The 57,671-nt window shown below is 59.4% G+C and carries 53 protein-coding genes and 4 tRNA genes (1 of these 57 running past the window's edge); 25 read left to right on the top strand and 32 right to left on the bottom strand.

Annotated features, from left to right (window positions below; genetic code table 11):
* The 16 genes from IH971_01460 to IH971_01385 all read left to right on the top strand — a co-directional run.
* A protein-coding gene (locus tag IH971_01460) for an aldehyde dehydrogenase family protein (protein ID MCH7496503.1) crosses the window boundary here: on the top strand, positions 1-459 show its end. 1,029 nt of this gene lie to the left of the window's left edge; 459 of the gene's 1,488 nt are visible here — the last part of the coding sequence; its start codon lies off the left edge, out of view; its stop codon occupies positions 457-459.
* Positions 460-585: 126 nt separating this feature from the next.
* Complete coding sequence (locus IH971_01455; protein MCH7496502.1) at positions 586-1,914, top strand: L-lysine 6-transaminase; 1,329 nt, start codon at positions 586-588, stop codon at positions 1,912-1,914.
* Between the two features lie 21 nt (positions 1,915-1,935).
* Complete coding sequence (rsmI, locus tag IH971_01450; protein ID MCH7496501.1) at positions 1,936-2,598, top strand: 16S rRNA (cytidine(1402)-2'-O)-methyltransferase; 663 nt, start codon at positions 1,936-1,938, stop codon at positions 2,596-2,598.
* Positions 2,562-3,221, top strand: coding sequence for a dTMP kinase (gene tmk / locus IH971_01445; GenBank protein ID MCH7496500.1), 660 nt, complete (start codon positions 2,562-2,564; stop codon positions 3,219-3,221). The genes rsmI and tmk overlap by 37 nt, the downstream gene beginning before the upstream one ends.
* Positions 3,214-4,869 (top strand): S41 family peptidase, encoded by a 1,656-nt coding sequence (locus tag IH971_01440; GenBank protein MCH7496499.1) that lies wholly within the window; start codon positions 3,214-3,216, stop codon positions 4,867-4,869. The genes tmk and IH971_01440 overlap by 8 nt, the downstream gene beginning before the upstream one ends.
* 70 nt (positions 4,870-4,939) lie before the next feature.
* Positions 4,940-5,013, top strand: a tRNA-Val gene (locus IH971_01435).
* A gap of 45 nt (positions 5,014-5,058) precedes the next feature.
* Positions 5,059-7,008 (top strand): threonine--tRNA ligase, encoded by a 1,950-nt coding sequence (gene thrS, locus IH971_01430; GenBank protein ID MCH7496498.1) that lies wholly within the window; start codon positions 5,059-5,061, stop codon positions 7,006-7,008.
* On the top strand, positions 6,989-7,513 hold the full coding sequence (locus IH971_01425; protein ID MCH7496497.1) for a translation initiation factor IF-3: 525 nt from the start codon (positions 6,989-6,991) through the stop codon (positions 7,511-7,513). The genes thrS and IH971_01425 overlap by 20 nt, the downstream gene beginning before the upstream one ends.
* Positions 7,514-7,529: 16 nt before the next feature.
* Positions 7,530-7,724 carry a 50S ribosomal protein L35 gene (gene rpmI, locus IH971_01420; GenBank protein MCH7496496.1) on the top strand — a complete coding sequence of 65 codons (195 nt, stop codon included), beginning with the start codon at positions 7,530-7,532 and terminating at the stop codon, positions 7,722-7,724.
* 12 nt (positions 7,725-7,736) lie between these two features.
* Positions 7,737-8,081, top strand: coding sequence for a 50S ribosomal protein L20 (gene rplT, locus IH971_01415; protein MCH7496495.1), 345 nt, complete (start codon positions 7,737-7,739; stop codon positions 8,079-8,081).
* A 12-nt stretch (positions 8,082-8,093) separates the two neighbouring features.
* Positions 8,094-9,113, top strand: coding sequence for a phenylalanine--tRNA ligase subunit alpha (gene pheS, locus IH971_01410; GenBank protein ID MCH7496494.1), 1,020 nt, complete (start codon positions 8,094-8,096; stop codon positions 9,111-9,113).
* A complete protein-coding gene (locus IH971_01405; protein ID MCH7496493.1) occupies positions 9,110-11,506 on the top strand; it encodes a phenylalanine--tRNA ligase subunit beta in 2,397 nt (798 codons plus the stop codon). Before pheS ends, IH971_01405 begins: the two co-directional genes overlap by 4 nt.
* 22 nt (positions 11,507-11,528) lie before the next feature.
* Positions 11,529-11,840 (top strand): cell division protein ZapA, encoded by a 312-nt coding sequence (locus tag IH971_01400; GenBank protein ID MCH7496492.1) that lies wholly within the window; start codon positions 11,529-11,531, stop codon positions 11,838-11,840.
* Positions 11,841-11,965: 125 nt separating this feature from the next.
* The gene (locus IH971_01395; GenBank protein ID MCH7496491.1) at positions 11,966-12,892 is read left to right on the top strand and encodes a bifunctional 5,10-methylenetetrahydrofolate dehydrogenase/5,10-methenyltetrahydrofolate cyclohydrolase; all 927 of its coding nucleotides are present in this window, start codon (positions 11,966-11,968) and stop codon (positions 12,890-12,892) included.
* 15 nt (positions 12,893-12,907) lie between these two features.
* On the top strand, positions 12,908-13,309 hold the full coding sequence (locus IH971_01390; GenBank protein ID MCH7496490.1) for a hypothetical protein: 402 nt from the start codon (positions 12,908-12,910) through the stop codon (positions 13,307-13,309).
* Positions 13,310-13,319: 10 nt separating this feature from the next.
* A tRNA-Arg gene (locus IH971_01385) sits at positions 13,320-13,393 on the top strand.
* 67 nt (positions 13,394-13,460) lie between these two features.
* Here the strand turns inward: IH971_01385 and dctP are convergent.
* Positions 13,461-14,507, bottom strand: coding sequence for a TRAP transporter substrate-binding protein DctP (gene dctP / locus IH971_01380; GenBank protein MCH7496489.1), 1,047 nt, complete (start codon positions 14,505-14,507; stop codon positions 13,461-13,463).
* A 106-nt stretch (positions 14,508-14,613) separates the two neighbouring features.
* Between dctP and IH971_01375 the strand changes: the two genes are divergently transcribed.
* A complete protein-coding gene (locus IH971_01375) occupies positions 14,614-14,934 on the top strand; it encodes a divalent-cation tolerance protein CutA (protein ID MCH7496488.1) in 321 nt (106 codons plus the stop codon).
* A gap of 143 nt (positions 14,935-15,077) precedes the next feature.
* Here the strand turns inward: IH971_01375 and IH971_01370 are convergent, their stop codons facing one another.
* The 17 genes from IH971_01370 to IH971_01290 all read right to left on the bottom strand — a co-directional run bounded on the left by IH971_01370 (position 15,078) and on the right by IH971_01290 (position 32,936).
* On the bottom strand, positions 15,078-17,495 hold the full coding sequence (locus IH971_01370) for a leucine--tRNA ligase (GenBank protein MCH7496487.1): 2,418 nt from the start codon (positions 17,493-17,495) through the stop codon (positions 15,078-15,080).
* 57 nt (positions 17,496-17,552) lie between these two features.
* Positions 17,553-17,626, bottom strand: a tRNA-Pro gene (locus IH971_01365).
* 84 nt (positions 17,627-17,710) lie between these two features.
* A complete protein-coding gene (locus IH971_01360; protein MCH7496486.1) occupies positions 17,711-18,409 on the bottom strand; it encodes an SDR family oxidoreductase in 699 nt (232 codons plus the stop codon).
* A gap of 41 nt (positions 18,410-18,450) precedes the next feature.
* Positions 18,451-19,080, bottom strand: a complete 630-nt coding sequence (locus IH971_01355; GenBank protein MCH7496485.1) for a DedA family protein — start codon at positions 19,078-19,080, stop codon at positions 18,451-18,453.
* Entirely contained in the window at positions 19,080-21,317 is a 2,238-nt protein-coding gene (gene purL, locus IH971_01350; protein MCH7496484.1) for a phosphoribosylformylglycinamidine synthase subunit PurL, read from the bottom strand. The genes IH971_01355 and purL overlap by 1 nt, the downstream gene beginning before the upstream one ends.
* A 167-nt stretch (positions 21,318-21,484) precedes the next feature.
* Positions 21,485-21,558: transfer RNA gene (locus IH971_01345), tRNA-Pro, on the bottom strand.
* A gap of 47 nt (positions 21,559-21,605) precedes the next feature.
* Positions 21,606-21,983 carry a MerR family transcriptional regulator gene (locus IH971_01340; protein ID MCH7496483.1) on the bottom strand — a complete coding sequence of 126 codons (378 nt, stop codon included), beginning with the start codon at positions 21,981-21,983 and terminating at the stop codon, positions 21,606-21,608.
* A gap of 143 nt (positions 21,984-22,126) precedes the next feature.
* The gene (gene ald / locus IH971_01335; GenBank protein ID MCH7496482.1) at positions 22,127-23,242 is read right to left on the bottom strand and encodes an alanine dehydrogenase; all 1,116 of its coding nucleotides are present in this window, start codon (positions 23,240-23,242) and stop codon (positions 22,127-22,129) included.
* Positions 23,243-23,283: 41 nt separating this feature from the next.
* Entirely contained in the window at positions 23,284-25,470 is a 2,187-nt protein-coding gene (gene pnp / locus IH971_01330; protein MCH7496481.1) for a polyribonucleotide nucleotidyltransferase, read from the bottom strand.
* Positions 25,471-25,527: 57 nt separating this feature from the next.
* Positions 25,528-25,797, bottom strand: a complete 270-nt coding sequence (rpsO, locus tag IH971_01325) for a 30S ribosomal protein S15 (protein ID MCH7496480.1) — start codon at positions 25,795-25,797, stop codon at positions 25,528-25,530.
* Positions 25,781-26,752, bottom strand: a complete 972-nt coding sequence (ribF, locus tag IH971_01320) for a riboflavin biosynthesis protein RibF (protein MCH7496479.1) — start codon at positions 26,750-26,752, stop codon at positions 25,781-25,783. The genes rpsO and ribF overlap by 17 nt, the downstream gene beginning before the upstream one ends.
* Complete coding sequence (gene truB, locus IH971_01315; protein MCH7496478.1) at positions 26,731-27,393, bottom strand: tRNA pseudouridine(55) synthase TruB; 663 nt, start codon at positions 27,391-27,393, stop codon at positions 26,731-26,733. Before truB ends, ribF begins: the two co-directional genes overlap by 22 nt.
* Complete coding sequence (gene rbfA, locus IH971_01310) at positions 27,390-27,728, bottom strand: 30S ribosome-binding factor RbfA (protein MCH7496477.1); 339 nt, start codon at positions 27,726-27,728, stop codon at positions 27,390-27,392. Before rbfA ends, truB begins: the two co-directional genes overlap by 4 nt.
* A gap of 34 nt (positions 27,729-27,762) precedes the next feature.
* Positions 27,763-30,300: a translation initiation factor IF-2 gene (infB, locus tag IH971_01305; protein ID MCH7496476.1), complete on the bottom strand. Its 2,538-nt coding sequence runs from the start codon at positions 30,298-30,300 to the stop codon at positions 27,763-27,765.
* Between the two features lie 32 nt (positions 30,301-30,332).
* Positions 30,333-31,661 (bottom strand): transcription termination factor NusA, encoded by a 1,329-nt coding sequence (gene nusA, locus IH971_01300; protein ID MCH7496475.1) that lies wholly within the window; start codon positions 31,659-31,661, stop codon positions 30,333-30,335.
* A 16-nt stretch (positions 31,662-31,677) separates the two neighbouring features.
* Positions 31,678-32,142, bottom strand: a complete 465-nt coding sequence (locus IH971_01295) for a hypothetical protein (protein MCH7496474.1) — start codon at positions 32,140-32,142, stop codon at positions 31,678-31,680.
* A gap of 80 nt (positions 32,143-32,222) precedes the next feature.
* The gene (locus tag IH971_01290; GenBank protein ID MCH7496473.1) at positions 32,223-32,936 is read right to left on the bottom strand and encodes a hypothetical protein; all 714 of its coding nucleotides are present in this window, start codon (positions 32,934-32,936) and stop codon (positions 32,223-32,225) included.
* 158 nt (positions 32,937-33,094) lie between these two features.
* Here IH971_01290 and IH971_01285 point away from each other — a divergent pair, with 158 nt between their 5' ends.
* The 7 genes from IH971_01285 (at position 33,095) to IH971_01255 (ending at position 40,853) form a co-directional block, all read left to right on the top strand.
* Positions 33,095-33,433 carry a hypothetical protein gene (locus IH971_01285; protein ID MCH7496472.1) on the top strand — a complete coding sequence of 113 codons (339 nt, stop codon included), beginning with the start codon at positions 33,095-33,097 and terminating at the stop codon, positions 33,431-33,433.
* Positions 33,434-33,821: 388 nt separating this feature from the next.
* Complete coding sequence (locus IH971_01280) at positions 33,822-35,396, top strand: TolC family protein (GenBank protein MCH7496471.1); 1,575 nt, start codon at positions 33,822-33,824, stop codon at positions 35,394-35,396.
* The gene (locus IH971_01275; GenBank protein MCH7496470.1) at positions 35,393-36,673 is read left to right on the top strand and encodes a copper oxidase; all 1,281 of its coding nucleotides are present in this window, start codon (positions 35,393-35,395) and stop codon (positions 36,671-36,673) included. The genes IH971_01280 and IH971_01275 overlap by 4 nt, the downstream gene beginning before the upstream one ends.
* 328 nt (positions 36,674-37,001) lie before the next feature.
* A complete protein-coding gene (locus tag IH971_01270; GenBank protein ID MCH7496469.1) occupies positions 37,002-37,274 on the top strand; it encodes a hypothetical protein in 273 nt (90 codons plus the stop codon).
* Between the two features lie 26 nt (positions 37,275-37,300).
* Complete coding sequence (locus IH971_01265; GenBank protein ID MCH7496468.1) at positions 37,301-37,885, top strand: helix-turn-helix domain-containing protein; 585 nt, start codon at positions 37,301-37,303, stop codon at positions 37,883-37,885.
* Between the two features lie 142 nt (positions 37,886-38,027).
* Positions 38,028-40,253, top strand: a complete 2,226-nt coding sequence (locus IH971_01260) for a copper-translocating P-type ATPase (GenBank protein MCH7496467.1) — start codon at positions 38,028-38,030, stop codon at positions 40,251-40,253.
* 27 nt (positions 40,254-40,280) lie between these two features.
* Positions 40,281-40,853 (top strand): hypothetical protein, encoded by a 573-nt coding sequence (locus tag IH971_01255; GenBank protein ID MCH7496466.1) that lies wholly within the window; start codon positions 40,281-40,283, stop codon positions 40,851-40,853.
* An 85-nt stretch (positions 40,854-40,938) separates the two neighbouring features.
* Here IH971_01255 and IH971_01250 read toward each other — a convergent pair whose 3' ends face one another.
* From IH971_01250 to IH971_01215, 8 genes are read right to left on the bottom strand one after another with little or no spacing between them, the layout of a single operon-like run.
* Complete coding sequence (locus IH971_01250) at positions 40,939-41,490, bottom strand: CDP-alcohol phosphatidyltransferase family protein (GenBank protein MCH7496465.1); 552 nt, start codon at positions 41,488-41,490, stop codon at positions 40,939-40,941.
* A complete protein-coding gene (locus IH971_01245) occupies positions 41,483-42,649 on the bottom strand; it encodes a hypothetical protein (GenBank protein MCH7496464.1) in 1,167 nt (388 codons plus the stop codon). The genes IH971_01250 and IH971_01245 overlap by 8 nt, the downstream gene beginning before the upstream one ends.
* Positions 42,639-43,916: a hypothetical protein gene (locus IH971_01240; GenBank protein MCH7496463.1), complete on the bottom strand. Its 1,278-nt coding sequence runs from the start codon at positions 43,914-43,916 to the stop codon at positions 42,639-42,641. The genes IH971_01245 and IH971_01240 overlap by 11 nt, the downstream gene beginning before the upstream one ends.
* Entirely contained in the window at positions 43,913-44,923 is a 1,011-nt protein-coding gene (locus IH971_01235; protein MCH7496462.1) for a glycosyltransferase family 9 protein, read from the bottom strand. Before IH971_01235 ends, IH971_01240 begins: the two co-directional genes overlap by 4 nt.
* Positions 44,924-44,926: 3 nt before the next feature.
* Positions 44,927-45,904: a polyprenyl synthetase family protein gene (locus IH971_01230; GenBank protein ID MCH7496461.1), complete on the bottom strand. Its 978-nt coding sequence runs from the start codon at positions 45,902-45,904 to the stop codon at positions 44,927-44,929.
* Between the two features lie 32 nt (positions 45,905-45,936).
* Positions 45,937-46,662, bottom strand: coding sequence for a twin-arginine translocase subunit TatC (tatC, locus tag IH971_01225; protein MCH7496460.1), 726 nt, complete (start codon positions 46,660-46,662; stop codon positions 45,937-45,939).
* 6 nt (positions 46,663-46,668) lie between these two features.
* Positions 46,669-47,589: a methylmalonyl Co-A mutase-associated GTPase MeaB gene (gene meaB, locus IH971_01220; protein ID MCH7496459.1), complete on the bottom strand. Its 921-nt coding sequence runs from the start codon at positions 47,587-47,589 to the stop codon at positions 46,669-46,671.
* A 49-nt stretch (positions 47,590-47,638) separates the two neighbouring features.
* The gene (locus tag IH971_01215; GenBank protein MCH7496458.1) at positions 47,639-48,322 is read right to left on the bottom strand and encodes a Crp/Fnr family transcriptional regulator; all 684 of its coding nucleotides are present in this window, start codon (positions 48,320-48,322) and stop codon (positions 47,639-47,641) included.
* Between the two features lie 121 nt (positions 48,323-48,443).
* Here IH971_01215 and rpsT point away from each other — a divergent pair, with 121 nt between their 5' ends.
* The gene (rpsT, locus tag IH971_01210; GenBank protein ID MCH7496457.1) at positions 48,444-48,704 is read left to right on the top strand and encodes a 30S ribosomal protein S20; all 261 of its coding nucleotides are present in this window, start codon (positions 48,444-48,446) and stop codon (positions 48,702-48,704) included.
* 21 nt (positions 48,705-48,725) lie between these two features.
* On the opposite strand, the gene guaB is transcribed toward rpsT, so the two are convergent.
* The 6 genes from guaB to IH971_01180 form a co-directional block, all read right to left on the bottom strand.
* Positions 48,726-50,177, bottom strand: a complete 1,452-nt coding sequence (gene guaB / locus IH971_01205; protein MCH7496456.1) for an IMP dehydrogenase — start codon at positions 50,175-50,177, stop codon at positions 48,726-48,728.
* 3 nt (positions 50,178-50,180) lie between these two features.
* Complete coding sequence (locus IH971_01200) at positions 50,181-50,630, bottom strand: RpiB/LacA/LacB family sugar-phosphate isomerase (protein MCH7496455.1); 450 nt, start codon at positions 50,628-50,630, stop codon at positions 50,181-50,183.
* 179 nt (positions 50,631-50,809) lie between these two features.
* Positions 50,810-52,339: a histidine ammonia-lyase gene (gene hutH / locus IH971_01195; protein ID MCH7496454.1), complete on the bottom strand. Its 1,530-nt coding sequence runs from the start codon at positions 52,337-52,339 to the stop codon at positions 50,810-50,812.
* A gap of 34 nt (positions 52,340-52,373) precedes the next feature.
* Complete coding sequence (locus IH971_01190) at positions 52,374-55,220, bottom strand: 3'-5' exoribonuclease (protein ID MCH7496453.1); 2,847 nt, start codon at positions 55,218-55,220, stop codon at positions 52,374-52,376.
* A gap of 207 nt (positions 55,221-55,427) precedes the next feature.
* Entirely contained in the window at positions 55,428-56,438 is a 1,011-nt protein-coding gene (locus tag IH971_01185) for a hypothetical protein (protein MCH7496452.1), read from the bottom strand.
* Between the two features lie 16 nt (positions 56,439-56,454).
* Positions 56,455-57,671, bottom strand: a 1,217-nt coding sequence (locus IH971_01180) for an amidophosphoribosyltransferase (protein ID MCH7496451.1), incomplete at its 5' end; no start/stop codon positions are given.

Here is a 57,671-nt window from a genome sequence, read left to right as displayed (position 1 = left end):
GAGGAGGGGGCCAGCCTGCAGCAGGGCGGCGACATCGCCACGGGAGGGAGCCTGGATCAGGGCAGCTTCTACCAGCCCACCATCTTCACCGGAGTAAAACCCGGCATGCGCATACACGATGAAGAAATCTTCGGACCGGTGTTGTCAATCCTCACGGCTGCAGACCTTGACGAGGCCATCGAGCTGCTGAATGCCACCCGCTACGGCCTGTCCTCCTCGCTCTATACCCGGGACGTGAATGCAGCCTTTCAGGCCATGCGGGACATCCAGGCGGGCATTACCTACATCAACGGTCCCACCATCGGCGCGGAGTGCCACATGCCGTTCGGTGGCGTGAAAAACACCGGCAACGGCCATCGCGAAGGTGGCTCGGCGGTGTACGACTTTTTCAGCGAGGCCAAGACCATCTACGTGGACTACAGCGGCGAGCTCCAGCGGGCGCAAATCGACAACCGATGAGAGCGGCCGAACCCCATTGGTCCGCGTTCGTGGTTTCAAGTCGGATCTCGAGTTGGATGTAACCGGGGACATTTATATCCCGGTTGCCCAAGCATTCAAATTCAAGCCTATCCGACTGGAGATCTGATGTCAGCTTCCATTGCACCCCAAAACGTCCGGGCAGTCCTCGGACGGCATACCCACACCGACGGCTTTGAGACCGTCATTGACCTTGAGAAGAGCCACGGATCGTGGATCGTCGATGCCGTGACCGGCAGGGAATTTTTGGACGTCTACGCCATGTTTTCATCCATGACCGTGGGCTACAATCATCCCACCATCGTGGCCCACCGGGAGCGTCTCGCCCGGGCGGCCGTGAACAAGCCGACCCTGTCGGACATGTATACGGGGGAGTTCGCCGAGTTTGTGGCCACGTTTGCCGAGATCGGCATGCCCGACTACCTGCCCCACGCTTTCTTCATCGAGGGCGGCGCGCTGGCCGTGGAAAACACCCTCAAGGCCGCCTTCGACTGGAAGGTGAGGAAAAATCTAGCGGCCGGACGGCCGGCGTTGGGCAGCAGGATCATGCACTTTCAGTACTGCTTCCATGGGCGCAGCGGCTATACCATGAGCCTCACCGATAGCCACGATCCCCGCAAGACGCTTTACTACCCCAAGTTCGACTGGCCACGCATCACCTTTCCCCGGCTGCGATACCCCATTACCGACGCTGTGGAGCAGGAAATAGCCGCTCTGGAGGCACAGGCGAAAGGGGAAATGGAACAGGCCATCCACGACCACCCACACGACATTGCCGCCGTCATCGTGGAACCCATCCAGGGCGAGGGGGGCGACAACCACATGCGCCCGGAATTTGCCCGCTACCTGCGCCAGCTCTGTGATGCGGAAGAGATCATCCTGATTTTCGATGAGGTGCAGACCGGCGTCGCCATTACCGGCGCCTTCTGGGCCCACGAACATTTCGGTGACGATGCCCGGCCCGACATCATCTCGTTCGGGAAAAAGAGCCAGGTCTGTGGCCTGCTGGCAGGGCCACGATTCGATGAAGTGGAGCACAACGTGTTCCAGGAATCCAGCCGCATCAATTCGACATTTGGCGGCAACCTGGTGGATATGGTGCGGTTCAACCTCATTCTGCAGATCGTCAAGGCCGAAAACCTGATGGTGGCTGCCCAGCTGCAGGGGAGTTATCTGCTGGCCAAACTGGAGGCCTTGGCGGAGGAGTTTCCCGGCTTTGTCTCCAACGTGCGGGGCCAGGGTCTGTTCTGTGCCTTTGACCTCCCATCGGAGACGGAGCGCGAGGCCGTACTGGCGGCCCTCTACCGCGACGGGGCCATCGTGCTGGGAAGCGGTGACCGGTCGGTGCGTTTCCGGCCGCACCTGACCATTTCGCGGGAAGAGCTTGACCAGCTGAGCGATCTGCTGCACACCTCCGTCAGGAGCTGCCTCGCTTAGGTGGAGCCCGGCACCCTGTACGTGGTCTCCACGCCGGTGGGTAACCTCGCCGACATCACCTTGCGGGCGCTGGAAGTACTGCAGCAGGTGGACGTCATCGCCGCCGAGGACACGCGCCATACGGGCATGCTCCTGAGGCGCCACGGCATCACTGCTCACCGGATGATGAGCTACCACGAGCATAACGAGACCCGCAGAGCCAGCCAGCTGGTGGCGTTGCTGGAAGGGGGGGCGGACGTAGCCCTGGTCAGCAATGCCGGCACGCCGGCCATTTCCGACCCGGGGTACCGGGTGATCACGTCGGCTGGCGAACGGGGCATCGCGGTGGTGCCCATACCGGGTCCCAGCGCGCTGCTGGCGGCCCTGGTGGCCAGCGGACTGCCCACCGACCGCTTCCTGTTTGAAGGTTTCCTGCCCCGCAAGAAGGGGCGCACCGCCCGGCTGCAGGAGTTGGCCACATTTAAGGGCACGGTCATCATTTACGAGTCACCCCTGCGTCTCAGCGCCACGCTCCAGGACGTGTTGACTCACTTCGGCGACCGCCGGGTGGCCTTCTGTCGGGAGCTCACCAAAAAATTTGAATCGGTTGTCAGGGGCACGGTTAGCGAGGTTCTTGCGGGTGTCGAGCAAAAAGCCGTAAAAGGAGAATGTGTGCTGGTCGTGGCCAAGGAGGGGCTGTCATAAGGGGACGCTTCATAGCCTTTGAGGGCATCGACGGCTCGGGCAAGACGACCCAGATCGGGTTGCTTCAGCAGCAGCTGGAGTCCCTGGGCCGAACCGTAACCGTCGTGCGGGAGCCGGGGGGCGCGGGGCTGTCCGAGGAGATCCGCACCCTGTTGCTGGACCACCGGGACCGAGACCTTAGCGTGCGAGCCGAGGCGCTCCTGTTCTCAACAGCCCGAGCACAGTTGGTGGAGGAGGTACTCATACCAGCCCTGGAGCGGGGGGAGGATGTGCTTTGTGATCGTTACGCCGACAGCACTGTTGCTTATCAGGGATACGGGAGGGAACTTCCTCTGGATGAGATCATTACCATTCAAGCCTTCGCCACGAAGGGCCTGAGGCCAGACCTCAAGGTGCTGCTGGATTTGCCCGTCGAGCGGGCAGCAGCCCGGCTGTTGGGCAGCTTTGCCGACCGCATGGAGAGTGCCGGAAGGGCCTTCCAGGAACGCATCAGGCGGGGCTACCTGGCGCTGGCGGAGGCGGCTCCAGCTGAGTGGCTGGTGGTCGAGGGAGACCAGTCGAAGGAATCGATCGCCAAGGAGATTGCCGCACATGTCAAGCAGCAGCTCGATAAGGATGACTGAACGCTCGAAACAATACCGCCTGTGGCTATTGGCGCTAGGATTGATGCTGGCCAGTTTTGGCGCCGCGGCAGCAACAGACCTGTTCAGATCCATTTCGTCCAACCTGCGCGCCTACAACAACGTGGTCAAACATCTGCTGTCGGAATATGTGGATGATATCAACAGTGAGGAGCTGATCTCGGCAGCCATACGGGGCATGCTCGACGACCTGGATCCCTACACCGTCTTCATCCGTGCACAAGACCAAGCCTCGGTGAACATGCTCACCCGCGGGAAATATGGCGGTGTGGGCATCCGGTTGGGTGTGCGCGGCGACACGCTTACCGTCATCGCCCCCATGGAGGGAACCCCCGCCCACCGTGCCGGGGTGCGGCCCGGTGACAAGATTATCAAGATTGATGGCGAGAGTTCGGACAAGGTTCGCGTAGACGAGGCGGCGGGAAAAATCCGGGGCAAACCCGGCACGGAGGTAACCCTTACCTTTATTCGCATGGGCGCAGCCGAGCCCCTTGAGGTTGTCCTGGTCCGCGAGGAGATCAAGGTCAACGATCTGCCTTTCTATGGTGCCCACGACGGCATTGGCTACATTCGCCTGAACCGCTTCTCACGGAACGCCGCCAAAGAATTCCGCTCAGCGGTGGTGGAACTGAGTGCGCAGGGCCTCGATGGACTGGTACTTGACCTGCGGGGAAATCCAGGGGGTTTGCTGCAGGACGCCGTTGCCATGGTAGATGCCATGGTTGAGCCCGGTTTGGCGATCGTGGAAACCAGGGGCCGCACGCGCAAGGCCAACCGCAAATATCTATCCGAGCGGAAGCCGGCCCTCGACCCGGCAACCCTGCTGGTGATTCTGGTGAATCACGGCTCGGCTTCGGCCAGCGAAATTGTGGCCGGCGCCATCCAGGACCTGGACCGGGGGGTCATCGTGGGTGAGCGGACGTTCGGCAAGGGTCTGGTGCAAAGTATTTTCCCGGTGGGCAAGAACACGTCGCTGAAACTGACCACGGCCAAGTACTACATCCCGTCGGGTCGGCTGATCCAGAAGGAGGACTACCTGAACAACGGCGTCCTCACGGACGGGCTGGATATGCGTGACTCCGTTTTTGTGACCCGTAGCGGCCGGGTGGTTTCCGGAGGCGGGGGCATCAATCCTGACATAGAGGTGCGGCGGCCGGAGCTGGCACCGTTGACAACCCGTTTGTGGTCCCGCAGCCTGTTCTTCAGTTTCGTCACCGAAAACCAGCGGCGCTACAATCTGACGCTGCCCGTTGCCATCAGCGACCAGGTCATGGAAGATTTCCGGGCCTATGTTCAGGGCAAAGACGTGACGGCAAGTTTCCCCGGCCAGCAGGAATTGGCGTCCTTCGAGGCCAGCCTGGCAGCGCTCGAGTCCTTCGACGGCCAGGTGGACCTCGCTGCCCTGCAGTCCTACTACGAAGCGCGTGCGGCGACCGCTTTCGACGATGAGTACGAGCAGATTCGACGGCGGTTGCGCCTTGGGTTTGCCGCCCTGATTGCGGGAGTGGAAGCACGGATCGAGTCCTCGTTGCAGGATGATGCCGCCTACCTGCGCGCCGTAGAACTGATCCAGACTCCTTTAGCCTACCAGCAGATTCTGGCGCCCAGCGACCACGCCGCCCGCAACTGATCCCCCGTCCGACCTATTCGTTTGACATACTTCAATCTGCCCATGTAACTTCTCCCCCGTCGGGAAAACGGGTCGATTAGCTCAGCTGGTTAGAGCGCTTGCTTGACATGCAAGAGGTCACTGGTTCAAGTCCAGTATCGACCACAGCTGCATGCCGAAACATGACCCCAAACCTGGCCACCAGCAACCTTGAAGTCAGACCTCCAGATTACCCTACCCGATGCCTCCATCCGATCGGTGAAACCGGGCACCACCCCCGGCGAAATCGCCAACTCTATTGGTAAGCGACTGGGGCGGGACGCCGTTGCCGCCCTGGTCAACAATGTGCTGGTGGATCTAAACACCCCCCTTGATGGCGACGCCACCCTCAGCATCATCACCAAACAGGATGACCGAGGGCATGAGATTCTGCTGCACAGCACGGCGCACTTGATGGCCCATGCCATCAAGAATTTCTATCCCGGCGCCAAGCTGGCCATTGGACCCGTGGTGGAAGAACGTTTCTACTATGATGTGGAGCTGGCGAGTACCCTTACCGAGGAGCTGCTGGAGCAGATTGAGGGGGAGATGCGCCGCATTGTGGAGCGCGATTATCCCGTTCGGCGGAAGCTGCTGAGCCGGGCTGAGGCGCTCAAGCTCTTCGGCGAACGGAACGAGGATTACAAGCTGGAGATTATCGGGCAGATCGAGGGAGACGATACAATCTCGGCCTATGAGCAGGACAGTTTCATCGACCTCTGCCGGGGACCGCACGTCCCGTCCACGGGTATGCTGAAGCATTTCAAACTGCTCAGCACATCCGGCGCCTATTGGCGGGGTGACGAGCGCAACCAGATGTTGCAGCGTATTTACGGCACTGCCTGGCCGGACAAGGCGGGGCTGGCGGACTACCTGCATCGTCAGGAGGAGGCCAAACGCCGGGACCATCGCAAGTTGGGCAAAGAGCTGGACCTGTTTTCATTTCACCCGTCCGCCCCGGCCAGCCCCTTCTTTCACCCCAAGGGGGCCATCATTTACCAGGAACTGCTGACCTACCTGCGGACGCTCTACCGGAGATACGGTTATGATGAAGTCATCACACCGGAGATCTACAACGTGGACCTGTGGCGCACCAGCGGACATTGGGACCACTACCGCGAGAACCTGTTCCTGATCCCCCAAGGAGAGGACGAGGACTCGTGGATGGGGGTCAAACCGATGAACTGTCCCGGCCACGCACTGATCTATGCCTCCCAGTTGCGCTCCTACCGGGATTTGCCAATGCGCCTGGCCGACTTTGGACGCCTGCACCGCGACGAGAAAGCGGGTGTGGTCTCGGGCCTGACACGGGTGCGCAGCTTTGTCATTGACGACGCCCATATCTTTTGCACCGAGGACCAGATTGGCTCGGAAATCCGCAGCCTGTTTACCATGATTCAGGAGGTGTACGACGTATTCGGATTTGAAGACGTGGAGATCATGCTCTCAACGCGGCCTGAGGATTTTTCCGGTCCTACCGAGCAGTGGGACCGCGCCGAGGAGCTGCTGGAACAGAGCCTGGAGGAAATGGGGTACAGCTACCAGGTGGCGCCGGGCGAGGGATCATTCTACGCGCCCAAGATTGATTTTGACTTCCGCGATGCCTTGAAGCGCAAGTGGCAACTGACTACGATCCAGCTGGATTTTTCACTTCCAGAGCGATTCAGGCTGAAGTACATTGACGCCGCATCCCAGGAGCAGAGACCGGTGGTGATTCATCGGGCGATTCTGGGCTCCATAGAGCGCTTCATCGGCGTCTATCTGGAACATACGGCGGGTGATCTGCCCCTATGGCTCGCGCCCGTGCAGGCAATCGTGTTGCCCGTGTCGGAAAAATCGACAGATTACGGTGAGGCAGTTGTGGCGGCGCTGGAAAGGGCCGGCTTGCGGGGCAAGCTGGATAACCGCGGTGAAAAAATAGGTGCGAAAATCAGGCAGGCCGAACTGCAAAAGATTCCCGTCATGCTGATTATCGGAGAACGCGAAGCCGGCGAGACAACGGTTTCCGTGCGTCGGCGGCACCTGGGCGACCAGGGAAGCCTGGCACTGGATGATGCGGTGGCGCGATTGAAGAGCGAAGTCAGGAACAGAGAGAGGAGTCCTGCCCATAGCCAAGGCTAATCCAGGTCCCCGGGTAAATAATGAGATTACGGCGCTGGAGGTGCGCCTGGTAGGCCATGACGGCGAACAATTGGGATTGGTCTCCCTTGATGAGGCCCTGGCGCAGGCCGATGCACTGGGTCTGGACCTGGTGGAGGTGGCCCCTCAGGCGGAGCCGCCCGTGTGCAAGATTTTGGACTTTGGCAAATACCGGTACAATCAGCAGAAACGCAAGCGGGAGAGCAAGAAAAAGCAGCATGTTATCGCCAACAAGGAAATGCGCATGCGACCGGGGATTGGCGATCACGATCTGGAGACTAAAATCAACCATGCCATCAAATTCTTGCAGGATGGGAGCCGCCTTAAGGTAACGGTGCGGTTTCGCGGCCGGGAACTCAGCCGCCTGGATCTGGGCACCACCCTGCTGGACCGGGTGGTGGAAATGCTGGCAGATTATGCCGAAATAGACAAATCGCCCATGGTAGAAGGACGCAACATGATTGTTTATCTGGTCCCCAAAACATGACAGAGGAGCCTGCAAAATGCCCAAGATGAAAACCCGCCGGGGTGCAGCCAAACGGTTTAAGCTCACCAGTTCGGGCAAAATCAAGCGTAACAAGGCCAACAAGAGCCACATGTTGACCAAGAAATCTCCGAAGCGGAAGCGGCGTCTCCGCAAGGGCACAATCTTGACCTCGGTAGAAGTCAAGCGCGTGAAGAAAATGATCGTCGCGTAGGAGCCCGAGAGCATGCCCAGATCCAACAGCAGCGTACCCCGGCACCGTCGGCACCGCAAAGTAGTCAAGCTGGCGAAAGGCTACTACGGCGCCCGTTCGCGCAATTACCGTACCGCCAAAGATGCCATCATCAAGGCCCTGAGCTATGCCTACCGCGACCGGCGCCAGCGCAAGCGCCAGTTCAGACGCCTGTGGATCGCGCGGATCAATGCAGCCGTCCGGCAGCACAATATGAGTTATTCACAGTTTATGTTTGCTCTGCGCAGCAAGAACCTGGAGTTGAACCGCAAGACCCTGGCCGACATGGCCGTGCGCGACCCCGAGAGCTTCGCAGCCCTGGTAAAGTCCGTCTCCTAGGTCCCCATGGGTCTGCTCGCGGACATTGAACAGGTCCGTGCGGAGTTCGACCTCCGTCTCGACGCCGTTCAGCGCGGAGACCATGACCGGGAACAGCTGCGCTACACCTTCCTGGGACGCAAGGGCCGGATTGCAGCCCTGTTTGACCAGCTCCCCTCGCTAACCCGGCAAGAGCGCCCGGAGGCGGGCCGCCTGCTCAACGAGCTTAAGACCTACGTCTCGGCCGCCCTCGAAGCGGTTGACAGTGCCGAAACCGGGGGCGAGGAAGCCCGGAGTCAGGCCTTGGACCTTTCCCTGCCCGGGGACCCCCTGCCCTGGGGATCGCGCCACCCGGTCACCCAGATCGAGGATACCATTAAGCATATTTTCTCGCGCCTGGGCTTCTCGGTGTTCTACGGCCCCGAAGTGGAGACCGAATTCTATAATTTTGAGGCCTTGAATTTCCAGCCCGATCATCCGGCCCGGGATATGCAGGACACGTTCTACGTCAAGCCGGGGATCATGCTGCGCACCCATACCTCCAACAACCAGATTCACGCCATGGAGGCCCTGCCGCCACCGCTGCGCATCATCATGCCCGGGAGGGTCTACCGCAACGAGGCTATCAGCGCCCGGAGCTACTGCACCTTTCACCAGATCGAGGGCCTGGTGGTGGATCGCAACGTCTCCATGGGGGAGCTCAAGGGGACGCTGGAACACTTTGCCCGCCAGCTCTATGGGCCGGACACCATGACCCGCTTCCGCCCGAGCTATTTTCCCTTCACCGAACCGAGCGCCGAAATGGACATCTACTGGGGGCTGGAGACCGCTACGGATTTTCGCATCACGAAGGGGACCGGCTGGCTGGAAATTCTCGGCGCCGGGATGGTGCATCCCAACGTGTTTAAGGCCGTCGATCTGGACCCCCTGGAATGGACCGGCTACGCCTTCGGAATGGGACTTGAGCGCATCGCCATGCTCAAGTGGGGCATCGGCGACATCCGCACCTTCTACGAGGGCGACCTGCGCTTTCTGCGTCAGTTCCAGCAGTGAGACTGTCCGTTAGTTGGCTGAAGGAGTTCGTGGATTTCGAACTTGCGCCGGAGGAGCTGGCGGATACCCTTACGGCGCTGGGATTGGAGGCCACCGTCGAGCAGCGCGACTACCCCTTCGAGGGCGTGGTGGTGGGCAGAATCCTCCAGGTGAGCGCCATCCCTGATTCGGACCACCTCACGGTCTGCCGGGTGGACGCGGGCGACGGTCAGCTGTCCATCGTATGCGGCGCGCCCAACGTGGCCGCAGAGGCGCTGGTCCCGGTGGCCACTGTAGGAGCGCGCCTGCCGGGCGGGATGCAGGTCAAGCGGGCCAAGCTGCAGGGCCAGCTCTCTGAGGGCATGCTCTGTGCAGAGGACGAGTTGGGGCTGTCCGGCGATCATACCGGCATCATGATCCTGTCGCCGCAAGCGAAACCGGGGCAGGACTTCAAGGAATACTTACGAGCCACACAGGAGGTTGTGCTGGTTTTGGACCTGACACCCAACCGGGGCGATGCCCTGAGTCACCTGGGGGTAGCCCGCGATCTGGCCGCGAAATTCAACCGCACGGTGAGGCTGCCGTCCATCAAGATCGAGGAAGGCGCAACCGCCATTGAGGAATTGGCCGCCGTGAGCATCTCGGCCCCGGACGGATGCCACCGTTATGCGGCGCGGGTTATTACCGGCCTTCAAATCGGTCCGTCGCCGAGCTGGCTGGTGCAGCGCCTCGAGCCGCTGGGCATGCGGTCCATCAATAACGTGGTGGACGCGTCCAACTACGTGCTCATGGAGTTGGGCCATCCCCTGCACATCTTTGATTATGACCGCCTGGCGGAGCAGCGCATCGAGGTTGCCTTCGCCAAGCATGGCCAGACCTTCACCACGCTGGACGGACAGAAGCGGAAGCTTTCCCGTCACCACCTGTTGATCAAGGACGGCAAGGTGCCGGTGGCATTGGCAGGGATCATGGGCGGGTGGGACTCCGAGATCACCGACACGACCACAAGTATCCTCATAGAAAGCGCCTACTTCAACCCCACCGTCATCCGCCGGGGCGCCAAGTCGCTGGAGCTGGCCACGGAGGCCTCTAAGCGGTTTGAGCGGGACACAGACATTGACGGGCTCCTATTTGCGCTGGAACGCGTGACGAGCCTCATTGCCGAGGTTGCCGGGGGCACGGTTGCCAGGGGCATGATAGACGTATATCCCACGGCTCACGAACCCAAAGTGATCGATCTTTCAGCAGCCTTTACAAACCGCCTGCTGGGAACCCGTCTGCCGGTTGAGGAAATGGCCGCTTACCTGCGCCGGTTGGGCTTACAGGTTGAAGGCAAGGGGCAGGAGGCCCTGCGGTGCACGGTGCCCCCAAGCCGCCCGGAACTGACGGAACAGGTGGACCTGATCGAGGAGATCGCCCGCCTCCTGGGCTATGACAATATTCCGGCCGTCGAGGGGGTCCCCGTACGGTTCCAGGGACTGGCCCAGGATGAGCAGGCACTATTTTCCCAGCTGCGGGAGGCCCTCATTCCGTGGGGCTTTTCCGAACATTTGTCCAACACTCTGACGCGCCATGATTTCGCCAACTGGTTCTCTGAGGGCCGACCCGTGAAGTTGGCGAATCCGCTCAGCGCCGAGCTGGCCTTTCTGCGCACCTCTTTGCTGCCCGGACTGGTGCAGGCCGTGGCATTCAATGAGCGCCGTCAGCTGCACGATATTCAGCTGTTCGAGATTGGTGCTGTTCACCAGCAGGAGTCGAAGGCCTATAATCTGACCCGGGAGAGATTCATGCTGGGACTGGTAGCCACGGTTGGTGCCGGTACCGAAAAGGTGCATTGGAAGCGGCCCGCGAAGCGCGATCTTTATCATCTGAAGGGGGTCACCGAGCAGTTGCTGGTGGCATTGGGCGTACCGGGCATTGCTTTTAAGGCCGCATCGGCGCGGGGACTGACCGCAGCCCTTGAAATTGCCTCCCAGGGCAGGCGACTCGGCCTCATGGGTGAAATCAATTCACAATCCGGCGGCCCCGCGGAGGAGCTGGAGACCCACGTTGCCGCCGTGGAACTGGACCTGACGGAGGTGGCCAAATGTGTCATCCCAAGTGGCTCCGGGTATCAGCAGGTGGCACCCTATCCCGTCGTGGAACGCGACATTGCCGTGGCGCTCCCTGCGGATGTTGCCGCCGGCCAGTTGCTGGACACCATCCGGAAAAAGGGGGGCAAATTTCTCCGTGACGTGAGGGTTTTCGACGTATATTCGGGTGAAGGCGTCGGGGAAGGGAACAAGGGCCTGGCCTTTCGCCTTTATTTTCAGTCCAGCGACCGCACCCTGAAAGACGCTGAAGTCGATGTCCAGATACAGCGTGTCGCCGACGCTCTCCAACGTCGGCACAAGGCCAAGTGGCGCCAGTCGTAAACCGGAGAGGGGAGTACGGCGGATGAGCGACAAGCAGCAGTCCCTGGTACGGGTCACGATATACGGACATGAATACTCCATAAGGGCGGTGGCCGATGCGGACTATATCACCGAGGTTGCGGCCTACGTGGATGAGCGCATGCGTGACACGGAACTCAACCTTGATGGGCCGCAATCGGCGACCCGCATTGCCATACTGACCGCCATGAGCATCAGCGATGAACTGTTCACTGAGCGACGCACGCGCACTGCTTCGCTGGCCCAGATTGAAAACCGCGCAACGGCCCTGGCCAACCTCGTCGATGACGCCCTCGAAGCTCCGGCCGAGGATTGAACCTTTTCCAGTTTAGCCCCTAACCTGAACACCCCTGCACAATTCCATACCCGTCCCAATAGTCCGCGTTTACGGGGCCCACTGGCCACAACTTGCGCCGGGGGCGTACTGGCATAGCCCCGCTCATGACTGCGGCGCAGAAGAGCGGACAGACAGGAGCTGAAACGCGTGTGCTGGCGGGCAAGCCGGTGGCCGAGCGCGTCTTCGAGCGCCTCAAGCCGCGCCTTGCCATTCTGGGCGAGCACGGTGTGGTTCCCGGACTGGCGGTGATCCTAGCTGGTGACGATCCCGCTTCCGCCATCTATGTGCGCTCCAAGACGAAGGCATTTCAACGGCTGGACCTCCGGGCGAAATCCTTCCACCTGCCTGCCTCCGTCACGGAATCAGAGATCCTGGAGCTGGTTGACCAGCTCAACGCAGATAGCCACTTCCACGGGATGCTGGTCCAGTTGCCTTTGCCGCTGCAGATAGATGCCCACAAAGTGCTGGCGCAGGTGTCGCCCCTCAAGGACGTAGACGGGTTTCACCCCGAGAATTTGGGGATGCTCCTGATCGGCAAACCAAGGTTTATCCCTTGCACACCTCAAGGTATTCTTGAGCTACTGGATTACTATGATATCTCCGCCCAGCGGCGCCATGCAGTGGTGGTGGGACGGAGCACCATCGTGGGCAAACCCATGATGGCGCTGCTGGCCAACAAATGGGAACGGGGTAACGCCACGGTGACGCTCTGTCATACAGGTACGCCGAATCTGGGACTGCATACACGGCAGGCGGACCTGCTCATTGTCGCGTCCGGACAGGCTGGACTGGTGCGCCGGTCAATGGTGCAGGCAGGCGTAGATATCATTGATGTTGGCATGAATCGCATTGCGGACGATTCGCCCAAGGGGTATCACCTGGTGGGTGACGTAGATGCGGAATCAGTCCGGGGCCATGCCCGTGCGCTGACGCCCGTGCCGGGGGGAGTTGGCCCGATGACGGTGGCGATGCTGGTAAGGAACACCGTATTGGCGGCGGAAATTAGTATTGGGGGTACTCCCACCCCGTAGGTAAACTTCGTCGACATGGGGTCAACGTCGCAGCAGGAGGTCATGACCATCAGCGATATCGTCGGTGATGTCGTCCAGATATTGCTGAACGAGACGAGCAAGTTGGTTGCATTAGGATTCGAGCAGACCACCCTGTTTCTCCGTGTTGTGGGAATCGACGACATGGGAGTCTGGGTAGCCCATCCCAATTACATTGTGGTCAAGGTCAATGACCCGGAAGGTAAACCTCTGCCGCTGGAGAAGCAGCTCCATGAGCGGGTTGACGCCAATTTCCTGATCCGGTGGGACCAGATAGCCACCATTGTTCATTTTCCGGGCCGGGAGGGGTATGACTTCCCCAGTCCATTCGAGAAACATATCGGTTTCGTGGTGCCGTCCAGCACTGGAGATGAGGCGAGCAGCGAGCCGGTAGCCTAAGCCAGAATTTGCCCCGGTAGCTCAGCTGGATAGAGCGTTGGTCTCCGGAACCAAAGGCCGTGGGTTCGAATCCCGCCCGGGGTACGGCCATCGATCCCCGCTAGCCCCTCGCTAGCGGGGATTTTTATAGGTCGGTGCTCAGGCACGGTGATTATTGAGACGGAGTTGCAACAGGTGGGGGCATTTCCTTGCGCAGCTGCATGACTCGGTCAAACATTGTCGTGTCGGTGAGAAGCCCCCGCAGCTTGTATTCATGCAGCTCCATCCATTCGTGCCACTGGCGGCGCTCATCCTCGGTGATTGACACCACCTGGAGTCCATGCTCCTGCATCACTCTGATCGCTTTATCATCCAGATGCCTGATCTCGTTCTGCATGCGCTCCTGATGCCTGTGTGCCGCCGCCAGCAGCTTGGGTCGCAATTCGGCGGGAATCCTTTCCCAGGCCGTCTTGGTAATGATAAGGGCGCCGGTCATGACCGACCACTTGACGGGATTCATGTTCTTGGCCAGGGCGAACCATTGGAAGGTGGCCGCCGTAAGCGGGGAGGTGCCCAGGGCATCGATGAGGCCCGTCTGTAGCGCAGGCAGCACATCGGTGGCCGCGATGCTGACCGAGTGAAACCCGCCCGATCTCCACAGGCCCTCCACATTGGGCCCACCTGACCAGGTAAAAATGCGCTGCTTTTTCAGGTCTGCAGGAGTGCGGACAGGCTCCCGACTGAACCAGTAGACCCAGCCGACGTCAATCCACGCCAGGACGATGAAGCCGCCAGCCTCGATGCGCCTGGTCAATTCTTCGTCGATCTGATCGCGTAGCCAGTCCAGCTGGTTGTAATCCTCCAGCATCAGGGGCAGCGAAAGGGCCCAGATTCCCTTGTCGATCTCACTCATCCCGGTGCCCGTCATGGCCGCCGCCTGCAAATGATCGAGGCGCATCTTGACGATGAGATCCCGTTCGTCACCCGCTACACCGCCAGGATAAACTTTCACCTTTATCCGGTTATTGGAAATCTTTTCCCAGTCCTGGATGAGGTCCAGGAGTACATCGTGCCAGGGCGAGCCGATGGGGGCGAGGGTGGCCAGCTTGATAACGATGGGTTTTGGAGCCGGGGCCAGAGATAGGCTCAATCCCGCTGTCAGCAGCAATAAAATTAACACATATTTACGCACAGTAAAGTAGCATGCCCGTTCGTCCACTAGTCAAAGTGCCTTTGCGCTGATTAGCTTACATTCCCCAAGGTACGAATGGCAGAACTAAATTTGTCTGCCCGGGCCGACTGGAGTAAAATGGAGTGACTGACATATGGCTGAGGCTCTCAAGATAATACTATCGACTCACGACAACCTCATGCAGGCCCAGGGCCTGGCAAAATTGCTGGTGGAAGACCGCGCCGCCGCCTGTGTGAATATCATACCCGGGATGACCTCAGTTTTTCGCTGGGACGGAGAAGTCCAAGTAGAGAACGAGCTGCTGCTGATTATCAAAACCACGGCGGAAAAGTTGCCCGAGGTGCAAGCATTACTTGAGGAGAATCACAGTTATGATGTGCCGGAGATAATTGAACTGGAGGGGAAGGTACTGCATAAGCCCTACATGGATTGGGTGCGGGACTGTCTAGCGTAGGAACAGTGCGGTAGGTTGGAAGCGCATAAATGTCGCGTAGGGAGCCGAAAGATAATCGCCGGAATAGTCCGGAGTCTTTCCGAGACTGGGTCGTTATGGCGCATAATATATATTCTGTAAAGTTAAAACGATCTCAGACACTCTTAGCGTACCACATAATTCACCACCCGGCCCGGTATAATTATGCGCTTGAGGATCTTCTTGCCGTGAAGGTGGCGTTGTACTGCCTCCTGCTCCCCCGATTCCCGTAAAATCAGTTCCTCGTCCGCGTCAATGGGGACCGTCACCTCCCCGCGGCGCTTGCCATTGACGGTGACGCCCAGCGTCATCGTGTCAGCCGCGCATAGTGCGGGATCGTATGTTGGCCAGGTGACGGCAAAAATACTGCCGGCGTGGCCCGTGAGCTCCCATAGCTCCTCCGCAAGGTGTGGCATGAAAGGCGCAATCAGCGCTATCAGGGTATCGCGCTGCTCCTCATGAATATACTCCTGCTTAACCAGGGCATTGGTGAGTTCCATGATGCGGCTGATGGCGGTATTAAGGTGCAGGGCCTCGAGATCGCCAGTCACCGCTCGTATGGTGGTATGCTGTTTCCGGAGGATGTGGTCAGGTGGCGCCGCCGCTCCATTGAGGGGCAGCTGCGCGATGCGCCAGACGCGCTCCTGAAAGCGGGCCAGGCCGGTTATGCCGCTGGTGTTCCAGTCGCCGCCCTCATGATAAGGGCCCATGAACATGAGATAGGCTCGAAATACATCTGCGCCGTAGCGCTCAATAAATGGGTCGGGCGCGACCACATTTCCCGCCCGCTTGGACATCTTCCTCCCCATATGGGTGATGGTGCCCTGGTGCCTCAGACGTTGAAACGGCTCGTCGAAACGGATGAGGCCGGCCTCATGGAGCGCCTTGGTGATAAACCGCGCATAGAGCAGATGCATGGTGGTGTGTTCGACGCCGCCGATGTACATATCCACGGGCAGCCAGGCGTTCACCCGCTGGGGATTGAACGGGCCGTCCGTGTAGGCGGTGTCCACGTAGCGCAGGAAATACCACGATGAATCCACGAACGTGTCCATCGTGTCGGTATCGCGTCTGGCGGCGGCTCCGCAATCAGGGCAGGTGGTATTGACAAATGATGCCAGCGTAGCCAGGGGCGAGATGTCGCTCCCCTGGGCGGCAGCAAGATCGATCTCCCGGGGCAACAGGACCGGTAGCTGCTCGTATGGCACCGGCACCACGCCGCAATGGTCGCAGTGAATCATGGGAATGGGTGCGCCCCAATAGCGCTGGCGGCTGATGCACCAGTCCCGCAAGCGGTATTGGACCGCCCGTTGGCCCAGACCGCGCTCTTCCAGCAAGACCACGACCTGCTCAAAGGCCGCTCGGGTCGTGAGACCGTTGAGTTCACCAGAATTCAGGGCGAGCCCCTCACCGGGATAGCACACCTCGCCGCCGTGCTCAATGCCATCCGGGGACACCACCTCCACAATGGGCAGTCCATAGGCCTGGGCAAAGGCAAAATCGCGCTCGTCGCTACCTGGCACGGCCATGATGGCGCCGGTCCCATAGCCGCCCAGCACGTAGTCGGCGATCCAGATGGGAATCGGCCGCTCCGTAAAGGGATTGATGGCGTAGGCCCCGGTAAAAACGCCCGTCTTGGCCTGCCCCTGGGCTATGCGGTCGCGCTCGGTTTGGGCCCTGGTAGCGGCCTGATAGGCCTGCACCGCCTGGCTTTGCTCCGTCGAGGTGATGATGTCCACCAAGTCAAGCTCGGGCGCGAGCACCAGGTAAGTAGCACCAAAAACGGTATCGGGTCGGGTGGTGAAAACCTTGATTTCGCTGCCGGCCCGCCCCTCGACCTGGAAACTGATGTCGGCACCCTCCGAGCGGCCAATCCAGTTGCGCTGCATGGCCTTGGTGCGCTCGGGCCAGTCGATGCGGTCCAGCCCTTCCAGCAGCTGGTCGGCGTAGCGGGTAATCTTGAAAAACCACTGGCGCAGGTCCTTTTGGATGACCGCCGTTCCGCAGCGCTCGCAGCGGCCATCATTGACCTGCTCATTGGCCAGCACCGTTTCGTCGAAGGGGCACCAGTTTACCGGCGCCTCTTCCTGGACTGCCAGCCCCAGCTCGTAGAGCTTGAGGAAGAGCCACTGAGTCCACCGGTAGTAGTCGGGGTGGCTGGTGTCCACGTAGCTTTCCCAGTCGTACATGGCGCCGATGCGCTTGAGTTGACCGAGCATGGTCTTAATATTGGCGGCGGTGCTCTCAGCGGGATGGATCCCGTGCTTGATGGCATAATTTTCCGCCGGGAGGCCGAACGCGTCAAAGCCCTGGGGCTGGAAGATGTCATAGCCCTGCATTTTCTTGAAGCGGGTCCAGGTGTCGGCGGGGCCGTAGTTGTACCAGTGACCGATGTGCAGGCGGTCGCCGGAGGGGTAGCTATACATGGTGAGGCTATAGAATTTACGCCCCGGGTTATCCATGTCAGGGTGGTGAGCGCCGGATTCCTCCCAGCGCCGCTGCCATTTGGCCTCCACCGTTCTAAAAGGGTATTTGCCGCTCATTATTTTCGACTGGGAGCCCCATCAAAAAGGCCCAGCGCTCTCCGCTGAGCCTGTGCGTCGGGGCAGCGAGATTCGAACTCGCGACCTCTTCGTCCCGAACGAAGCGCGCTACCGGGCTGCGCCATGCCCCGCACAAGTGCTCATCCTCCGACAGAAATTACGGGCACCGCCGGGCAGCCACAAGGCCCCAGCCAACGCCGCGTGCGTTGCGGGGGCTACCACGGAATCTCCTCGCCATCCCAGGCCAGAAACCGGCCCGTGTCGCTGGCGCTCAGACCGGCGATGACTGCAAGCATGCCCTGAACCGAGGTGTCGACCGAAATTCTGGCGTTCGGTCCCCCCATATCGGTCCGCACCCAGCCGGGATGGATGACTACTGAGATGATGCCCGCGCCGGCCAGGTCCACCGCCAACGACTTGTTCACCATGTTCAGCGCCGCCTTGCTGGCCCTGTAGGCATAGCTGCCGCCGCTGCCGTTATCGTCTACCGACCCCATGCGGGAGGTGATGTTGATAATGGCCGGGCGGCGACCTTTTTTCAGCAGCGGCAGGAGCGCCTGGGATACCAGCAGCGGCCCCACTGTATTTACCCGTAGCGTAGCCAGGAGATCATCGGGCTGCAGGCCACCCAGGTTCTGCCGCCCACCCCCCACGCCGGCGTTGTTGATGAGCAGGTCAAGGCCGTCCGTCAAGCCCTGGAGCGTTGCGGCCGCGCTGTTCACGGCAGCTGGATCAGTTACATCCAATGGCACGACGGAGAGTTGGTCGCCGTGCTCATGCTGTAGCGCGTTGAGCTCGTAGGCCTGTTCGGGATTGCGGCAGCCGGCAAAGACGCGGTCGCCACGGGCCAATAGGTGGCGCACCAACCCGAAGCCAATGCCACGGTTGGCGCCGGTTATGAAGCTGCGCTGCATGACTAACCCCTTTCTCCAAGCATTCTGAACTGTTTCACGGGCTAAATCCAGAAGGTGATAACAACAAATCCACCCACCAGCAGGGCAGCAAACACGACCGCCATCAGATTGAAGTGCTTGTCGATGAGCCCCTTGATGGGCGGGCCAGAGAAATAGATCAGGGCGCCAACGCCAAAGAAACGCAAGCCCCGCCCGAGAATGGAAGCGATGGCAAATGTGCCCAGGTTGAAGTGCAGCAGGCCGGAAGCGATGGTAAAGACTTTGTAGGGTATGGGCGTCAACGCCGCCAGGAACACGCCCCAGAAGCCGTAGGTCTCATATTGTGTCCGGATCCAGTCAACGGTCGTCTCCTGCTGATAGAATACCACCAGCGGCTTACCCACCGCTTCCCAGCCGAAGTAGCCGATGCCATAACCCAGGAACGCACCGGCGATGGATCCACCCGTGCACAGCGCCGCGAACCAGAACGCCCGGGACGGCAGGGATATGGCCAGGGCGATCAGCAGTATGTCAGGCGGGATGGGAAAAAAGGAAGACTCGGCAAAGGCCAGCAGAAACAGGGCCGGTGCGCCATAGGGTGTTTCCGCCCAGTGGAGCACCCAGTCGTAAAGGCGCCGGAGGGGGTTGGGCCGGGCGGAAACCGGAGTGGCAGGCAGGACATTGTCCGCCATCAGCTGTCTGCCTGTCCCTGCATGGTGGCAGCGAGGCTGTCAAAATATGCCTGGCGCAGAGCATCCCGGCCTAATTCGACAATGTCGTTGATGCGCAGGCGGTCGCTAGCGGTGACCCTGCCGATGGTAATGCAGGGCACCTGATCGTCCATGGCGACGCGTTGGAGGGGCAGCAAATCTTCCTCGGCGACCGAGACGATGATGGTGCTCTGGCTCTCGCCGAAAAGCAGTTCGTCGTTTCGCAGCCGGCGGGTGAGATGTACCTCCAGGCCGAAGCCATCCGGCGCCGCCAGCAGTGATTCCACCAGGCAGACGGCCAGACCACCATCAGAGATATCGTGGGCCGAGCGGATGATCCCCTGCCGGATGGCTTCGAGGCAGACCCCTTGGACATGGGTCTCTGTCTCCAGGTCCAGTCCCGGCGGCGACCCGGCGACCCGCCCGTGCGCCATTTCCAAATATTCGCTGCCACCCAACTCACCGTTGATGGAGCCCAGCACGACCACAAAGTCGCCTAGCTCCTTGAAGCCGGGAGTGGTAATGTGGGCCAGGTCCTCAATGAGGCCCAGCATGCCGATGACGGGAGTGGGATATACGGCCCCGGCGGGGTTCTCGTTATAAAAACTGACGTTGCCCCCGGTAACGGGGGTGTTCAGCAGCCGGCAGGCCTCCCCCATCCCTGCGACGGCTTCCTTGAACTGGTAGTAGATCTCCGGATCGTTGGGATTGCCGAAGTTGAGGCAGTTGGTGATGGCCACCGGTCGGGCGCCAACGCAGACCACATTGCGGGCCGCCTCCGCCACCGCCAGCATGCCGCCGCTGTGGGGGTTGAGCCATGTGTAGCGGCCGTTACCGTCGGTGGTGAGGGCCAGCGCCTTGCGGGTGCCCTTCAGCCTGATGACGGCAGCATCCGCCCCGGGCCCCACGGCCGTGTTGGTGCGTACAGTGCTGTCATATTGATCGAAGACAAGCCCCTTGTGGGTGATATTAGGTTGGGCCAGGAGCCGGAGCAGGACGTCATTGAAATCGTCTGGTTCAGGCAAACTGGCCAGCTCCAATTGGGAGGCTTCCCGCAGGTAGACAGGCGTCGTGGCGGGCAGGTCGTACTGCGGCGCGCCACCACCGAGCACCAACGATTTACAGGGCACATCCGCAACCACCTGACCGTGGATGGCCACTTCCAACCGGCGCGTGTCGGTCACCACCCCTATCTGCGTACAGGCCAGGTCCCAGCGCTCAAAAATTTGCTCCAACTCCTGTTCAAATCCCTTTTGAATGACCACGAGCATACGTTCCTGGGACTCGGACAGCATGATTTCATACGGGGTCATGCCTTCCTCGCGCAGGGGCACGTTGTGCAAATCCAGCCGAATGCCGGCCTTACCCTTCGCCGCCATTTCGGCGCAGCTGCAGGTGATGCCCGCGGCCCCCAGATCCTGCATCCCTACCAAGAATGGACGCTTGGCCAATTCAAGCGCAGCTTCCAGGAGCAGTTTTTCCGTGAATGGGTCCCCCACCTGCACGTTACTCTTGCGCGATTCGGAAGTATCGCTGAGCTCCTCGCTCGCAAACGTAGCTCCGTGAATGCCGTCTCGGCCGGTCTTGCTGCCCACCAGGAAGACGGGATTGCCGGCGCCACTGGCGATGGCCCGGACCACACGATCGTGGCGCACAAGCCCGACAGCCATGGCGTTTACCAGCGGATTGCCCTGGTACCCAGCGGATACGAACAGCTCACCCCCCACGGTTGGCACGCCCAGGCAGTTGCCGTAGTCGCCAATCCCTTGGACGATACGTTCCATCAGGTAACGATTGTGGGGGTCGTCCAGACTGCCGAATCGTAGCGAGTCCAGACAGGCGATCGGTCGGGCGCCCATGGTAAAAATGTCCCGCATGATGCCGCCAACCCCGGTAGCGGCCCCCTGGTAAGGCTCAACGGCCGAGGGATGGTTGTGGCTCTCAATCTTGAACGCCACCGCCAGCCCGTCCCCTACGTCCACGAGACCGGCGTTCTCCTCACCGGCGTCTACCAGCAGGCGGCCACCCGAGCGGGGGAGGGTTTTCAGCACTCGGATGGAACTCTTATAGGAGCAATGCTCGCTCCACATGACGGAAAAAATGCCCAGCTCTGTGAAACTGGGCGCGCGTCCTAGAATGGAGTTGACTTGGTCATACTCCTCCTGCGAGAGGCCATGATCAAGGGCGAGCTCCACCGTGACGGCCGGTTCGGAAGGGATTTGGGTCGTGGTTGTCACTTTTGGGACCAGTCAGGGACCCCAAAGGGACCCCGTAACAGCCCAAATTTTACACTATTTGATAGTATTTCCGTTGGTAAAGCTTAGATACGGAAGCATCCCCGTTGGACATCACCCGACCCACATCATTTCTCGACGGAAGACGCGTGTCGGAACGGCGGGATTTGAACCCGCGACCCCTTGACCCCCAGTCAAGTGCGCTACCGGGCTGCGCCACGTTCCGTTGGCAAGCAGAATTTACTTAGGGGAGCGTTACGGCACAATGGCCGCTCATTTCTGTTGGCGGATATAATCCAGCAGTTCAGCAAGGGATTGCTGCACATTCTTGAGGGTATTGCGAGCCATCTCATGTTTCCGGATGGCGCTGGCCGATGCCAACGAATTCGAGGCTCCATCGTTATCGGACTGCCGGCTCTTAAAATGCTGCCGGGCCCCTTCAATCGTAAATCTTTCCTCATAGAGCAGACGCTTGATATCCAAAATAATGCTGATATTTTTCTCCGTATAGATACGATTGCCGGCGCGATTTTTTGCGGGAGCCAGATTGGGAAACTCGGTTTCCCAGTACCGCAGAACGTATGACTTCAGGCCGGTGATTTCACTGACCTCGCCGATGGAGTAGTACAGTTTTTTGACGTCTGTAGTCAGGGGAGCCTCTAGGGCAAGTGATTTAAAGTACTACTTTAGTGTAAAGACAGATTCGCGTTGAAGCAAGGAGTTTTTCAAGGACTCCTTGCACCTGGGGAGCTCTATCGGTGCCGGGGAGCTCGCTCCTCAGGCAGTGCTGATCTCTAGCGCAGTAGAGTCAGAGGATCTGTATAGTCCTCTTCCAGTGCGGCCGCCATGGCCTGATGGGTGATCTGGTGCTTGTAAATGTTGAGCCCCTTGAGCAGGGCATCATCGGACATTAATGCCGGCGCGGGCCCCAGCTGTGCGATTCGTTCCACATAGGGGTAGGTGGAATTGGTGAGCGCTCGGGTGGCCGTATTGGGAACCGCACTGGGCATATTGGTCACGCAATAGTGGATGACGCCATCGACCACAAACGTAGGGTCCTCATGGGTGGTGGGACGACCGGTCTCCACGCAGCCGCCCTGGTCGATGGAGACATCCACAAGGACCGAGCCCGCCTGCATGAAGCTGAGCATGTCCCGGGTGACAAGTTTGGGTGCCTTCGCCCCCACCAACAAGACCGCGCCAATAAGCAGGTCCGTGGCGGGAAGCAGTTCCCGCAGGGTGGCGGGGTCAGAATAGCGCGTGGTTACATTTTTGGGCATGATATCATCCAGATGCCTGAGGTGGTTCACATCCACATCGAGAACATAAACGCGGGCACCCATGCCGGCGGCGATCTTCGCGGCATTTAAGCCTACAATGCCGCCACCCAGGATAGTGACTGTGGCCGGCTCTACGCCGGGCACTCCGCCCAACAATACCCCGCGGCCCCCATTGCTGCTCTCCAGCATTCGGGCTCCCTCCTGAATCGCCATGCGTCCGGCGACTTCGGACATGGGGGTGAGCAGAGGCAGTTCGCCGTTGGCCAATTGGACTGTTTCGTAGGCGATGGCCGTGGCGCCGCTGTCCCGAAAGCGCTCGGTGAGCTCGCGATCAGCCGCGAAATGAAAGTAGGTGAACATGACCTGATCGGAGTGGATCATGTCCAGCTCCTCAGATTGGGGCTCCTTGACTTTGACGATGAGCTCCGCCTGCTCGAATATTTCGCGGGCTGATGGGAGAATAGCGGCCCCCACGCGGACATAGTCTTCGTCGTCAAAGCCGCTCCCCTGCCCCCCCAGGTGCTGGACGAGCACCCGATGCCCCTTGCGGATCAGGTGCTCCACACCGAAGGGCGTGAGGGCAATCCGGTTCTCTTGAGGCTTAATCTCTTTGGGAACGCCAATGATCATAAGGACATTTCGCAGCCGCGGTTCGGCTGTGGGCCAGGAAGTTAAGAGCGTGGCCGGCGGTTGCCGCGACCTCCACGGGGAGGACCTCCCGATCTTTCTCGACGCGCTCCGAAGCCTGAACTTCTATCCCGCTTGGGAGGCTCGGTCCAACCATCAGGTTTTTCCAACAGCGCTTTGCGACTGAAGTCCAGGCGGCCCAAATCGTCAATCTTGACCAGCTTCACATCGAGCTCATCGCCGATCTTGACCACGTCAGTGACTCGATCGACTCGACGCCATTCCAGTTCCGAGATGTGCACCAGTCCTTCCTTGCCGGGAGCTATCTCCACAAAGGCACCGAAGTCCATGATGCGCTTCACCTTGCCGTGGTAGGTGGTTCCCACCTCTGGCGCCTTGATGATAAGTTCAACCATACGGGCAGCCTCATCGAGCGCGTCATCTCCTTTTCCACTGACAACGACGGTACCCTCGTCATCCACGTCCACAGTGCACCCAGTCTCCCGAGTGATGGCCTTGATGATTCGACCGCCGGGACCGATGAGCTCACCGATGCGATCACGTTCAATGGTGAAATGGACGATGCGTGGGGCATAGGGACTCATTTCGGGACGGGGGGCATCCAGCGCCACAAGCATGATATCAAGAATATGCAAACGCCCTGTGCGCGCCTGTTCAAGGGCGTCCCGCAAAGTATCCAGGCTGATGCCCTCTGTCTTCAGGTCCATCTGGATGGAATTGATCCCGTCACGGGTGCCGGCCACCTTGAAATCCATGTCGCCCAGGTGGTCCTCGGTTCCCAGAATGTCTGAAAGAATCACCTGCTTTTTGCCCTCCATGATCAGCCCCATGGCAATGCCGGCGACGGGTGCGGTGATGGGCACCCCCGCATCCATGAGCGCCATGCAACAAGCACAGACGGTGGCCATGGAGGAGCTTCCATTGGACTCCAGAATCTCGGAAACCAGGCGGATGGTGTAGGGGAAGTCCTCAAAGGCGGGGAGCACCTTTTGCAGGGCTCGCCCGGCCAGGTGACCGTGCCCAATCTCCCTTCGGCTGGTCCCCCGCATCGGCTTGACTTCACCTACGGAGAAGGGCGGGAAATTGTAGTGCAGCATGTAGTTATTGTAATAGCTGCCTTCAATGTCATCAATGAGCTGTTCGTCCCTCCTGGAGCCCAGGGTGGCAACGGCAAGTGCCTGGGTCTCGCCGCGGGTGAACAGCGATGAGCCGTGGGTGCGGGGAAGTATCCCGGTCTCCACGGTAATAGGCCGGATTTCATCGTTCCTGCGCCCGTCTGCCCGCACGCCGCCCAGCGTCCGCTGGCGCAGGTCATCCCGCAGCAGTTCAGAGATGCGCTTGCCGATGGCCTTTTCCTGCTCCGGATACTCCTCAGCGAGCTGGGCCTGGACTTCCTCAACAAACGCGTCAATATCGCCATAGTGAGCGGCCTTGTCTTTGGGGCTGTTAAGATCGTCGGTCCGTGGAGCCACCAGCGCATCTACCGCCTTATGCAAAGCCTCGTCAATGGCGGGTGGATCAAATGTCCGCTTGGTCTTCCCCGCCTCGGCCACAAGCTCTTCAATCAGCTCGACGATCTCCTTGATGGCTTCGTGTCCATATTGCATGCCCGTGACCAAATCGCCTTCAGATATCTGGTCAGCTTCGCCCTCCACCATGACGATGCCAGCTTTGTTCCCGGCCACCACCATATTCAGCTGGCTCGTCTCGAGCTCCTCGTTCGTGGGGTTCAGGCGTGGCTTCCCGTCAAACCAGCCCACCCGAACCGCCGCCAGCGTCCCCCCCCAGGGGATGTCTGAGATGCTCAGAGCGGCCGAGGCACCGATGACGCCCAGGATGTCGGGCGTATTCTCGGTATCTGCCGATAGTATGTTGATAATGACTTGGGTTTCGCTCAGGAAACCGTCGGGAAACAGCGGTCGGATAGGCCGGTCGGTAAGGCGCGCGCCGCGAATTTCCTTCTCAGTGGGTCGCCCTTCGCGCTTAAAGAAACCGCCCGGTATACGGCCGGCGGCATACGTTTTCTCCCGGTACTCTACCGACAGTGGGAAGAACCCCCGGTCAGGTGCAACTTTTTTTGATGCAACGGCTGTGACCAAGGCTACGGTATCGGCGTAGCTGACCAGGACAGCTCCGTCAGCTTGCTTGGCCATGCGGCCGGTTTCTATGGACAGGGTCCTGCCCGCCAATTCTAGGCTCTTGACAATCATGTTATTCTTTCTATGCGTGTATTGTTTTATGATTCAATTTCTATGCGATCAGATGGCTCAGCGCCGCAGGCCGAGGTCCTTGATTAATTTTGAATAGGCTGGCAGGTTGGTGCGACGTAAATATTTAAGCAGCCTGCGCCGGTGGCCCACCATCATGATGAGTCCCCGTCGGCTATGGTTATCTTTTTTGTGAATTTGGGCATGCTCGGTTAGCTCTACAATGCGCTCACTGAGCAGCCCGATCTGCACTTCCGGCGAGCCAGTATCGGCAGCACTGCGGCCAAACTTTTTGACCAGCTCCTTTTTCTTCTCACTGGACAGAGGCATACTGCTGTTCTCCTAACGGTAATTGAGCGACCCAGGACCGGGCAGCCAGTTTGTCGCGCTCCAATTGGGCGTGCAGCGCGTCCGGTCCGGTGAATTTCTGCTCACTCCGGAGCCGGTGATGGAACCTGAAAGCCAACTGGCGTCCGTAGAGATCCTTTTCGGGCGGGCTAAAGAAATGAGCCTCAACGGTCAAAACCTTACCGTTAAAGGTTGGCCTGAAGCCCACATTGCACATGCCGAAGACGATTTGACCACCCATATCGGTTGAGACAACATAGACGCCGCGCATCGGAATGAGCTGCAGGGGTTCATCCAGTCGCAGGTTGGCCGTGGGAAAATCAATCGACCGCCCGCGCCCGTCCCCTCTTACAACCTCGCCGGCCAGTTCATAGGGCCAGCCCAGGAGTGTTTCGGCCTCCTCGCAGCGACCCTCCCGCAGGAGTTGACGGATACGGGAACTGCTGACGGGCTCACCCAGGATGTTCACTTGGTCAACGACATCCACCTCGTACTGCTGTACCGCTGCCTGTTCGCGGATGTAAGCCGTATTACCTTTACGCTCGTGGCCGAAGTGGTGGTCGTAGCCAACCACAATGTGTGCCGGGTTGAAGTACTTCATTACCACCTGCTCGAGAAATGCCTGCGGGCCAAGGCGGCTGAATGGCTTGTCAAATGTTACCACAGCCACCAGGTCGACCCCAGCAGCATCCAAGAGCAAGAGCTTCTTGGCTAATGTAGCCAGCACTTCAAAACTTGCGCTGTCCCTAGGGGCCAGCACCTGCTTTGGGTGCGGATCAAAGGTCAAAACCGCAGCTGGAACACGGTGCTCGCTAGCCCGGGCGACCAGTTGCTCAATGACGGCCAGATGTCCGCGGTGCAAGCCGTCAAAGGTACCAATGGTGAGGGCCGATGCTTCCAGGGCTGGGATATCCTCTAGGCGGCGGTAGGTATCCATGAATCCAATTGGTCCATTTTAATGGCCTCCCGGACGCCATACTGGCCCACTCGCGTTCGGGTCAGGGCAGATAGGTAGCCCACAGTATCAAGGGCGCGGGCCAAATCTGATCCGAGCACGCGAATATAGGTGCCCCTGCCACAGGTCACTCGTATGACCAGCTCATCAGGGGGACGCCAAGCGACCAGGTCGATGCCGTAAACCGTGACGGTGCGGGGCTGCCGCGGAACAGTCCGGCCTTCACGTGCCAGTTGATACAGCCGGCGCCCATTGACTTTCAGCGCCGAAAACATGGGCGGCACCTGTTCGATCTCACCTGTGAAGCGGTCAACTGCCTCCAGAATGTCGCTACGGGACAGGTCAGGCACGGGGGCGGTTTCCGTGATAGTGCCAGTGGGATCAAGCGTATCCGTGGTGCGGCCCAACTTCAGGTGCGCCAGATATTCCTTCTCCAATTCCATGAGCTGGGCTACCCGTTTCGTGGCCGACCCAAAACAGACCAGTAACACGCCGTCGGCGAAGGGGTCCAAGGTTCCGGTATGGCCCACTTTCTTGACTTGGGCGACATGCCGTACCTTGCGGACCACATCAAACGACGTCCAGTGTACCGGCTTCCAGAAGGGCTGTACAAAACCGGTCATGGGCCGCCTTCTCCGCCGCCATCCTGAATATTCTCCAGCAGGGCATGAATTTTGGACGAGCGCTCCAGGGATTTGTCCAGATGGAAGCGCAGCTCCGGCACATACTTGGCCTGCAGGGCGGAGCCCAGGTGGTAACGAATGACCTTCCTGTTGCGGAAAAGTTCCCGCATGACTTCCTGCTCGCCGGTCTTGGGTTCGAGCAGACTCAGATAGATGCGGGCAATTCGCAAATCTTTGGTCATTTCAACCCGGGAGACTGTCAACATGGTCACGGAGGTAATGGGTACTTTGGTAAGAAAAATGTCGCCCATAAGGCGCTGGACTTGCTCGGACATACGAACAGCCCTGGGAACGGCCGTAGTGCGGCGATCAGGCAAGGGTCCGCTTCACCTCTTTCACTTCGTATAGCTCCAAGGTATCGCCTTCTTCAAAATCAGAAAAGCCTTCCACGCCGATGCCACACTCAAACCCTTCCTGGACTTCTTTCACGTCGTCCTTGAAACGTTTCAGGGAGATGATTTCCCCCTCGTGGACAAGTTCGCCGTCCCGCTTGACCCGCACCAGCGCGTTTCGGACTGCCTTGCCCTCCTTCAGGTAGCAGCCCGCGACGATCCCCACCCCGGATACCCGGAACACGGCCCGCACCTCCGCCAAACCCAAGGTCTCCTCCACCTGTTCGGGTTCCAGAAGACCTTCCAGCGCCAGTTTGATCTCGCTGACGGCATTGTAAATGATATCGTAGCCGCGGATATCGACTTTATCTTTCTTGGCCAGGACCTTGGCGCCGGGCGACGTGCCGACACCAAAGGCGATGATGACCGCGCCAGATGCCGTGGCAAGGAGCACATCATTTTCGCTGACCATGCCTACACCGCGATGGATGATATCCACGGCCACTTCCCCGGTGGAGAGGTCTTGGAGCGAGTCGGCAAGTGCCTCCAGCGAGCCATCGACATCCGCTTTGAGCAGGATCGACAACTGGCGGATGGCGCCGGTGGCGATTTGCGAGGAAATTTCATCCAGTGTACGAATGCTCTTGCGGCGATATTCGATCTCACGTCGCAACCGGGAGCGCTCCATGCTGATGCGCTTGGCCTCGCGCTCATCCTCAAATACAATAAAGCGGTCGCCGGCCTGGGGTACCCGCTCAAAGCCCTGGACTTGCACCGGATCGGAGGGCAGGGCCTGTTTAACCCGAACACCGTGCTCATCCTGCATGGCCCTCACGCGCCCAATCTGGCTGCCGCACAGAAACGTCTCGCCCTGTCTCAGCGTACCCGACTGAACCAGCACAGTGGCTACCGGGCCCAGGCCACGATCCAGTTTCGACTCGATAATCGTACCTACGCCCGCTGAATCTCTATTGGCCTGGAGGTCCAATATCTCTGCCTCCAAGAGAATCTTGTCCAGCAAGTCTTCGATACCGGTCCCCATTTTTGCAGATACTTCAGCACTCTGAATCTTGCCGCCCCAGTCCTCCACCAGTACTTTCTGATCGGCCAGCTCGCGCTTGACCCGTTCCACGTCCGCATCGGGCTTATCGATTTTGTTGATGGCAACGACCAGATGCACGCCGGCGGCGCGAGCGTGATTAATCGCCTCAATCGTCTGGGGCATCACGGCATCATCTGCGGCTACCACGAGAATGACAATGTCGGTGACCTGTGCCCCTCGCGCCCGCATGGCCGTGAAGGCCTCATGGCCAGGCGTGTCGAGAAAGGTTATCTGCTGTCCATCGGGCAGTACGACGCTGTAGGCACCGATGTGCTGCGTGATTCCACCTGACTCGCCCTGAGCCACTTCAGAGGACCGGATGTGATCCAGAAGCGAAGTCTTGCCATGGTCTACATGACCCATGACGGTAACCACTGGAGGCCGAGCTACGGCCCCATCGCTATCGGTCTTGGATGCGATTTCCTGTAGGATAGTATCGTCATTGAGGACGTCCTCTTCCTGGATCGCAAATTCGAACACGTCAGCCAGCAGGGTCAGTGTCTCAAGATCCAACCGCTGGTTGATGGTTGCCATAATGCCGAGCTCCAGGCAACTGCTTATGACCTCCATGGGGGAAACATCCATGGCGGAGGCCAATTCGGAGACGGACATGAATTCGTGAATTCTGATGGTGGTCCGCCCCTCCGCGGAGGCGGCATCTGCGTCCTTCTCAATTCGCTCGCGTCTTGGGGGTCGGCGCTTTTTTTCACGCGCGGACATGCTGGCCAAGGTCTGACGCAGGGTCTGCTCCACCGATTTCGAACGTGCCGCCGGCTCCTTCTTATCCTTTCTGCCGGGAAGTCGCTGGCGCCCTTGGGCAATCTTGCTCTCAATTTCACTGATGACGATACGCTTGAGTTTGGGCTTTGCCGTTTCAACAGTCGGAATCTTACTGTCGCCCTTGAGAGCATCCTTTATGCCTGCCTCCGCCCCGTCTGGGGCTGTGCCTGCATCTGCGGGGCCCGACTCAAGCTCCTCAGCCTTGGGGCTGGTAACAGCCATCTCCGCTGGCTCAGATTTGGGCGCCGCTTTCCCCGCTGTCTCGGCCAGTTCCTGCTGTGCAATGTGGGCGGCTTCCTCAAGCGCCTTCTTGGCTACCTCCGCCTCTTGCGCCTCGAGTTTTTGTTGCTCCTCAAGGCTGAGAATGCGATCAAAGCGTGCTTTGGTACCCGTATCTTCGCGACGCAAGAGCTCGGCACCCCGCCGGGCGAGTTCCTTGCGCTTACGGTCCTCAATCACCATCTCTTTGGCGAACTCACCCAAGATGCGCTCGAGAACCTCGGGCTCCACAGGTGACATATGGCTAGCGACGGCGACCCCTTCCCGCTCCAGGAAATCGATGATCTCGGTGTGGGAAATATTCAGATCCTTGGCGATCTGAAATATCCGCTTTTTCTTGCTGGCCTGTTCCATGTTTCGGGGGTACGGGTCGCCGCTTCGTCTGACTAGGCGACCGGCTCCTTTGACCCTGCCTCTACCGCCGCGGTGACTTCTGCACCCTCATCTCCGGACTCACCGTTGCCCTCGCTTTCCTCAAGGTTTGACACCTCCTCAGAAATAATGCCGTGCACCTTTTCGTAGGTCTTGGGTCCAAAGCCCTTGAGTGCCAGGATATCTTCCGGGGCGCTCTTCAGGAACTCGTCCGCAGTGTGGATATCGGCCTGTGCCAGCACCTCTATGCGGGCCTTTCCAAGAGCTACCAGCTCGTCCAGGTAGATGGTCTTGAGTTTGGGCCCCTCATACTCAGACTGCTTGACCGCATCGATGGTATAGCCGGAGACTTGCGATGCAAGTTTGATGTTCTGGCCACTTCTGCCGATGGCCGTGGGCAGCTCCTCATCGCTGAAAACCGCCATGATGTAGGGGCGATCCTCCATGATGAGTAGGTTGATGGGTTTGGCAGGCGTAAGCGCCCGCGATACGAGGATTTCCGGCTGATCGCTCCAATTGATGATGTCGATCTTCTCGCCATTGAGCTCGCGGACGACGGATTGAATTCGGCTGCCCCGCATGCCGACGCAGGCGCCGACGGCATCAATCCGTCTATCGTGGGAATAGACCACAATTTTGCTGCGTTCACCCGGCGCGCGGGCAACAGCCTTTATTTCGATGATGCCGTCCTCGATCTCCGGTACCTCCATTTCGAATAGGCGCACCAAAAAGTTATCATCGCTACGGGAAACGACGATGTCGGGCCCCTTCGGCGTGATCTCCACCGATTTGATCAACGCCCGCACCGTACTACCCCGGCGGTAGCGCTCGTTGGGGATCTGCTCGTGCTTGGGGAGCCGCAGTTCCACCTTGTCAATATTGAGGAAGACATTGTCTCGTCGCACCTGGTGGACATCGCCGGCGGCTATGGTGCCCACCAGTTGCACATACTCGTCGTATATGGACTGCTTCTCGATCTCCCGTATACGCTGACTGAGAAACTGTTTTGCGGTTGTGATGAGGCGGCGGCCGAAACCGGCGGGATCGAGTATCTCGATGAAGGGATCACCCACCGCCAGATCGGGCTCTACCGCCTGCGCCTCCTCCAGCCTTATTTCCAGCACCGGATTGTCTACTTCCTCGACGACGGTTTTCTCCTGGTAAATCTCGATGGTGCCCTTATCCATATTCACAATCACGCTGAAATTGGTGTACTCCTCGCCATACCGCTTCTCAATGAGCGTCATGAAGAGTTCTTCCATAATGGAGCCCAGGAGAGTCCGATCAATATTCTTTTCCCTGGCTATGGCGGAAAATGATTCGACGATCTCCTGGTGTATCAAGATAGATTCTCCTCGGTTACCAATCTAGCTGCACCGCCGCATGCCTGATTTCCTCCCAGCCAATGGTTTCCTCGCCCCCGTGCAGTTCTAGAACGATGCCTTCCGGCCGGGTACGCACCAGCCGCCCGCTGACACTGCGGCCACCGCTTTCGTCACCATCGGAAGTTTGGATTTGCACCTGCAAGAGCATCCCCTTGTGGCGGGGATACTGCCACTGCTCAGTCAGGCCCGCATGGATGCCGGGCGAGGTGATCTCGAGCCCGAATTCAGCGCTGCCAAGCTGCTCTGCCAGGCCTTCATCGGCCTTGAGCCGCCGGGTTAAGTCGGCAATTTCATCGATCGTGATGCCACCGGGAGTATCCACTATAATTCTCACAACCGGACGGGCGCCCCCATCGCTCATGCTGGCGGCTAAAACATGTACGTCCGCCCCCAGGGCCTTGCCCAAGAGATAATCACCTATATCAAGCACCTCTGCCATACTTTCATAAAAAGAAAGTGGGTCGCCCGACCCACTTTCCAGCCCACAATTTACGGTTTCGCATTACTGTCAGCAAGGAGTTAAGCGTCCCGGCCCCCCGTGAGCAATGCTCTTGCTGTGGATACAAGGGAGAGGACCTCATAGCGCTTCTGGAAACCCATATTTTCCTCCTCAAGCAACGGCTCGAGAATTTCAAGGGCCTCAGCGGGTAGATCAGCCAGCAGCAGGTCGCGACCGGCATGGAGGGCATATTGCCACCGGAGGGAGGCGGTTGGAGCCGAACGCCTCGCCTGCTCAAATAGGTCCGAGGCTTCCAAATAGTCGCCGCGCCCCTCAACAATCACGCCCAGTCCTGCCAGCGCACCCGACTTCCCCAACGGATCGCTGCCGTATTCGTCCAGGTAGAGCCGGAAGTGGGTTTCCGCGCGGGTAGAATCGCCCACGTGCAGCTCGGACCGTGCCAGCAGGAACAACCCATTGGCAAAGGACTTGAGGCCGCGATATTCCTCCACGTAGGGGCTGAGCTGCGCAATAACCGTGTTGTAGTTCCCCCGGCTGTACTCAATAAAACTGATGCCCACGGCTCCACTTGCCTTTTCATCTTGCCCCACGCGCCAGAGGGGGGGGTCAAGGGTGGCTAGAAAGACGACGACTAGCAGTGCCGCGCCGCCGCCGCCGTACCGGACGATGCGAGTTCGCTTAGCCAGCCAGACCTGACGCAACTTGTAAAGTGCCTCCATGAGCGGGTCGCGCTTGAGTTCCTTGCGCGTGATTGTTTTGGGCGGTTTGAGCACGTTTATCCTCGATATCCCGGGCGGACGACGGGTGAAATTAGGCTGCGCAAGGGCTGGTGACCAGTGGTTTGCCACCCGGTCTGAGGGCGGCAACCCCCTCTCGGCACGGAACAATCCGTTTGCTGGCAAATTGAAATTAGCAGTAACTTCAGGCCAGGATGAAACCCAAAGCCACCCTTGCACTTCTGATCTGGATCGCTCCGCTCGTGTCACCGTTGCTGGCGTCTCAGGCGGACTGCGAGAGCCCCTGCTGCATGGTGGAAGTGGGCGTCTGCCACTCGGAAATGTCCATGCAGGCATGCTTCGCTATGGATGTAGAAGTGGCACCTCATGCGGTTCCGGCAGTTGTATCGCCACAGTACAAGAGCGCAGCCTTGCCGACGTATAGCGTGCTCTACCCGGCAGGAGCCAGCGCAAGCTTAGCCTTCGCCCTGACGGGGAGGGTCGATTTCGCCCGGACCTTTCATCCCCCCCAGCTTATTCCCCTTCTGATTTAGCCTAGCCTCGATCGTCCGATTCCTGGATCGCCGGTTGCTGACAAACACCGGTGGCCAACTGCTAATTATTGTCGACTGTCGAGGTAGTATGACTTCCCAAGATTTTTCTCACCAGCTGGTCGGATATGACTGGAGCCCAGCGGTCCTCAAATTCCCCGGGCTGCCCTGTTGGGCACAGTGCGCGGGGTTGCTCGCCGGCCTGCGTCCGGCCCAGCCAGGCGGATCGAAGGCTGCGGCGCCGCTACCTCCAGATGTGGAGCTACTCTTTCGCACCGACCAGGCGCTCAAGGCAGCCGGGCAAAGCGCTTTGGCCGCCCATGAGCGGGTGCGTGGCAGCGGTCTTTGGCCCTCTGTTGGGACGTATCATCGCTAAATGTAGGTTGCCCGTATGAAGTATCATGTTTGGACAGCTGTCAGGGCGTTTGCCGGCCTGTTCATCGTTTCCAGTTGTGCGTCCGTCCCCTTGGACGGCGGGTTCCGTGGTGTGCAAGAACAGGTTGAAACACGGTCGGGAGCACACATCCATTGGATCCAGGGAAAGCCTGAGGACCGTGAAGTCGTGGAACAAATTCAGTCGATGTTGAGCAAAAAACTCTCAGCGGATGAGGCCGTGCAGGTCGCCCTCCTGAACAACCCTTCCCTTCAGGCGACCTTCGAAGACCTCGGCATCGCCCAGGCCGATGTGGTGCAAGCCGGTCTACTGAAAAATCCCGTCTTTGCTGCCCGCGTTCGCTTTCCGGCTCAGGAAGGGAGCAACAACACGGAGTTTTCCGTGGAGCAGAATTTCCTGGACATTATACTTCTACCTGCGCGCAAAAAACTCGCATCGGAGAAGTTTAAACAGGCTGGCTTCAACGTCGGAAGCGCCGTGCTGAACTTGGCCCTAGAAGTACGCTCGACGTATTACACGCTGCAGGGTGATCAGCAGCTCCTAGCTATGCAGCGGACCGTTGTGCAAGCCGCTGAATCTGCCTCGGAGTTGGCCGAGCACCAGCACATGGCCGGTAACATTAGCATTTTGGACCTATCGAACCAGCGGGCGGCCTTCCATGAGGCAAAGGTCAGGCTCATGCAAAGCGAGGCTGGGATCGTCGCCAAACGTGAGCGTTTGAGCAGCCTCATGGGTCTCGCGGAGCCTGATAATATTTGGAAGATCAAGGCTGTTCTGCCCGAGCTTCCCCATCAGGAACCCCCCTCGGGAGCACTGGAAGATCGGGCTATTTCTCAACGCTTGGATTTGGCTGCCGCGCGCCAACAAACCCAGATTCTTCAGCGGGCGTTATCGCTGGCTCGATTTGGAGTGGTTTCGCCCGTAACGCTGGGCGTGAATACTGAGCGAGAGGCGGATCGGCCCAACTTGCTGGGTCCTACAGTGGAGATCGGTATCCCCATCTTCGATCGGGGGCAGGCGGCAAGCGCCCGAATTCAGAGCCAACTGAGGCAAAGCAAGAAGCAGCTGGAAGCCATGGAACGGCAGGTACGCTCAGAGGTGCGGATTCACCGGAGTCAGTTGCTTGCCGCCCGAGCGAGGGTGGAATACTATCGGGATAACATCATCCCGCTACACGAGCAGGTGGTTCATTTATCACAACGGCATTATAACTACATGCTCAAGGGGGTCTACGCCCTGCTGCAGGCCAAAAGGAATGAAATCGATGTGCGAAGCCAATACATAGAGGCGTTAACGGACTACTGGGTCGCCCAGTCTGAGCTGGAGCGAGCTGTGGGTGGAAGGTTGTCAACTCTCACCCGAGACGACGGAACGCCAATGAAAAATGACGAGTCAGAGATACCGCCTGAGGAGCACCACATGCAGCACGATGAACCAGAGAAACCGCCTGAGGAGCACCACATGCAGCACGACGAACCAAAGAAACCGCCTGAGGAGCACCACATGCAGCACGACGAACCAGAGAAACCACCTGAAGAGCACCACCATCATCAAGGAGGTAAGCCACGATGAAGAAGCACCACTTTCATTTTTCCTTCACACCGCTCGGCGCAGCTGTTGCCCTGGTCTTGATGCTCGGGACCATCCCCTTAGCAGGGAGCGGTCCACCAGGCACGAATATCAAAGCGAACCTGCCCTATACCCCGGTGGTAACGCCCAACGGCAGCACGCTCCCCTGGAAAATGGTGGACGGGGTAAAGGAGTTTCACTTGGTGGTCGAAGAAATCCAGTGGGAGGTAGCTCCGGGGATGGTTATCAAGGCCTGGGGCTACAATGGTCAGACGCCGGGACCGACCATTGAGGCGATTGAGGGGGACCGGGTCCGAATCCTGGTGACCAACCAGCTGCCGGAACCCACCGCCGTGCACTGGCACGGGGTCATCCTGCCCAGTGGGATGGACGGTGTCCAAGGCCTGACCCAGCGGGGAATTGCCCCTGGTGAGACCTTTGCTTACGAGTTCACTCTGCGCCAACACGGCACTCAGATGTACCATTCCCATGGAGACGAGATGACGCAAATCGGTCTGGGAACGATGGGCTTTTTTATCATCCACCCCAAGCAGCGGGAACGGAAGATCGATCGTGACTTCGCCATCTTTTTGAGCGAGTGGTTCGTTGCCCCCGGCTCGTCGCGGCCGAACCCGAAAATCATGACGGATTTCAATATCTTCACGTTTAACAGCCGGGCCTATCCTGGGACCGCACCCCTGGTTGCGCGCACGGGGGAACGCATTCGGATCCGCTTTGCCAACGTAGCCCAAGAAACGCACCCCATCCACCTGCACGGTCATTCATTCAAGGTGGTGGCCACCGATGGGGGCGATATTCCGCTCTCCGCCCAGTGGCCCGAAACGACCGTACTGGTGGCGCCCGGCCAGACTCGCGACATCGAGCTTATCGCCAATCCCGGAGATTGGGCGCTCCACTGCCATCGACGACACCATCCCATGAACGCCATGGGTCACGACCTTCCAAACATGCTGGGCGTCGACCAGGCAGATGTGCAAGAGAAGATTCGGGAGCTTCTGCCGCACTACATGGCGATGGAGAGAACAGGCATGGGTGGCATGCAAGCCATGGCGGGGCACATGGCAGGACCTGAAAACACCCTCCCCATGATGGCCGGGGACGGGCCCTACGGTGCCATCCAAATGGGTGGGATGTTCACAATCTTGAAGGTGAGAGACCATCTAAAGGCCGGCGATGGGGCGGCCTGGTACCAGCCCCCCGAAGGGACCGTGGCCGAAAAGGTTCCCGCGGGGCAGCGTCTGGAGCCGACGAAGCCGTGATCTACGCATACCCCATGCACCCTGAGGTTCGTCATACGCAAGCTGGCTCCTGCGCCGTTTGCGGTATGAAGCTTACGGCCGTGGGCCGGACAGAACGGAAATAGCCTCCCCCACAGGGGCATAAATCGTCCTCAGAGAGGTGGCGCAACTTAACTTACTACTGCCGTGTTGCAGCGATATTTACGAAAGTACATTTAAGACGCAAGGCCATCACCGCCGGGGCTTTAGATCAATACGGCAGATGGATTCTGGCTGAATCTCCCGGCGTGAGCGTCGAACTCAGGGGCTGAGTTTAAAGTCCAGAAGCCGATAACTAAGGGTGCATGATATGGACAACGACCATGTTCCACATGATCACATTCATGAAGATCCGCAAGGGGACCATGAAGCCCCAAAGGGTGTCACATTTGACCACGGAGGCACAAAGTACACGGTTTCGGTGGATGCAGCTTTGGGCTCTGGGCTCACGGGGCATGCTGACCGAATAAGATTGCCTGATGGGACGCTGGTCATGGTGCATCCTCACATTCATGAAGATAACGCAAACACTGCGGAGTCAATCGTGGAAAAAGGGGGTAAAATCTGGCAGATTGAGAAATAGTCGGCCAGACAGACCATCGCATCCTGATGAAGCAAGAATTGATCATTAAGAACATGGTTTGTGAACGTTGTATCCGGGTCGTGAAGGAGGAGCTGGAGGCCGTGGGATTCTCGCCACTTGAAGTCCAATTAGGAAAAGCGGTCGTCACGTCTCAGCGAGATGACATTGACCTGAAAATTGTGAGAAGAGTTCTCGAGGATAATGGGTTCGAGCTCCTTGTCGATAAAAAGGCCAGCCTCGTCGAAAAAATAAAAATCGTTATCATTAACCTGATCTACCAAAATCAGCTGGAAAACTTGAACAGGAATTTATCCGATGTGATCGCTGATGAGGTGGGGAGAGATTACTCGTACCTGAGCAATCTTTTTTCTTCTGTAGAGCGGATTACGATTGAAAAGTACATTATCTTGCAGAAAATTGAGCGCGTCAAAGAACTTCTGGTCTACGAGGAGCTAACGCTCAGCGAGATTGCGTACCAAGTTGGGTACAGCAGCGTCCAGCATCTTTCCGGCCAGTTTAAGAGCGTGACAGGACTTACGCCCAGCCACTTTAAATCCATTAGAACTCAGCGCCGCATCCTGATAGATAAGTTGGGCAGCCCAGCGACTTGAAATCCAATCTCCCTGCAGAGCCGCATGCCTGACTTGGCCTGGCCCCAAAAAGATATACATTTTTACCACAATTCTGTAACGGATCGTATCGGTTTAATCAGCATATTTGGCCGTCTGATGATCTATGAAAGGAGAAATCACAATGACGACTTATCAATGCCCGATGCATCCCGAAGTTCAAAATGACGAACCTGGTGCTTGTCCAAAATGCGGCATGGCCTTAGAACCCGAATCGACCCCCCCGGCCAGCGCCGGTGACTACACCTGTCCCATGCACCCCGAGGTAGTGCAAGCGGGGCCCGGACAGTGCCCCATCTGTGGCATGGCGCTGGAGCCGCGCACCGCAGCGGCCGAGGACGAGGACAACCCGGAGCTGGATGATATGAGCCGCCGTTTCTGGGTGAGCACCGCACTCACGGCGCCCCTCCTGCTGGCCACCATGTGGGAGATGATTGTCGGCGGCCCACTTTTCGCCCGGCTTTCAGGCACCGCGCTCAATTGGGGCCAGTTATTCCTGGCGGCCCCGGTAGTGCTGTGGGGCGGCCTCCCGTTTTTTCAGCGGGGCTACGCCTCGGTGGTGCGCCGCAGCCTGAACATGTTCACCCTCATCGCTCTAGGCACCGGCGTGGCATTTGCCTACAGCACGGTAGCGACCATTCTTCCCGGAATATTTCCGGCGGCCTTTCAAACACCGACCGGACAGGTTGCGGTCTACTTCGAGTCGGCGGCGGTCATCGTCACCCTGGTCCTGTTGGGCCAGGTCTTGGAGTTGCGGGCGCGGGCGCAGACCGGCAGCGCCATTAAAGCATTGCTTAACCTGACGCCCAATAATGCCCTATTGGTCAAGCAAGATGGGTCCGAAGAAACCGTGCACTTAAGCCAGGTCCGGCCTGGCGACCGGTTGCGCGTCAGACCCGGCGAAAAGGTACCGGTGGACGGCCTCGTGGTGGACGGCCAGAGTACGGTGGATGAGTCCATGATCACCGGGGAGCCCGTCCCCGTGGCCAAGGCGACGGGCGCCGCCGTAACCGGAGCTACGGTCAACGGCACTGGCAGCTTTGTGATGGAAGCCCAACGCGTGGGCAGCGATACCCTGCTGGCTCGCATCGTCGCCATGGTGAGTGAGGCCCAACGGACGCGGGCGCCCATCCAGCGTCTGGCCGATAAGGTGTCGGGGTATTTCGTCCCCATCGTGATTGGAATCGCTCTGCTTACGTTTGTTCTGTGGGCGCTGCTGGGACCGGAGCCGGTGCTGGCCTACGGGTTGGTCAATGCCGTGGCGGTACTGATCATCGCCTGCCCCTGCGCGCTGGGGCTGGCCACCCCCATCTCCATCATGGTAGCCGTAGGCCACGGTGCAAGGGCTGGTGTGCTCATCAAAAATGCCGCGGCGCTGGAGACCATGGAGCAGGTCGATGTCCTTGTTGTCGACAAGACCGGGACCCTCACTGAGGGCAGGCCCGCCGTTACATCCGTTGCTGTGGCGACTGGCCAGGATGAGGGAGAAGTCTTGCGGATGGCAGCCAGCCTGGAGCGCCACAGTGAGCACCCCCTTGCGGCGGCCATCATCGCTGCCGCGGAGGAAAGGGGACTTGCCTTGCGGTCCGTGTCAGAATTTCAGTCCTTTACCGGCAAGGGTGTAGCTGGTCGTTTGGATGGCCAGTCCATCGCTGTTGGCAATCGGGCCCTCATGGAAGGTCTCAGTGTTGATATCACCGCTCTGGATCGTGCTGCTGCTGAGCGTCAGCGAGAGGCCGCAACGGTGGTCTATGTGGCCGTGGACGGTAGCGCTGCGGGACTGTTGGGGGTGGCCGATCCGGTGAAGGCAACCGCACCCGCTGCGCTTAGTGCTTTGCGCAGCTACGGTCTGCGTATCGTCATGCTCACGGGCGACAGTGAGGCCACGGCTCAGGCGGTTGCACAACGACTGGGTATCGATGACGTTTCCGCGGAGGTGCTCCCCGAAGAGAAGGGTGCGGCCATTCAGAGGTTGCAGCAGCAGGGCCATCGCGTGGCCATGGCCGGTGATGGAATTAACGACGCCCCGGCGCTGGCGCTGGCGGACGTGGGTATTGCCATGGGCACCGGCACGGATGTGGCCATGGAAAGCGCTGACATAACGCTTGTGCAGGGCGATCTGAGGGGCATTGCCAAGGCGCGCCGGCTCAGCCGCGGCACGATGCGCAACATCCGACAAAATCTGGGCTGGGCGTTTGGCTACAATGCCCTGGGGGTTCCACTTGCAGCGGGGCTGCTTTATCCCCTATTTGGGCTGCTGCTCAGCCCCATGATCGCCGCAGCCGCCATGAGTTTCAGCTCGGTTTCCGTCATTGGCAATGCCCTGCGGCTGCGAAATCTATCGTTGTAATCACCGCGTAATAAAAAAAGGTCCCCTATGCCTGGCATCCAAAACACCCTTACCATCCACCCACTGTTCGTCCACTTCCCCATCGCCCTGACCCTCTCCGCCCTACTGTTTGAGGGCCTGTACGTCATTCGGCACAAGGACCTCTGGCGACAAATTGCCACGGCGCTGATTTACCTGGCGGCGCTGGCGGCCCTGGTTACGGTCCTTACGGGTTACCTGGCGGCCACTACGCTGGGACACGAGGCACCCGGACATGAGCTGGTGCATATTCACCGCGACATAATGGTGGTTTTCACGATCCTACTGGTATCCATAGCCCTGCTCAATGTCATCATCTCGAGGCCCGGCTCAAGGCTGGGGGTTCCCGGTTGGAAGCCCCTTGTGCGGCCGGCACTTCTGCTGTTGGCAGGGGGCATCCTAGTTGTTGGCACAGACCGTGGCGCTGAGTTGGTGTTCCGTTATGGCATGGGCGTAAAGCTGGATTCCCTGCCTGCCGAGGTCCACAACCACAGCAACCACGAGCATGGCCGGTCTACACAGGAAACTGAGACTGAAGCTAGCAATGAGGAGAACCACGAGGGCCACCAGCACAAACACTGAAGGGGATCGTCGCTGGATGGCACTCGGCCATCAAGGGAGTTTCATGCGCGTCTGAGGGCCCCGCGAAACGCCTTGCCCACCCCAATCAATCTCGTTGCAAGGCTCTGAAAAATGATAAATAGGTGCGGATGTAAAGGTACCAGCTGACCAGCATCAGCCCGGTTGCCACGAGCAGGACGCCGCGACCCAGCACCGTCAGATTCGCAATGTAGAGGATGATAGCCAACGTGGTAATGAAAATAAACCATTTGCCGGGCACATTGGATTCGAAGACCTTTGCCTTGCGATCCATGAGAAAGGTGGCAACGTTGGAGAGCGTTATGTCCCGAATCCCAAGCAAAACAAAAAAGGAGATCGGGAACCTTCTTACTGGGTCGAATATCAGATAGATCATGACGGCCATCATGATAATCTTGTCGGCGATAGGGTCAAGGAGCTTGCCGACGTGGGTTATTTCGCCCGCCCGCCTTGCCAGGTAGCCATCAAGAAAATCCGACAGCACTGCCAGAGCGACCATGATAGCCACTGCCTGCATGCGGTCGGTCTCCAAAGCCCAGATAATAGGCAGCGACAAGAGCGCCCGAAACAGGCTGAGCAAATTACTGACGGTAACGACGCGATCCGACGTCTCACTCACTGATGGCGCCCCTATCCAGATCAATGATAATATCACAGAGCGGCGCCAGCAAATTACGGTCGTGGGATATTAATACCAACGGCTTCGCCCCCAGTGCCCCGCAGGCTTGTACCAGGAATTCGGCAACATTCGGGGCCGGTAACCCGTAGCTGGGCTCGTCCAGAATGACGATGTCATAGTCGCCCACAAGCAGCGCCGCCATGACCACCAGCCGGTAACCTACCCGGGCATCGAGATCTGCCAGCAGCCGGTAGGCGTCCGAGGCGAGCAGGAAGCGTTCCACCTGCTCGCTCCCGTTGTCCGTCATGCGACCATGGCTCACGAATCGCCGGATCAGATCCGACCGGCCCAAGCCGTTGAGGGAGCCATCAATCCCCTGCACCAGGTACCCGAATTTTGGGTCCGGGGCAGCTGGCAGCGTCACCCGTAGTTCACCTTCATAGGCGGTCAAACCGGCCAGGCAGTCAGCCAGGGTAGATTTGCCCGAACCGTTGTCCCCGAGGATGCCCAGGCACCCCACCTGCTCTACGACCGTGTTGTGCAGACTGAGGGTGAAATTGGAGCTGGGGTAGGATTTTGCCAGCCCGGCGGCCTTGAACCCCCACTGGGGCAAAGCCCGGGGCCAGCTGGGCCAGTCATGGTCAGGTAGGAGCACAGGCGAAGTTTCCAGCCGCTGTCCGGCCAATCGCCACCGCGCAGGGCTGGTGCGGTGGGTAAACTCCAGCATGCGCTTGCCATGAGCTACCAATTGCCGGATGACGCTCTCCAGATTAGCGTCACTGACGTAGTCAAAACAGTACCACCCCAACAGGTAGGATCGATCCTGCTGTAGGGCAGCTGTGACCGCCAGTAGTTGCTGCTCCCCGCCGGAGAGGGATAGCGGAGCCTGCTCGCGGTTTCTGAATGGGCCGCTCCCGATAATATCCTCGACGGCCTGACTCAATTGGCTACCCGCCAGACCGAGATTTTCCAGATCAAACGCCACCTCTCTGCGCACTGTGCCGGCGATCAGATAGTCGGCGATATTATGGGGCAAGACCAGATAGCCCTGACCGGCGTGCGCCAGTGCGGCGAGAAGTTCGTCCAATGCATTGCCCGCGGCCGGGTCCAGGGTATACAGTCCGGGAGGCAGCTCCCCAAGGGAATAGCTAGTTCCCAAGGATTGCTTGCAGAATGCGTGCGGTGGCCCCGAGGTTGTCCTCGATGACTTTCAGGGCTGCATGCCCGGCCTCAATCCGCGAATCATCATCGGCCAAAAAGGCGGTCACCCCCTGCCGAAACTCTTCCGCGGTAGCCACCGAGAATCCGCCCCCCGATTCGATGAGCTGCTCAGCTTCGTGGCTGCGGCTGTAGCGCGGGCCAAACAGGACCGGAATGCCGGCGATGGCGGCCTCCATCACGTTATGAACGTTGGTGCCAAATCCGCCGCCAATATAGGCCAAAGTACCACGGCCGTAGAGTTCGGCCAGGTAGCCAACGCCGTCGACGATCAGCACCTGGCTGTCCCTGAAGCGCCCGAGTCGCCGACTGAACCGTTCCCAGGCTATGCCGGCCGCCGAAAGCTGTTCAGCCAGGGCGTCAACGACTTCCGGCTCAGGTTCGTGCGGCGCCCACAACACCTGCACGCGCTCGTCCTGCCGCATGATCTCGATGAGGGCCGGACCTATAACCGCCTCGTCCTCCTTGTGAACGCTGCCCAGGACAATGATGCGCTGCTCGCCGTTCCGCAGGGCGTTGGTCCCGCTTGGGCTGCGCTCCTTGACCCGATCGTAGCGCGGATTGCCAAGGTTCCTTACCTCAGACCTGCTGCCCGCGCCCAACACTGTCTGTACCCTCAAGAAGTCGGCCTTGGACACGGTGTAGATGTGGGTGAGGGCTCCGTAGAGCTGGCGATAGAAGCTCGCTAGCACCGGCCACTGCTTCGTGCTGCCCGGCACGATTCGCGCCGCGAAGAGGGTCGTGGGGACAGCGGCTTTCTGGCAGCTCCAGATGAGGTTGGGCCACAGGTCATAACTGGTAAAGAGCACCTTGTGGGGCTTCAGGACCCTCAGCAGTTGCCGCATAACCCAGGGGAAATCCATGGGGAGGTAAAATTTGAAGTCCACTGCCTCATGCTCAAAATGCTCATAGCCTGACGGTGAAAAGAAGCTCACCGCAATGATACACTCGGGCACGACTTCCCGCAGTCCCTCGATAACGGGGCGCGCCTGCTCGTACTCCCCGTGCGAGGCCACGTGAAACCAGTACAGGGGGCCAAAACGGTCATAAATCTGGTCGCGGAAATGCGTCACCCGCCTCAGCGTTCGCCGACGACCCCGAAGCCCCCGCCGGACCTTGCGATTCAGCGGGGCCACGGCATAGACCGTCAAAAACATCGCCGGAACAATCAGCAGATTATAGATTACTCGCCACAATCGACCCATCATGCCCGTCCCAGAATCCGGTTCACACTAACAGCCACCTGTTGGGCCGTGGTGCCTGTAAGACAGTATTGTTCCCGGCGATAGCAACGCCGTCGACCGTTCTGGCTGCACGGGCGGCACCACAGGGGTACCTCGTGGATCCGGCTTTCCGGATGATGGGCACGGGCGCCTGTCTGCCAGGATGTGGGTCCGAGAATCACAACCGCAGGCACACCGAGCGCCTCGCCGGCATGCACCAGCCCCGTATCCGCCCCGATAACCAACCGGCTGTGAGACAGAATGGCAAGCGACTCCTCCAGGGTCGTTTTGCCTTTGAGATTGTGCACAACCCCGGATGGTAATTCTGCTGCCAGCCGGTCGCAAATCTCATCGCCCGGGCCGCCCAGCAGTACCAACCGGCGGGACGAGACTGCCCCGTAGCCCGTAAAGAGTTCCGCGTAGCGCTGGGGCAACCACGATTTTTGGGGCCAGGCGGCGCCAGGTACACATACCAGGTAGTTTTCCTGTAGGCCAAAGCGTTGCAGCGTCTCGCCCGCTTCTTGGGGGTCAACCGCCATTTGTGGACGCGGGGGTGCTTCCGGGGCAGAGAGTTGAGCTGCGCTGAGATACTCCCGTACGACTGAGTAATCCGGCTCAAAACGATCCAGCCACAGGTAGAACAGCATCCAGCGCCTGAGTCGCGGCTTCCGATACACGCGAAGCTCCGCCCCCTGGAAATAGCGGCGCAGCAGCTTGCTGCGCAGTGAGTCGTGGAGGTCGATGACCAGGTCATAATCTGAGGCGGCCAGCTGGCGTGCATACGCAGGCAGCTGGGTTGCCCCAACATCCGCTGGGAATGACAGCACATTGTGGGGTGCCGGGGCGAATCGCGCCACCAGCGGAACGTACCGGTCGTGGACGAGGTAGTCGATGGTCATCTGCGGATCGGATTCGCTCAGGAGCCTGATGACAGGCGCAGTGAGGATAATGTCCCCCATGGAACTGAACCGGATTACCAGCGCACGGGTCACCTGTTAAGAGGAGCGGTGGGCGTTAAAGTGGAGCACGTTAATGAGCGCGGATTTGTATTCGGAATCAGGAAATGGCTCCAACGCCACGAGGGCCTCGTCGCTATAATGCTCCATGCGCTGGCGTGCATATTCAATGCCACCCCCCTCCTCAATTGCTGCGCGCAGCTGCGCCCGATTGCCGCGCCGTGCGTGGGACTTTAGCATCCTGAGATACTGGCGGCGGTCACCCGGGCTCAGTTGCTTGAGGGCGTAGATCAGCGGCAGCGTGCGTAGATTTTTCTTCACGTCGAACGCCACTGGCTTGCCCACCAGCCGTTTATTGCCCAATAGGTCAAAGAGGTCGTCCTGAATCTGAAAGGCTATGCCGAGGTTAACGCCGTACTGCGCCAGCGCGCGCCTTTGCTCTTCGTCGCCTGTGGCAGTTATGGCGCCAAGTTCACAGGCTATCTCAAAAAGACTGGCGGTCTTGTCCCTTACCATCTGGTAGTAGATTTCTTCATTCATACCCCCCAGAAGTGCCTTCTCCATCTGGAGGATTTCACCACTGCTGAGGCGCTCCGCCGTCCTTGAGAGCAGGTCCAGGGCCCTAAAATCCCGCAGGCTGATCATGTTGCTCAGTGCCTTGGCCAGGAAATAGTCGCCTACCAGCACGGCCTTCCTGTTATTGAAGACCCTGCGTAGCGAGGGCCAGCTGCGCCGCAGGTCCGAGTCATCAACCACATCATCATGAACCAATGTGGCGATGTGCATCATTTCCACCAGAGCCGCGGCTCTAAAGCTATTCAGATTTGCCTGCCCGCAAAGCCTGGCGGATAGAATCGTAAGGATGGGCCGGATACGCTTGCCCCGGTTTCGCAACACGTAGCGGACCATGGTGTTGATCAGCCGCACTTCCGAGCGCAGAGCCTGCTCGAATTCCAGCTGGAACAACTTGATATCGTCAAGGATGGGGGCGACAATGTCGCTAAGATGAACTTGCATCACACCAACTTACGTGCACCGTCGGGGTTAAATCAAGCGTGTGGCGTCGGGCCAAATACTTTTGCAATGAGAATGGAGAATTCATACAGGCCCAGCAGCGGCACCGCCATCATGATCTGGCTTAAAGGGTCGGGGGGAGTAAATATGGCCGCCAAAACCAAGATCACCACCAGCGCATACCTGCGGTAGTGGCGTAAAAAGGCCGGGGTTAGAAGGCCAATGCGGGCTAATATGTAGGAAACCACCGGCATCTGGAAAATAAGGCCAGCTGCAAGCAGCATCCACACCACGTAACTGAGGTAGGCCTGGATGCTGTAGTTCGCGGCGACCATACCCGCACCCAGGGCGGTAAAAAATCGCAAACTGATGGGGAGCAGCACCAGGTATCCGAAGCTGACGCCAGTGAGAAAGAACGCTGAACCAAAGAGGACGATGGATAACGTGGTGCGGCGGGATGACCGGCCGAGGGCTGGCTCCACAAACCGCCAAAGCTGGTAGATCGTGACGGGACTGCCCAGCACCAACCCCGCCATCAGGCTGACGATGAGGCGCATCATGAACATGTCGGATACCTTGAGCGCCTGCAGGGCGACAGTCTGCTCCAGGTTGAGTGCCGGGGCCGTTAGGAAGGCAATGAGCAAGTCGGCCTTGATAAAGGCCGCAATGGCGATGACAACAATGACCGCCAGGCTCTTAAGTATGCGCCAGCGAAGTTCTTCCAGGTGCTCCAGGAATGTCATTTCGTTGGGGGCAGGCACGGAGCGTCAGGAGGTGTCCAGCAGAGTGCGGACCAGTTGGTAGGGGGGCACCGCGTCCAGGCCGTCCTCAAGCGCGTCCAGGCGCTTGGCGGTCCAGAAAGCACCCATGACCTGCTTGGCCAGGAGGGACTCGACCTGCCGTCGAGCCCGCAGGCGCCGCTTTTCCAGTTGGACTCCCGACGACCGTAAATAGGCCCGGTGCCGCTCCAAATGCGACTGCAACTCGGCTACCCCTACGCCCTGCAGCGCGCTGGTCTGACAGACAGGTACCTGCCATTCGGCTGGGTCTTCTTTGGTATCCAGCAGCTGCTCTACCAGCTTGTGCAGTCGGTCCGCACCCGGGCGGTCAGACTTATTGATAACGAAGATATCGGCCGCCTCATAAATGCCTGCCTTCATCAGCTGGATATCGTCACCCGACTCTGGAACCAGCACCACCATCGTAGTATCCACAGCCGATACGACATCCAGCTCCATCTGACCCACCCCCACTGTCTCGAAAATGATCACGTCGAAGCCCCCGGCCGAGAGTACATCCCCAACCTCCTGGCTGCGTGCGGCTAGCCCCCCCTGCTCCCCCCGGCTCGCCATGCTGCGGATGAAAACGTCATGATCGAGAAAATGCTCACCCATGCGCACGCGATCACCCAACAGGGCGCCACCGCTGAACGGGCTGGTGGGATCCACCGCGAGGATGCCTACTTTCTGCCCAGCGTTGCGGTAGAGCCGGGTGAGCTGATCCACAAGGGTACTTTTGCCGGCACCGGGCGGGCCCGTGATGCCCATGCGGTAGCCGGAGTTGGCGGAAGGGTGCAGGGCGTCAATAAGGGCGGGGGCGTCCGGCGAGTCATTCTCCAGTATGCTGATGGCTCTTGCCATGGCGAGCGCTGATCCGGCCAACAGCTCCTCCACCAGCGGTGATGCCATGGCTTAGACTTTGATCGTGCTGGTAAAGGTGGCCAGGCGGGGCAGCTGGCTATCCAAATAGCCGGGTAAAAGTGGCGTAGTTTCGGATGATCAAATGGCGGCCTTCGCGCTCCACCAGACCCTTCTGCTCGAGATTTTTCAGCATGCGCGATACCGTCTCCCGACTGGTGCCTGCCATGTTGGCGATATCCTGTTGGTACGGCAGCCGATTGATGGTGACCACGCCCTGCTTGAAAATGCCCATGTCCTCGGCGAAACGGTGGATAGCAATACCGATGCGGTGTTCGGCGTCGGACAAGGATAGGGATTTGATCTGCTGGTCGGATTTTCGCAGGCGGAGGGTCATTTCCTTCAGCAGGTGGATGGAGATGGAGGGGAACCGCTCCAGAACATCCAAAAAGTTCCGTCGATTCAAGGTAAACAGCACCGTGTCCTCAATGGCCATCACATTGGCGGAGCGGCCTTGGCCATCGAGCAGGGCCATCTCGCCAAAAAACTCCGCGGATCCAAGAATGGCAAGAATCACCTCACGGCCTTCCTCGTTCAGGCGCGTAATTTTTACCGATCCGGATTCAATGAGGTATAGCGTATCCCCCTTGTCCTCTTCAATCACGATCAAGGTGTTCCTGGGGTAGGTGCGCCTGACAGTCATATCCATGATTAGGCCCATATCTCTCTCCGTCAATTCCGTAAAGATGGGCACTTCCCTGAGGATACTCGATGTGTGACTCATGGCAGAAACTTATATCAACCGGGCAAAATAGGCAATTCTATTGTGTGATAAACCCTATTTGCAGTTTTGATAGGTTCGGTGTAAACTTTAGGCTCAGTTTTCGCAAAACACGAGCACATTTATGGATCGACACGCCTCCACCATCAAACGGCACCGGCAATCGCTGAAGCGCAATGCTCGGAATCGGGGCATTAGGGCCCGGCTGCGGTCGTCTATCAAGACGGTGCGGCTGGCCGAAGCGAAAGGTCCGGCGGAGGCGGCCTTGAAGGAAGCCATCAGCCTGCTCGATAAAGGAGCTGGCACCAGCCTGCTTCACAAGAACAAGGCCGCGCGCCTCAAATCCAGGCTTGCGCATCTGGTAGCAACCCGTTTCGCCTCCTGATTTGGCCCCGCAGGGCTGCTTTCATACGCGATAATTCGGCGCCTCCTGGGTGATGGTCACTTCATGAGGGTGGCTTTCGCGGCCCCCCGCTTGCGTGATTTTCATGAAGCTCCCCTTGGACTGCAGCTGGCCGATATCGTGCGCTCCACAATAGCCCATGGCCGCCTGCAGCCCACCGGCGAGCTGGTAAATCGTGCCCGCCACCCGGCCCCGGTGTGGAACCATGCCCTCTATGCCCTCGGGAACCAGCTTACCCGCGGCCGTCCCTTCCTGGAAATAGCGATCGCCAGAACCGTCTGACATGGCCCCCACCGAGCCCATACCGCGAAACGACTTGTAGCGCCTGCCTTCGGAAAGGAGGGTCTCGCCAGGGGTCTCATCCATCCCAGCAAAGATACTGCCCAGCATGACCGCGGACGCGCCGGCAGCCAGGGACTTGGCAATGTCGCCGGAAAAACGCATCCCACCATCGGATATGATGGGGATGTCCCGCCTGGCCCCCACCTCGGCCGCGTCCATCACCGCCGTGAGCTGGGGCACGCCAATGCCAGCCACAATCCGCGTGGTGCAGCTGGATCCCGCACCGATCCCCACTTTCACGGCATCCGCGCCGGCATCGATGAGTGCCTCGGTCCCCTCAGCAGTGGCCACATTGCCGGCAATCAGCTCCATCCCGCCGTGCCGTTTGCGCAGCTCGCGAACCGTGCTCAGGACCCGCTCCGAGTGGCCGTGCGCCGTATCAACGAACAGGGCATCCACCCCGGCCTCGAGCAGCGCATCGGCGCGGTCAAAGGTGTCGGTTCCGGTACCCACGGCGGCGCCCACTCTCAGACGACCCCGGTCATCGAGGCAGGCGTTGGGGTGATGTTCCTTCTTAAGTATGTCCTTGACGGTGATCAGTCCGCACAGCGTCCCATCCCCGTCAACCACCAGCAACTTTTCGATGCGATGCTGCTCCAGCACCGCCTTGGCATCTTCCAGGGTCGTGCCGGGAGGAACGGTCACCAGATTTTCAGCCGTCATCCGGGCGGAAATTGGCAGGGAGTGATCGGTTTCAAAACGTACATCCCGGTTGGTGATGATACCCTTGAGGCGGCCACCGTCCACCACCGGCAGGCCTGATATTTCGTAGCGCCGCATGACCGCAAGGGCATCCCCGATGGTGCGGTCGGATGCGACGGTAATGGGGTCGAGTATCATGCCACTCTCAGAGCGCTTGACCCGCTCGACCTGAGCCGCCTGGGTTTCCACCGTCAAATTGCGGTGGAGCACCCCAAGACCGCCCTCGCGGGCGATCGCAATGGCCATGTCGGCCTCGGTGACCGTATCCATGGCGGCGCTGAGAAAAGGGATATTCAGACGGATATTGCGGGTCAGCTGCGATGATATGTCCACATCCGCAGGGAGTACATCCGAATAGGCCGGCACCAACAACACGTCATCAAACGTCAGCCCCTCCCGTAGTTCTCTCAACCGCTACCCCCTTTGATCAATCTCGATCTGCTGAATCTTGTCGATTCGGCGCTGATGCCGACCACCCTCAAATTCGGTACTCAGAAACAGATTTACAATTTCTTTCACCATTTTCTGACCCAGCAACTGTCCACCTAGCGTGATAATATTTGCATTGTTGTGGGCGCGGGCGTTGATGGCCGTGATGGTATCGTAAACCTGACCGGCACGAATACCGATAAATTTGTTGGCTGAAATGGCCGAACCGATGCCGATCCCATCAATGATGATGCCACGCCAGTAGGCGCCGGATTGAACTTTGGTGGCGATCTCAGCCGCCTTGTCCGGGTAATCAACGCTCTCGCTGCTGGAGTTTACCCCATGATCCCGGTACTCCGCTCCCAATGCCTCCAGTGCCTCACAGACCCACCGCTTGGCCTCCACACCCCCGTGATCGCTGGCGACACCCACCACGCGGAACGCAGGTATGGGTGGCAAATGCGTGCGCAGCTGTCCGGCCTGGACCACTTCAACCTGTAGCGCCCGCACCGCATCACGGGCCGAAGGTGTGAGGATGGCGCCTTCTTCAATTTCGAGGGGGCGCCGCTCCCGGTGAGCCCTGCGCACATCGGCTTCGGCGATGACCTGGCGCTTCACTGCAGGGGCACGGCCGCATGGGCGGCCGCAACCACGGCTCCCGAAGCAATCAAATTGCGGGCTGCAGCCATGTCCGGGGCAAGGAGCCGGTCTTCCTCCACAAAGGAGCTTTGGTCGCGCAAGAGCCGGTAGGCCGCCATGGCTCCTCGTCCCGCTTCAAGCCCCTCGTGAAAGTCGATAGCCTGAACCGCAGCCAGGTATTCGAAACTCAGGATATGCTCAAGATTCGCCACGATCAGTAGCAGTTTCTGTCCCGCCCAGGCAGACATAGGGACGTGATCTTCCTGATCATCGCTCATGGGAATAGAGTCTACGCTGGCGGGGTGGGCGAGCGTCTTATTCTCGGAGACCAGGGCAGCTGCCGTTACCTGGAGCATCATGAAGCCGGAATTTAGACCGGGTTGGGGCACAAGAAAAGCGGGCAGCCCGCCATTGCCGGCCAGGAGGGCGAAGATGCGCCGTTCACTTATGCTGCCCAGCTCCGCAGCCGCAATGGCAGCCAGATCACAGGCCAGTGCCGTAGCCTCACCATGAAAGTGTCCCGCCGAAAGCACCTGGCCGCTGTCGACAAATACCAGCGGATTATCGCTGACACTGTTGGCCTCCTGCAACAGCTGCTGGGCGGCAAACGCCAGCGAATCGCGGCAGGCGCCATGGACCTGTGGCATGCAGCGCATGCTGTACATATCCTGCACCCGGGAATCTCCCAGCCGGTGGCTTTCGCGGATGGTACTCCCTTCCATGAGATTGTACAGGTTTGCAGCTGAGGCCTGCTGTCCCGCGTGCTTCTTCAAGGCATGGACCTCTTTCCGGAAGGGACCTGGCGATCCCATCAGCCCGTCCACCGAAAGGGCGCCGATGACGTCAGCCGCTCTCACAAGATTGTGTAGCTTGACCGCGGACACGATACCCAGTGCGGTGGAATACTGGGTGCCGTTAAGCAATGCCAGCCCCTCCTTGGCCTGCAACACGAGCGGCTCCAGGCCCAGGGCACCCAAGACCTCCCGGGCCGGTGCTATCGCACCCGCCCTGACCATCTCACCCTCCCCCATCAGGGCCAGGGCCACATGGGCAAACGGGGCGAGGTCTCCGCTGGCGCCCACCGAGCCCTGGGATGGAACCACAGGCAGGGCATCTCCGTTCAGGAATAACACCAGCAGGTCAACCAGCTCGGGACGGACGCCACTATACCCCTGGCACAGGGCGATCACTTTCAATAGCAGCGCAAGTCGCACGATCTCTGTGTCTGAGGGCGGCCCAACACCTACAGCATGGGAGCGGACCAGGTTCCGCTGCAAGGTCGCCGTATCCTCAGCTGCAATACGCACGGTGCTGAGCTTGCCGAACCCGGTGTTAACACCATAAATGGTGACATCATTCCTGGATAAGAGTTCCTGGAGCACGCGGTGGGAGCGCTCGAGCCTGCTGCGGGCCTTGCCGCTGAGCACCACGGGGGGATTGTGGTTCAAGTAATCCCTGAAGTCATCCAGGGTGTACTCCCTTGGTTCAACAACAAATTCGCTCAAGGTCCTGTGTCCACTCGCGCGCGTTGGCGGGCGTCTAAACCCTTGCTTCCCTAAATATTTGCTTGCCTACCAGCGGGACGATACTGTCGGCATGGCTGAACGGAATCGCCTCCACGGGGAGGGCATCCAGGAACTGCTGGCCGTATTGCCGCCGGTAGACTCTGGAATCGGTCACGATGAAGACCCCCTCATCCGTGGACGAACGAATCAAGCGGCCAAAGCCTTGTCTGAATCGCGTAATAGCCTCAGGAACCTGAAAATCCTGGAACGGATTGCGCCCTTGCTCCTGGAGGCTTTCGATGCGCGCCTCCACCACCGGATCGGTGGGATTGGCAAAGGGCAGTCGGGCGATAATAAGCATCTCCAGGAGTTCACCGGGCAGGTCGACCCCTTCCCAAAAGCTGGTGGTGCCCAGCAAGATGGCCCGGCGGTGCTCCCGGAAGGCGTCCAGCAGACTGCGTCGACTGCTGCCACCGAATTGAGCAATAAGCCGTCGTTCCGTTCGAAAGAGCCGTGCGTAAAGAGCCGTGTGGACCGCCTGCAGCTGGGCATAGGAGGTAAACAGCACCAGCAACCGGCGCTCAATTTGGTCAGTGAGGGTATCGATCAGGTCGGCCAGACGTTGGGGGTAAAGCGGATCGGTGACATCGACACTTGTATCCCAGGCCAGCACGGCGCACTGCTCAGCGTAGTAGAACGGTGAGGGGAACTCTCGTTCTACCACCGGCCAGGCCTCGAACAGCTCGTCCAGGCCCACCTGCCTCCGGTAATAATCGAACGTGGAACCCACCTGCAGCGTGGCCGAACAGAGCACCGTTCCGGGACGTTGTTCAAATAGCTGCTCGCGTAGAAACGCCCCCACCGTCAGCGGTGCGGACTGAAACGCGACCTTGGCCTGCCCCTTCACCACCCGCACCTCGCGCCACAGCACATGATCTCCGGTGGGTGCCTCCAGCGCGATACGCTGGAAGGCGTTGCCCAGCGCAGCGGCATCCGCCAGGTCCAGCTCCAACTCACTGAGGAGCGTCTCCGCGACGGTAATGTCCGTCGTGCTGATAAGTGTGTGTATTTCCTTCAAGGACTGGGTAAAGGCCGTCAGCGCCTCACCCGTGGCGAGCACCTCGGGGTCCAATCCCCGGAACTCGGTCCGGGGGTCGATATACCTGGTCTGCTGTGTGGCGAACTTCCAATCGGGCGAGGCCTCAATCTTGTGTTGCTCGAGATAGGCCTGCAGCAGCTGTGGAGTGATCTTCTGCAGGGTCCTGGCCGCCTGGCGAACCTCCTCGTACCAGCTCCTGTCCTCATCAATGGCCTGGAGCGCCTCTTGCAGCTGCTTGCGGTAGATCTGCCGAAACCTGCCGGCCAGATAGTTTTCCGTGAGACGGCTCACCACTTCCTCCCCAAAAGTCATCGTAAGCTGATCGGTGGTGACACGGGGAAGGTTATGGGCCTCATCCAGGACCAAGGCGAATTCATCGGGCAGCACCCCCACGTCACCGGCCGCGTCGGCGATGAGCAGCGCATGGTTCACGATCACGAGGCTGGCGGAATCGGCGGCACGACGGATGGGACCCAGAAAACAGCCGTGGTGCCGGCGGCAGATATTACCCAGGCAGAAGCCCCGCTCGCTGCGCAGCATGGCCCACAGGCGGCCACTGGCCGGCACCAAAAAGCCGGGACATTCGTCTATGTCACCTGTTTTCGTAAACTGTTCCCAAATGAGAATGGGCAGAATGCGTTCACAGTCGCCAGGCCCCAAGAGCCGCCTGGCATTGGCCAGAACGAACTCGAGCCGGGTTCGGCAAAGGTAGTTGCGGCGCCCTTTCAACATGACTGCTTTGAGCGGCGCCTCCAGCGTAGCTGCCAGCCGGGGTATCTCCTTATAGAACAGCTGGTCCTGGAGGTGCTTTGTTTGGCACGATATCACCACCGGTACGTTGTGCACGTAGGTATGGTTTACCGCCGCGAGCAGGTAGGCCAGGGATTTACCCAGTCCGGTTCCCGCCTCCGTCAGCGCAATGTGCCCGTCCTCGAAGGCTCCCGCCACCGCTTGGGCGAACTCTGCCTGGACTGCGCGATATTCGAACCGCTCCCACTGAGACGCAAGGAGCCCCTCCGGACCGAAAAATCCATCGGGACTTGCTGGACCGTAATCATCGCCGCGCCCCTCCTGCTCAAATACGGACTGGAGCACGGGGTGGTCCAGCGCGGACTCCGTGAGGCCCTTAACCTGGCCCCGGGAAGACATCACCTGCACCAGGCGGGAGTAGAGCATCCTGTTGGGGTTGGTCACATGCTCCTGCACCCCCAGCAGCGCCTGGATGACCGGCAGTGGATAGGCCGCAGCTTCATGAATCAGACGCAGAAAGATTTGGCCCGTGTGGAGGGCATCATGATACGCGCGGTGGGCGTCCCGATGTGAGATGCCATAGTACTCACAAAGGGCGCCCAGACTGAATCCGGAGTGAAAATAGAGCAGGGTTCGCGCCAGGGGCAGTGTGTCGTAAAGGACATTGCCAATTTCGTCCGGCTGGCCCAGGGAACGGTAGATGGAGCGCAGGAATGCCAGGTCGAACCGGATGTTGTGGGCTACCAGGGGTCGCTGGCCCACAAAGTCCAGGAATTCCTGACCTACTTCCGCGATGGTTGGCTCCCCCGCCACCATGTCGTCGGTGATGTTGGTGAGATCCACAACCAGTCGCGGAATCGGCTCCAGCGGATTGACCAATTGTTGAAACGTGTCCGCGTGCTCTCCCCCGCTGAACCTGACGGCCCCCAGCTCAATGATGGCATTGGTTTCGGAGTCGAGGCCGGTGGTTTCAAAATCTATGACGACAAAGTCGTCTAGTTCCAGTTGCTCCAGGAGCTGGGAGGTGGTCATCGTCGGGAGCTGGGACTCACGCAGCGAGCCCCATCAGCTGCGTTCATCTGAGTCCCGTGATAGGAGTGAATTGAGGCAGGCAACCGTCTCCGAAATATTAACCGCCAAGCAAGGCCAAGCAAGATTGAAACCGGGAAGCTAGTATCCTGCCCAACGGTCTCATAGCGAAAATCAGCACCGGCCCGCTGTGGGCTACCCTACCATGAATTATGGGTGATAGCTTTGAAAAGTGGGGTGCAGCAGGCCCAGGTGTCGACGATAGTAATATCTGGACAGATAGAACAGCAGAATGGTCGGCACGTAGAGCCAGGGATAGCGGGAGCCTACTAGAATGCCAATGATAAGCAACCCATAGCGGCTGCTATAGACGATATCTCTATTCCGCCGCAGTACCAGGGCAACGACAAAGAACGGCAGCGTCAAAATGGCGCTGGTGGAGATGACTGGGTCACTGAATTTCATCCCCAGCGCAGCGGCGAGAACCGTGGCAGTGGCGGCGAATGCGGACACGCCGGCCACCAGATTGCGACTGGGCAGGGCTGCGGCTCTGTCTTCGGCGGGGCCGTGAGTGATGGCAATATGGGCTCCAAACGCGGCGAGCATAAGGGCGTAGGGTGCCGCCACGGGCAGGTTCCCGGTAAGTGGAGCGCCGCTCGCTGCCCACCCGATGTAGAACAGCGCCATGCCCGCCAAAGTGTGTAGTGCCGTCTCCAGCGCCAGGTTGCTTTTCCACAGGGCAACCCGCGCTGCGTAGAGCTCTCCCCAAAACAGGTACAGGGCGCCTCCACCGGCAACCGCCAACCACCCTGCGGGCAGCATGAGCACCAGGCCGAGAACCAGGACGATCCTGCCCAAACGCCGGGCAGTGTCAGCCGTCCCGGACCGAGCGGCGGGCGGTGATGGATAACCCTTCAGCGCCAGTTCCCCGCCTTCACCTGGCTTCGCGTTGGCAAAAGAGGCGGCCGTAATCAGCGTTACGCCCGTGAAGAGCAGCAGGCCGGTCCAACTCCAATCGGCGCGCCAGAAAAAGTACCGCTGAAATGTTGCTCTTCCGGCCGCCAGACCCGCCACGGAGATAATCAGCGCGGGTATGAACAGTGTGGGGCGGAACAGGAAGAGAGCGTTCAGCACGGGGTCGAATTTTTCCTGCCCACGTACAGCAACAGCCTTAAGTCTTGTGAGTGCGCCAGGGGCGTTGCCCCGTTCCGAACCGGCCATGCGAAAGTCTCAGGTGTTAGGCGTCTGCCGCTGCGGTTTTAGGGTGCTCAAAAACATCCTTGCCCAGCTCTTCCTCCGGCATCACGGGATACTGACCCGAGAAACAGGCGGTGCAATAGTTTTCGGCGGGGAGATCCATGCTCTCCAGCATGCCTTCCAGCGAGAGGTAGGCCAGACTATCCACCTCCAGGTAGCCCTCGATTTCCTTCTGGCTGCGCTGGTTGGCGATGAGTTCCTTCTCGGTGGGAAAATCCAACCCAAAATGGCACGGGTGCCGGATCGGCGGCGAGGAAATCCGTACGTGCACCTTTGCGACGCCCGCCTCGCGCAGGAGGCGCACCAGATTGCGCATGGTGGTGCCACGGACAATGCTATCATCAACGATGACCACCTCCCGGTCTTTCAGCACGCCCTTCACCGGGTTGAACTTGAGTTTGACGGTGAGGTCACGCAAGTGCTGTTCGGGCCGGATAAAGCTGCGCCCAACATAGTGGTTCCTGATGAGGCCGATCTCGTATTTGATGCCGCTGGCGCGGGAGAACCCCAAAGTGGCGGTGTTGCTGGAATCGGGCACTGATATCACGATGTCGGCGGTGGGCGCGGGATTTTCATCAGCCAGGATCTTGCCCAGCCTGCGTCTCATCTTGTCCACATTGGCGCCGAAAATACGGGAATCGGGGCGGGAGAAATAGATGTACTCAAAGCTACAGTGTTTGGGAACCTGCTTGGGCAGGGTGTGGATGGTCTGATAGCCAGCGCCGTTGATGAGCACGATTTCGCCCGGCTCTACATCGCCAAAACCCTCTGCGCCAATCAGGTCCAGCGCGCAGGTTTCCGAGGCAACCACCCAGGTCTCGCCCAGTCGGCCCACGGTAAAGGGGCGCCAGCCGTACGGGTCACGGGCGGCGATGAGGCCATCGGGAGTCAGAATGAGCAGGGAGTAGGCGCCCTCCACTTGGGTCAGCGCCACCGCCAGCCGGTCCACCATCCGCTCCCCCGTCGCCTTGGCCATCAGGTGGATGATGACTTCCGTGTCGGTGGTGGTCTGGAAGATGGCCCCTTCCTTCTGGAGCCGCTGCCGGGTCGCTTTGATATTGACCAGATTGCCGTTGTGGGCCACCGAAACCGGCTGCTCCTGCACGTTAAACAGCAGGGGCCCAATGTTCTTGGCATCCAGGCTGCCGGTGGTGGAGTAGCGTGTATGGCCGATGGCCATCATTCCCGGCAGGGAAT

It is taken from the genome of Candidatus Neomarinimicrobiota bacterium, from assembly GCA_022560655.1.
Lineage (GTDB): Bacteria > Fidelibacterota > Marinisomatia > SCGC-AAA003-L08 > TS1B11 > JADFSS01.
Note: the sequence above shows the minus strand (reverse complement) of the source record. Positions and strands in the feature narration are given on the sequence as shown.

Excerpts from the sequence above, each read along its gene's own strand:
- IH971_01455 (MCH7496502.1), top strand. The coding sequence starts at position 586 with ATGTCAGCTTCCATTGCACCCCAAAACGTCCGGGCAGTCCTCGGACGG.
- tmk (MCH7496500.1), top strand. The coding sequence starts at position 2,562 with ATGTGTGCTGGTCGTGGCCAAGGAGGGGCTGTCATAAGGGGACGCTTC.
- IH971_01440 (MCH7496499.1), top strand. The coding sequence starts at position 3,214 with ATGACTGAACGCTCGAAACAATACCGCCTGTGGCTATTGGCGCTAGGA.
- rpmI (MCH7496496.1), top strand. The coding sequence starts at position 7,530 with ATGCCCAAGATGAAAACCCGCCGGGGTGCAGCCAAACGGTTTAAGCTC.
- rplT (MCH7496495.1), top strand. The coding sequence starts at position 7,737 with ATGCCCAGATCCAACAGCAGCGTACCCCGGCACCGTCGGCACCGCAAA.
- IH971_01400 (MCH7496492.1), top strand. The coding sequence starts at position 11,529 with ATGAGCGACAAGCAGCAGTCCCTGGTACGGGTCACGATATACGGACAT.
- IH971_01395 (MCH7496491.1), top strand. The coding sequence starts at position 11,966 with ATGACTGCGGCGCAGAAGAGCGGACAGACAGGAGCTGAAACGCGTGTG.
- IH971_01390 (MCH7496490.1), top strand. The coding sequence starts at position 12,908 with ATGGGGTCAACGTCGCAGCAGGAGGTCATGACCATCAGCGATATCGTC.
- IH971_01375 (MCH7496488.1), top strand. The coding sequence starts at position 14,614 with ATGGCTGAGGCTCTCAAGATAATACTATCGACTCACGACAACCTCATG.
- IH971_01370 (MCH7496487.1), bottom strand. The coding sequence starts at position 17,495 with ATGAGCGGCAAATACCCTTTTAGAACGGTGGAGGCCAAATGGCAGCGG.
- IH971_01360 (MCH7496486.1), bottom strand. The coding sequence starts at position 18,409 with ATGCAGCGCAGCTTCATAACCGGCGCCAACCGTGGCATTGGCTTCGGG.
- IH971_01355 (MCH7496485.1), bottom strand. The coding sequence starts at position 19,080 with ATGGCGGACAATGTCCTGCCTGCCACTCCGGTTTCCGCCCGGCCCAAC.
- ald (MCH7496482.1), bottom strand. The coding sequence starts at position 23,242 with ATGATCATTGGCGTTCCCAAAGAGATTAAGCCTCAAGAGAACCGGATT.
- pnp (MCH7496481.1), bottom strand. The coding sequence starts at position 25,470 with ATGATTGTCAAGAGCCTAGAATTGGCGGGCAGGACCCTGTCCATAGAA.
- rpsO (MCH7496480.1), bottom strand. The coding sequence starts at position 25,797 with ATGCCTCTGTCCAGTGAGAAGAAAAAGGAGCTGGTCAAAAAGTTTGGC.
- ribF (MCH7496479.1), bottom strand. The coding sequence starts at position 26,752 with ATGGATACCTACCGCCGCCTAGAGGATATCCCAGCCCTGGAAGCATCG.
- truB (MCH7496478.1), bottom strand. The coding sequence starts at position 27,393 with ATGACCGGTTTTGTACAGCCCTTCTGGAAGCCGGTACACTGGACGTCG.
- rbfA (MCH7496477.1), bottom strand. The coding sequence starts at position 27,728 with ATGTCCGAGCAAGTCCAGCGCCTTATGGGCGACATTTTTCTTACCAAA.
- infB (MCH7496476.1), bottom strand. The coding sequence starts at position 30,300 with ATGGAACAGGCCAGCAAGAAAAAGCGGATATTTCAGATCGCCAAGGAT.
- IH971_01295 (MCH7496474.1), bottom strand. The coding sequence starts at position 32,142 with ATGGCAGAGGTGCTTGATATAGGTGATTATCTCTTGGGCAAGGCCCTG.
- IH971_01285 (MCH7496472.1), top strand. The coding sequence starts at position 33,095 with ATGAAACCCAAAGCCACCCTTGCACTTCTGATCTGGATCGCTCCGCTC.
- IH971_01280 (MCH7496471.1), top strand. The coding sequence starts at position 33,822 with ATGAAGTATCATGTTTGGACAGCTGTCAGGGCGTTTGCCGGCCTGTTC.
- IH971_01275 (MCH7496470.1), top strand. The coding sequence starts at position 35,393 with ATGAAGAAGCACCACTTTCATTTTTCCTTCACACCGCTCGGCGCAGCT.
- IH971_01270 (MCH7496469.1), top strand. The coding sequence starts at position 37,002 with ATGGACAACGACCATGTTCCACATGATCACATTCATGAAGATCCGCAA.
- IH971_01265 (MCH7496468.1), top strand. The coding sequence starts at position 37,301 with ATGAAGCAAGAATTGATCATTAAGAACATGGTTTGTGAACGTTGTATC.
- IH971_01260 (MCH7496467.1), top strand. The coding sequence starts at position 38,028 with ATGACGACTTATCAATGCCCGATGCATCCCGAAGTTCAAAATGACGAA.
- IH971_01255 (MCH7496466.1), top strand. The coding sequence starts at position 40,281 with ATGCCTGGCATCCAAAACACCCTTACCATCCACCCACTGTTCGTCCAC.
- IH971_01240 (MCH7496463.1), bottom strand. The coding sequence starts at position 43,916 with ATGATGGGTCGATTGTGGCGAGTAATCTATAATCTGCTGATTGTTCCG.
- IH971_01230 (MCH7496461.1), bottom strand. The coding sequence starts at position 45,904 with ATGCAAGTTCATCTTAGCGACATTGTCGCCCCCATCCTTGACGATATC.
- meaB (MCH7496459.1), bottom strand. The coding sequence starts at position 47,589 with ATGGCATCACCGCTGGTGGAGGAGCTGTTGGCCGGATCAGCGCTCGCC.
- IH971_01215 (MCH7496458.1), bottom strand. The coding sequence starts at position 48,322 with ATGAGTCACACATCGAGTATCCTCAGGGAAGTGCCCATCTTTACGGAA.
- rpsT (MCH7496457.1), top strand. The coding sequence starts at position 48,444 with ATGGATCGACACGCCTCCACCATCAAACGGCACCGGCAATCGCTGAAG.
- IH971_01190 (MCH7496453.1), bottom strand. The coding sequence starts at position 55,220 with ATGACCACCTCCCAGCTCCTGGAGCAACTGGAACTAGACGACTTTGTC.
- IH971_01185 (MCH7496452.1), bottom strand. The coding sequence starts at position 56,438 with ATGGCCGGTTCGGAACGGGGCAACGCCCCTGGCGCACTCACAAGACTT.